The organism is Paenibacillus sp. FSL H3-0302, from assembly GCF_037982245.1.
GTDB classification, from domain to species: Bacteria; Bacillota; Bacilli; order Paenibacillales; family Paenibacillaceae; genus Paenibacillus_AQ; species Paenibacillus_AQ odorifer.
Map to the genome: position 1 here is coordinate 2,825,899 of NZ_CP150284.1, position 57,671 is coordinate 2,883,569.

General features: G+C 43.6%; 52 protein-coding genes (2 of these 52 only partly in view). 38 read left to right on the plus strand and 14 right to left on the minus strand.

Going from position 1 to position 57,671, the window contains the following annotated elements:
• The 4 genes from MHH50_RS12425 to MHH50_RS12440 form a co-directional block, all read left to right on the plus strand.
• Window positions 1-954, plus strand: the 3' portion of a protein-coding gene (locus tag MHH50_RS12425; protein WP_076308130.1) for a DAK2 domain-containing protein. The gene continues 831 nt to the left of window position 1, outside the view; 954 of the gene's 1,785 nt are visible here — the last part of the coding sequence; its start codon lies beyond the left edge, outside the window; the stop codon is at window positions 952-954.
• 83 nt (window positions 955-1,037) lie between these two features.
• Window positions 1,038-1,901 (plus strand): DegV family protein, encoded by an 864-nt coding sequence (locus MHH50_RS12430; protein WP_076304166.1) that lies wholly within the window; start codon window positions 1,038-1,040, stop codon window positions 1,899-1,901.
• A gap of 9 nt (window positions 1,902-1,910) precedes the next feature.
• On the plus strand, window positions 1,911-3,962 hold the full coding sequence (gene recG / locus MHH50_RS12435; protein ID WP_036686210.1) for an ATP-dependent DNA helicase RecG: 2,052 nt from the start codon (window positions 1,911-1,913) through the stop codon (window positions 3,960-3,962).
• A 66-nt stretch (window positions 3,963-4,028) separates the two neighbouring features.
• Window positions 4,029-4,316, plus strand: coding sequence for a stage VI sporulation protein F (locus MHH50_RS12440; RefSeq protein ID WP_036686212.1), 288 nt, complete (start codon window positions 4,029-4,031; stop codon window positions 4,314-4,316).
• 1,667 nt (window positions 4,317-5,983) lie between these two features.
• On the opposite strand, the gene MHH50_RS12445 is transcribed toward MHH50_RS12440, so the two are convergent.
• The 3 genes from MHH50_RS12445 to MHH50_RS12455 form a co-directional block, all read right to left on the minus strand.
• The gene (locus MHH50_RS12445) at window positions 5,984-6,844 is read right to left on the minus strand and encodes a YitT family protein (RefSeq protein WP_076125880.1); all 861 of its coding nucleotides are present in this window, start codon (window positions 6,842-6,844) and stop codon (window positions 5,984-5,986) included.
• A 128-nt stretch (window positions 6,845-6,972) separates the two neighbouring features.
• Window positions 6,973-7,392, minus strand: a complete 420-nt coding sequence (locus MHH50_RS12450; RefSeq protein ID WP_340034386.1) for a hypothetical protein — start codon at window positions 7,390-7,392, stop codon at window positions 6,973-6,975.
• Window positions 7,393-7,961: 569 nt separating this feature from the next.
• On the minus strand, window positions 7,962-8,324 hold the full coding sequence (locus MHH50_RS12455; RefSeq protein WP_076301813.1) for a hypothetical protein: 363 nt from the start codon (window positions 8,322-8,324) through the stop codon (window positions 7,962-7,964).
• A 185-nt stretch (window positions 8,325-8,509) separates the two neighbouring features.
• Here MHH50_RS12455 and MHH50_RS12460 point away from each other — a divergent pair, with 185 nt between their 5' ends.
• Entirely contained in the window at window positions 8,510-8,923 is a 414-nt protein-coding gene (locus tag MHH50_RS12460) for a DUF2500 domain-containing protein (protein ID WP_254848946.1), read from the plus strand.
• Window positions 8,924-9,049: 126 nt separating this feature from the next.
• Window positions 9,050-11,746: a calcium-translocating P-type ATPase, SERCA-type gene (locus MHH50_RS12465; protein ID WP_339174493.1), complete on the plus strand. Its 2,697-nt coding sequence runs from the start codon at window positions 9,050-9,052 to the stop codon at window positions 11,744-11,746.
• A 90-nt stretch (window positions 11,747-11,836) separates the two neighbouring features.
• On the opposite strand, the gene MHH50_RS12470 is transcribed toward MHH50_RS12465, so the two are convergent.
• Complete coding sequence (locus MHH50_RS12470; protein ID WP_340034387.1) at window positions 11,837-12,772, minus strand: NlpC/P60 family protein; 936 nt, start codon at window positions 12,770-12,772, stop codon at window positions 11,837-11,839.
• A 324-nt stretch (window positions 12,773-13,096) separates the two neighbouring features.
• On the opposite strand from MHH50_RS12470, the gene MHH50_RS12475 reads away from it, so the two are divergent.
• The 12 genes from MHH50_RS12475 (at window position 13,097) to MHH50_RS12530 (ending at window position 26,899) form a co-directional block, all read left to right on the plus strand.
• On the plus strand, window positions 13,097-14,167 hold the full coding sequence (locus tag MHH50_RS12475) for an ABC transporter substrate-binding protein (protein ID WP_076125887.1): 1,071 nt from the start codon (window positions 13,097-13,099) through the stop codon (window positions 14,165-14,167).
• Between the two features lie 61 nt (window positions 14,168-14,228).
• The gene (locus MHH50_RS12480) at window positions 14,229-15,152 is read left to right on the plus strand and encodes an ABC transporter permease (RefSeq protein WP_036686219.1); all 924 of its coding nucleotides are present in this window, start codon (window positions 14,229-14,231) and stop codon (window positions 15,150-15,152) included.
• The gene (locus tag MHH50_RS12485) at window positions 15,145-15,939 is read left to right on the plus strand and encodes an ABC transporter ATP-binding protein (protein WP_076280813.1); all 795 of its coding nucleotides are present in this window, start codon (window positions 15,145-15,147) and stop codon (window positions 15,937-15,939) included. The genes MHH50_RS12480 and MHH50_RS12485 overlap by 8 nt, the downstream gene beginning before the upstream one ends.
• A 223-nt stretch (window positions 15,940-16,162) precedes the next feature.
• Window positions 16,163-17,929, plus strand: a complete 1,767-nt coding sequence (locus MHH50_RS12490; RefSeq protein WP_340034390.1) for a sensor histidine kinase — start codon at window positions 16,163-16,165, stop codon at window positions 17,927-17,929.
• On the plus strand, window positions 17,922-19,490 hold the full coding sequence (locus tag MHH50_RS12495) for a response regulator (RefSeq protein ID WP_076279781.1): 1,569 nt from the start codon (window positions 17,922-17,924) through the stop codon (window positions 19,488-19,490). The genes MHH50_RS12490 and MHH50_RS12495 overlap by 8 nt, the downstream gene beginning before the upstream one ends.
• 127 nt (window positions 19,491-19,617) lie before the next feature.
• The gene (locus MHH50_RS12500; protein WP_248548093.1) at window positions 19,618-20,946 is read left to right on the plus strand and encodes an extracellular solute-binding protein; all 1,329 of its coding nucleotides are present in this window, start codon (window positions 19,618-19,620) and stop codon (window positions 20,944-20,946) included.
• A 143-nt stretch (window positions 20,947-21,089) separates the two neighbouring features.
• Window positions 21,090-22,010, plus strand: coding sequence for a sugar ABC transporter permease (locus MHH50_RS12505; RefSeq protein ID WP_076105030.1), 921 nt, complete (start codon window positions 21,090-21,092; stop codon window positions 22,008-22,010).
• Between the two features lie 3 nt (window positions 22,011-22,013).
• Window positions 22,014-22,853, plus strand: a complete 840-nt coding sequence (locus MHH50_RS12510; RefSeq protein ID WP_038570347.1) for a carbohydrate ABC transporter permease — start codon at window positions 22,014-22,016, stop codon at window positions 22,851-22,853.
• A 57-nt stretch (window positions 22,854-22,910) separates the two neighbouring features.
• A complete protein-coding gene (locus MHH50_RS12515) occupies window positions 22,911-24,023 on the plus strand; it encodes a rhamnogalacturonan acetylesterase (RefSeq protein ID WP_340034392.1) in 1,113 nt (370 codons plus the stop codon).
• 112 nt (window positions 24,024-24,135) lie between these two features.
• A complete protein-coding gene (locus MHH50_RS12520) occupies window positions 24,136-24,927 on the plus strand; it encodes an SDR family NAD(P)-dependent oxidoreductase (protein WP_076105002.1) in 792 nt (263 codons plus the stop codon).
• 181 nt (window positions 24,928-25,108) lie between these two features.
• A complete protein-coding gene (locus tag MHH50_RS12525) occupies window positions 25,109-25,825 on the plus strand; it encodes an MgtC/SapB family protein (protein ID WP_036686231.1) in 717 nt (238 codons plus the stop codon).
• Window positions 25,826-25,909: 84 nt separating this feature from the next.
• The gene (locus MHH50_RS12530) at window positions 25,910-26,899 is read left to right on the plus strand and encodes an aldose 1-epimerase (protein WP_076183424.1); all 990 of its coding nucleotides are present in this window, start codon (window positions 25,910-25,912) and stop codon (window positions 26,897-26,899) included.
• A gap of 79 nt (window positions 26,900-26,978) precedes the next feature.
• Here the strand turns inward: MHH50_RS12530 and thrS are convergent, their stop codons facing one another.
• Window positions 26,979-28,892, minus strand: coding sequence for a threonine--tRNA ligase (gene thrS, locus MHH50_RS12535; protein WP_076125897.1), 1,914 nt, complete (start codon window positions 28,890-28,892; stop codon window positions 26,979-26,981).
• Between the two features lie 474 nt (window positions 28,893-29,366).
• On the opposite strand from thrS, the gene MHH50_RS12540 reads away from it, so the two are divergent.
• Both MHH50_RS12540 and MHH50_RS12545 read left to right on the plus strand, forming a co-directional pair.
• Window positions 29,367-30,035, plus strand: a complete 669-nt coding sequence (locus MHH50_RS12540) for a TraX family protein (RefSeq protein ID WP_076135480.1) — start codon at window positions 29,367-29,369, stop codon at window positions 30,033-30,035.
• A gap of 92 nt (window positions 30,036-30,127) precedes the next feature.
• Entirely contained in the window at window positions 30,128-31,645 is a 1,518-nt protein-coding gene (locus MHH50_RS12545) for a copper amine oxidase N-terminal domain-containing protein (RefSeq protein WP_076125900.1), read from the plus strand.
• A 98-nt stretch (window positions 31,646-31,743) separates the two neighbouring features.
• Here the strand turns inward: MHH50_RS12545 and MHH50_RS12550 are convergent, their stop codons facing one another.
• Window positions 31,744-33,141 carry a metallophosphoesterase gene (locus MHH50_RS12550; protein WP_076217720.1) on the minus strand — a complete coding sequence of 466 codons (1,398 nt, stop codon included), beginning with the start codon at window positions 33,139-33,141 and terminating at the stop codon, window positions 31,744-31,746.
• Window positions 33,142-33,413: 272 nt separating this feature from the next.
• On the opposite strand from MHH50_RS12550, the gene MHH50_RS12555 reads away from it, so the two are divergent.
• Entirely contained in the window at window positions 33,414-34,013 is a 600-nt protein-coding gene (locus tag MHH50_RS12555; protein WP_076125903.1) for a nitroreductase family protein, read from the plus strand.
• A 71-nt stretch (window positions 34,014-34,084) separates the two neighbouring features.
• On the plus strand, window positions 34,085-34,279 hold the full coding sequence (locus MHH50_RS12560) for a hypothetical protein (RefSeq protein WP_036686240.1): 195 nt from the start codon (window positions 34,085-34,087) through the stop codon (window positions 34,277-34,279).
• Window positions 34,280-34,362: 83 nt separating this feature from the next.
• Here MHH50_RS12560 and MHH50_RS12565 read toward each other — a convergent pair whose 3' ends face one another.
• Window positions 34,363-35,520, minus strand: a complete 1,158-nt coding sequence (locus MHH50_RS12565; protein WP_076125905.1) for a peptidylprolyl isomerase — start codon at window positions 35,518-35,520, stop codon at window positions 34,363-34,365.
• A 185-nt stretch (window positions 35,521-35,705) separates the two neighbouring features.
• Entirely contained in the window at window positions 35,706-36,041 is a 336-nt protein-coding gene (locus MHH50_RS12570; protein WP_036686243.1) for a hypothetical protein, read from the minus strand.
• A 207-nt stretch (window positions 36,042-36,248) separates the two neighbouring features.
• Between MHH50_RS12570 and MHH50_RS12575 the strand changes: the two genes are divergently transcribed.
• The gene (locus MHH50_RS12575) at window positions 36,249-37,355 is read left to right on the plus strand and encodes a lactonase family protein (protein WP_076308125.1); all 1,107 of its coding nucleotides are present in this window, start codon (window positions 36,249-36,251) and stop codon (window positions 37,353-37,355) included.
• 136 nt (window positions 37,356-37,491) lie between these two features.
• On the opposite strand, the gene hfq is transcribed toward MHH50_RS12575, so the two are convergent.
• The gene (gene hfq / locus MHH50_RS12580) at window positions 37,492-37,713 is read right to left on the minus strand and encodes an RNA chaperone Hfq (protein WP_076308124.1); all 222 of its coding nucleotides are present in this window, start codon (window positions 37,711-37,713) and stop codon (window positions 37,492-37,494) included.
• A 111-nt stretch (window positions 37,714-37,824) separates the two neighbouring features.
• Here hfq and MHH50_RS12585 point away from each other — a divergent pair, with 111 nt between their 5' ends.
• Window positions 37,825-38,466 (plus strand): phosphatase PAP2 family protein, encoded by a 642-nt coding sequence (locus MHH50_RS12585; protein ID WP_076125909.1) that lies wholly within the window; start codon window positions 37,825-37,827, stop codon window positions 38,464-38,466.
• 68 nt (window positions 38,467-38,534) lie between these two features.
• Here the strand turns inward: MHH50_RS12585 and MHH50_RS12590 are convergent, their stop codons facing one another.
• The gene (locus MHH50_RS12590; RefSeq protein WP_076183438.1) at window positions 38,535-39,038 is read right to left on the minus strand and encodes a hypothetical protein; all 504 of its coding nucleotides are present in this window, start codon (window positions 39,036-39,038) and stop codon (window positions 38,535-38,537) included.
• A gap of 184 nt (window positions 39,039-39,222) precedes the next feature.
• Between MHH50_RS12590 and MHH50_RS12595 the strand changes: the two genes are divergently transcribed.
• From MHH50_RS12595 to MHH50_RS12605, 3 genes are all read left to right on the plus strand, one after another.
• Window positions 39,223-40,266: an aromatic acid exporter family protein gene (locus MHH50_RS12595; RefSeq protein WP_076125912.1), complete on the plus strand. Its 1,044-nt coding sequence runs from the start codon at window positions 39,223-39,225 to the stop codon at window positions 40,264-40,266.
• 219 nt (window positions 40,267-40,485) lie between these two features.
• Window positions 40,486-42,837: an RNA polymerase recycling motor HelD gene (helD, locus tag MHH50_RS12600; RefSeq protein WP_076308123.1), complete on the plus strand. Its 2,352-nt coding sequence runs from the start codon at window positions 40,486-40,488 to the stop codon at window positions 42,835-42,837.
• Window positions 42,838-42,969: 132 nt separating this feature from the next.
• Window positions 42,970-44,283 carry an MFS transporter gene (locus MHH50_RS12605; protein WP_081383235.1) on the plus strand — a complete coding sequence of 438 codons (1,314 nt, stop codon included), beginning with the start codon at window positions 42,970-42,972 and terminating at the stop codon, window positions 44,281-44,283.
• Between the two features lie 56 nt (window positions 44,284-44,339).
• Here MHH50_RS12605 and fsa read toward each other — a convergent pair whose 3' ends face one another.
• On the minus strand, window positions 44,340-44,987 hold the full coding sequence (fsa, locus tag MHH50_RS12610; RefSeq protein WP_036686257.1) for a fructose-6-phosphate aldolase: 648 nt from the start codon (window positions 44,985-44,987) through the stop codon (window positions 44,340-44,342).
• Window positions 44,988-45,218: 231 nt separating this feature from the next.
• Here fsa and MHH50_RS12615 point away from each other — a divergent pair, with 231 nt between their 5' ends.
• Window positions 45,219-45,674 (plus strand): hypothetical protein, encoded by a 456-nt coding sequence (locus MHH50_RS12615; RefSeq protein ID WP_076279787.1) that lies wholly within the window; start codon window positions 45,219-45,221, stop codon window positions 45,672-45,674.
• A gap of 152 nt (window positions 45,675-45,826) precedes the next feature.
• On the opposite strand, the gene MHH50_RS12620 is transcribed toward MHH50_RS12615, so the two are convergent.
• Window positions 45,827-46,024: a hypothetical protein gene (locus MHH50_RS12620; RefSeq protein ID WP_076125917.1), complete on the minus strand. Its 198-nt coding sequence runs from the start codon at window positions 46,022-46,024 to the stop codon at window positions 45,827-45,829.
• Window positions 46,025-46,105: 81 nt separating this feature from the next.
• On the opposite strand from MHH50_RS12620, the gene rpiA reads away from it, so the two are divergent.
• From rpiA to MHH50_RS12645, 5 genes are all read left to right on the plus strand, one after another.
• Window positions 46,106-46,786, plus strand: a complete 681-nt coding sequence (rpiA, locus tag MHH50_RS12625; protein ID WP_143765000.1) for a ribose-5-phosphate isomerase RpiA — start codon at window positions 46,106-46,108, stop codon at window positions 46,784-46,786.
• Window positions 46,783-47,259, plus strand: a complete 477-nt coding sequence (locus tag MHH50_RS12630; protein WP_081388255.1) for a VanZ family protein — start codon at window positions 46,783-46,785, stop codon at window positions 47,257-47,259. The genes rpiA and MHH50_RS12630 overlap by 4 nt, the downstream gene beginning before the upstream one ends.
• Before the next feature lie 3 nt (window positions 47,260-47,262).
• Entirely contained in the window at window positions 47,263-47,703 is a 441-nt protein-coding gene (locus MHH50_RS12635; protein WP_076125920.1) for a GNAT family N-acetyltransferase, read from the plus strand.
• A gap of 171 nt (window positions 47,704-47,874) precedes the next feature.
• Window positions 47,875-48,330, plus strand: coding sequence for a MarR family transcriptional regulator (locus MHH50_RS12640; RefSeq protein WP_038570382.1), 456 nt, complete (start codon window positions 47,875-47,877; stop codon window positions 48,328-48,330).
• Complete coding sequence (locus MHH50_RS12645) at window positions 48,327-51,488, plus strand: MMPL family transporter (protein ID WP_076308121.1); 3,162 nt, start codon at window positions 48,327-48,329, stop codon at window positions 51,486-51,488. The genes MHH50_RS12640 and MHH50_RS12645 overlap by 4 nt, the downstream gene beginning before the upstream one ends.
• An 81-nt stretch (window positions 51,489-51,569) precedes the next feature.
• Here the strand turns inward: MHH50_RS12645 and MHH50_RS12650 are convergent, their stop codons facing one another.
• Entirely contained in the window at window positions 51,570-52,241 is a 672-nt protein-coding gene (locus tag MHH50_RS12650; protein WP_076218208.1) for a tetratricopeptide repeat protein, read from the minus strand.
• 251 nt (window positions 52,242-52,492) lie between these two features.
• Here MHH50_RS12650 and MHH50_RS12655 point away from each other — a divergent pair, with 251 nt between their 5' ends.
• The 4 genes from MHH50_RS12655 to MHH50_RS12670 all read left to right on the plus strand — a co-directional run bounded on the left by MHH50_RS12655 (window position 52,493) and on the right by MHH50_RS12670 (window position 56,019).
• Entirely contained in the window at window positions 52,493-53,995 is a 1,503-nt protein-coding gene (locus MHH50_RS12655; protein WP_143759969.1) for a hypothetical protein, read from the plus strand.
• Window positions 53,996-54,084: 89 nt separating this feature from the next.
• Window positions 54,085-54,678, plus strand: coding sequence for a TIGR00730 family Rossman fold protein (locus MHH50_RS12660; RefSeq protein ID WP_076125930.1), 594 nt, complete (start codon window positions 54,085-54,087; stop codon window positions 54,676-54,678).
• Window positions 54,679-54,819: 141 nt separating this feature from the next.
• The gene (locus tag MHH50_RS12665; protein ID WP_340034398.1) at window positions 54,820-55,713 is read left to right on the plus strand and encodes a polysaccharide deacetylase family protein; all 894 of its coding nucleotides are present in this window, start codon (window positions 54,820-54,822) and stop codon (window positions 55,711-55,713) included.
• A 144-nt stretch (window positions 55,714-55,857) separates the two neighbouring features.
• A complete protein-coding gene (locus MHH50_RS12670; protein ID WP_172628809.1) occupies window positions 55,858-56,019 on the plus strand; it encodes a hypothetical protein in 162 nt (53 codons plus the stop codon).
• A gap of 78 nt (window positions 56,020-56,097) precedes the next feature.
• On the opposite strand, the gene MHH50_RS12675 is transcribed toward MHH50_RS12670, so the two are convergent.
• A complete protein-coding gene (locus MHH50_RS12675) occupies window positions 56,098-56,310 on the minus strand; it encodes a hypothetical protein (protein ID WP_076125931.1) in 213 nt (70 codons plus the stop codon).
• 270 nt (window positions 56,311-56,580) lie between these two features.
• Here MHH50_RS12675 and MHH50_RS12680 point away from each other — a divergent pair, with 270 nt between their 5' ends.
• A protein-coding gene (locus MHH50_RS12680) for an extracellular solute-binding protein (protein WP_076218205.1) crosses the window boundary here: on the plus strand, window positions 56,581-57,671 show its 5' portion. Its footprint extends 268 nt past the window's final position; only the first 1,091 of its 1,359 coding nucleotides appear in the window; it begins with the start codon at window positions 56,581-56,583; the stop codon falls past the right edge of the window.

Below are 57,671 nucleotides of genomic sequence, written 5' to 3' on the forward strand. Positions count from 1 at the left end.
GAAGCTTTTAGGAAAGCGTTGTCAGTTAATGGCGATTCCATTATTGTAATTTCGGATGATGAGACGATTAAAGTGCATGTGCATTCTAAGGCTCCAGGTGAAGTGATGAACTTGGCTCTTCTTTATGGGGAGATCACGCAGATTCATATTCTTAATATGCGAGAGCAGCATCGTGACCTGCTGACTGCGGGTATGGATATTGCACCAATGCCTGATGTATTCGCTGATATGCCGAATGAGAAGAGTGCAGTGCAAATGTCTCCTGCTGAGCCACCAGCTGATGATTTGGCACCTTACGGCTTCATTGCGGTATCTTCTGGCGCAGGTATTGCTGATATTTTCAAAAGCCTTGGAGTGGACGTAGTCCTTGCTGGTGGTCAAACAATGAATCCTAGCACGGAGGATTTCGTGAACGCGATTTCTTCTATATCTGCGAAGCATGTTTATATTTTGCCGAATAACTCGAACATTGTTCTTGCCGCTCAACAAGCTAAAGATCTTCTAGAAGGCGAACGTGAGATTACGGTGATTCCAAGTAAAAGTATTCCACAGGGAATAGCAGCAGCTTTTGCGTTCCAAGAGGAAGATGCTGTGGAGACTAATTCTGAGAATATGCTGGAAGCAATCTCTCATGTGAAATCCGGACAAGTAACGAACGCTGTGCGTGATACAAGCTTTGATGGGCTGGAGATTAAATCGGGCCAATTTATTGGGATTTCTAATTCTAAAATTGTTGCTGCGGCGGATGATCTTTTGGCTGCAAGTCAGGCGCTGTTATCCAACATGCTGGAGAATGGCGACGAAATCGTCACGATCCTTATTGGTGCAGAAACAGAATCCGAGGCTACTGATTCTTTGAGTGAGTGGCTGGAAGAGACTTATCCGAATGTGGAAGTTGAGATTCATGAGGGTGGCCAACCCCTGTATTATTATCTGTTCTCTGTAGAGCCATAGGTAGGAATTAATGGTTCTTTAACAATGGAGTAGAAATTTGCTATTGCGTAGTTGGCAAAATTATAGCTTGGGGGAGAAAATCCATGAATCGTACCATTATCGTCACCGACAGCACTTCAGATATCCCGCCAACAATGGCGGAAACGTACGGAATTGAGGTAGTACCGTTGACCTTAATGTTCGGCGAAGAGGCTTTTAGGGACAATCTGGATATGACTCCGGAGCAGTTCTATGAGCGTCTTCCCCGTACCTCACAGCTGCCGACTACTTCTCAACCCTCACCGGTTGAATATATGAATGTGTACCGCAGTATTCTGGAGCGTAACCCGGGCTGTTCTATCCTTTCCTTTCATATTTCTTCTGGACTGAGCGGGACTTATCAATCTGCATTGCTGGCTAAATCGATGCTGGAGGAAGAGGGAGAAGGAATCACTGTTGTGGATTCTCTCTCCGCTTCTTATGGTTTTGGATTTATGGTAGTAGAAGCTGCCAGAATGTCTGCTGAGGGCAAAGGACCTGAAGAGATACTTGAGGCTGTAGAAAGCCTACGTCAATCGCGTAAGCTTTACTTCTTAGTAGATACACTTGAATATTTACAAAAAGGCGGGAGAATTGGGAAAGCCTCCGCTATTCTGGGGACACTTCTGAATATTAAGCCGATCCTGTCCATTGATGCAGAAGGAATTATTTATGCGGTGGAGAAAGTTAGAGGCCGTAAGAAGGCTGTCGCCCGTATGATTGAACTGTTCAAGCGGGATCTGCAGGGTGTAAACAAAATCAATGTGGCCGTGGGTCATACGGCTGAACCGGCTTCCGGCGAGGAGTTCCTGAATGAGCTTGCAGGACACTTCACCTTGGAAGAAAAAGTGCTGACGAACGTCGGCCCTGTCGTGGGCAGCCATGTCGGTAACGGTACATTAGCTGTGTTCATTTGGCCTGCAAAATGAGGGATAAATATGACACTGGCATTAAATCAAATTGAAGTAAAAAACATAACTGGCGTGAGTGCTCAAAAGCAAAGCGAGCTTCACGCCTTTGGCGTCTTTACAGTAAAGGATTTATTAGAGTATTATCCGTTCCGCTACGAGGATTATCGGCCCCGCTCGCTTAGCGAGACTAAACACGGGGATAAAGTGACCGTTGAGGCAAAAGTGATCGGTATCCCTGTGCTGCAGCGCTTTGGCGGCAAGTCACGTCTCAGCTGTAAGATGGTTGCAGAGCCCTGGATGTTCACAGCAACCTGGTTTAACCGCCATTACGTAAGAGAGCAACTCACTGTGGGACGGGAAATTGTGCTGACCGGAAAATGGGATCAGAAGCGCAATCAGATTACAGTGACTGATTATGAATTTCCGGATCGTGGTGAAGGGAAGACGGGAACACTGCAGCCAGTCTATTCAGTAGGTGGTAAGATCACGCAGTCATGGATCAGGAAGGTTATTAATCAGGGACTTCAGCAGTATGGGGATCTGATTCCAGAAATTTTACCGCATTCTATTATGAGGGAATATGACTTCATGCCGCGTAAACGGGCCATTGCCACTATTCATAGGCCTGAGGACACTCGTGAAGGGCAGCAGGGGCGCCGTAGGATGGTGTATGAGGAACTATTCCTGTTCCAGTTGAAGATGCAAGCGTTCAGGGTTCTGAACCGCGGGCGGATGGATGGGGTAGTCCACACAGTGGATAACGCGACGGTACGCCAGTTCGTTCGCAGTCTGCCTTTTGAGCTTACAGATGCACAGAAACGTGTAGAGCTGGAGATTTTACATGATCTGCGTTCACCATATTGCATGAATCGTCTGCTGCAAGGAGATGTTGGCTCGGGTAAAACAGTGCTTGCGGCAGTGGCGCTTTTTGCTACGGTAAGATCTGGTTTTCAGGGCGCACTTATGGTGCCTACAGAGATTTTAGCAGAGCAGCATATGCGTTCACTTACCAGAATGTTTGAACCGTTTGGGATTACTGTAGGACTCCTGACGGGCAGTGTGACTGGCCGAAAACGTAAAGAATTATTGGCCTCGTTGCAAATGGGGATGCTTGATATCGTGGTAGGAACACATGCTTTGATTCAGGAGGATGTATTTTTCCGTGATCTGGGACTTGTAGTAACTGACGAGCAGCATCGTTTTGGTGTGAATCAGCGTGGTGTATTGCGGCGTAAAGGATATAATCCGGATGTACTGACGATGACGGCGACGCCTATTCCTCGTACGCTAGCCATCTCTGTTTTTGGCGATATGGATGTATCCACTTTATCTGAGAGGCCGAAAGGCCGGGTGCCAATAACTAGCTATTGGGTAAAGCATGATCTCATGGATCGTGTGCTGAATCTGATTAAGCGTGAAATTGATCTCGGTCGTCAAGCTTATCTGATCTGTCCGCTTATTGAAGAGTCAGAGAAGCTGGATGTGCAGAATGCTATTGATTTGCATATTCAGATGAGCCAAGCTTTCCCTAGCTATAAAGTTGGGCTTTTACATGGTAAAATGACTCCCGCTGAAAAAGATGAAGTGATGCGGGCGTTTTATAACAATGAGCTACAGCTGCTTGTGTCCACTACGGTGGTGGAGGTGGGTGTAGACGTTCCTAATGCTACATTGATGATCATTATGGATGCGGATCGTTTTGGCCTGTCACAGCTGCACCAGCTGCGTGGACGGGTAGGAAGAGGGCAGCATGCCTCTTTTTGTGTGTTGGTAGCTGATCCAAAATCTGAAATTGGACGTGAGCGAATGACTGCCATGACCGATACGGATGACGGATTTGAGATTTCCCGAAGGGATTTGGAGCTGCGTGGTCCGGGGGACTTTTTTGGGACAAAGCAGAGTGGATTGCCGGAGTTTCGACTGGCAGATATGACGGCTGACTTTGAAATTCTCGAGCAGGCGCGGGATGATGTTGCTGAGCTGCTTAAGGATGAAGCCTTTTGGACATCACCTGAATATGCATCTCTTCGGCATTATTTACAGAGTGAACAGATCTTCCAAGGAGAATTAATTGACTAACTAGGCACATGTAGCACCGAAGGCTCATATACTGTGAAAGATTGGATATGACGGGAGGTGCTACACTTGGGTTATCAACAATTCGGAATTAGCCCTCAGTTGGTGGATCGCATCAAGCTGAAGATGAAAAACTCGACTGTGAAGGATCGTATCAAAAGTATGATTGAGGGCATCTCGAAACAGGAGCTGCAGGATCCTGCGGTTGTTCGCAGATTGGTACGAAAAGCGTCAGGTGTATTGAACGAGAAATTGACCTCGACACAGGAAGAACAAATTGTAAAGTTTATCATCGCGCAGAAAATCGATCCGAACAACACCTTTCATTTGATCCGCTTGTGGGGAATGTTCCGTTAAGTAGAGTATTAAATGAAAAGTAGGGGTTGTCCATAGATGTTTTTTTCATCGTATGTGACAGTCTGCAAGCAGCGATCCTCCTATTACTGGAGGATCGCTGCTTTGCTTTTTTGGCCGTAGTTACGGCAAGCTGCAATATGTTTCTATTCTTGACAACCGATGCCACCGAATCGTGGTCATTCGTCGTCCGGTACCGCTGAATGATGTTCATCCATCGTTTGATGCCACCGAATCATGGTCAACCTTCGTCAGATGCCACTGAATCATAGTCAACCGTTGTCCAATACCGTAGAAATATGATCATTCGCTATCCGATACCGCCGAATTATATCCATCCTACGTCTAATACCACCGAATTATATCCATCCTACGTCTAATACCACCGAATCATAGTCATCCGCCGTCCGATGTCGCCGAATCATGTTCATCCACTGTCCGATCCCGCCGAATCAAGTTCATCCACCGTCCGCTGACCCCGAATCATGTTCATCCGCAAGTCGATCCCGCCAAATTATGTTCATCCGCTGAGGTATTCGGACTCCAATGACGTTATTTACAAATATATCGCTTTTGGAGCAAGGTTTCGGACTCCAGTGCAGTTATTCATAAGAAATAGACTCGTAGTTGGTGTTTTTTGTGCCAATTGGAGCTATGCGGTCCGATAGCATTCAAAATTCAGGATAATTCCGCGTATAAGGTCCGCTGTGTCCGATGCCACCGAATTCCATTCATCTGACGTGGGGTACCGCTGAATTATGTTTATCCATCGTCTGATGCTACCGATTCATGTTTATCCATCGTCTGATGCTACCAAATCATGATCATCCATCGTCTGATGACCCCGAATCATAGTCATCCACCGTCTGTTCCCGCCGAATCATGATCATCCGCTGTGGCATTCGGACTCCAATGACGTTATTCACAAATATATCGCCTTTGGAGCAAGGTTTCGGACTCCAGTGCAGTTATTCATAAGAAATAGGCTCATAGTTGGCGTTTTTTGTGCCAATAGGGGCTATGCGGTCCGATAGCATCCAAAATTCAGGATAATTCCGCGTATAAGGTCCGCTGTGTCCGATGCCACCGAATTCCATTCATCTGCCGTGGGGTACCGCTGAATTATGTTTATCCATCGTCTGATGCTACCGATTCATGTTCATCTATCGTCTGATGCTACCGAATCAAGTTCATCTGCTGTCGGTTACCACCGAATCAAGTTCATCCACCGTCCGATCCCGCTGAATCATGATCATCCGCTGTGGCTTTCGGACTCCAATGACGTTATTCACAAATATATCGCCTTTGGAGCAAGGTTTCGGACCCCAGTGCAGTTATTCATAAGAAATAGACTCGTAGTTGGCGTTTTTTGTGCCAATAGGGGCTATGCGGTCCGATAGCATTCAAAATTCAGGATAATTTCGCGCATAAGGCCCGCTGTGTCCGATAGCTGCCTCAATCGCGCAAACATGTTAGATTAAGCGAAGTTTGAGGCCTCACACAAGGAGTTTGAGGCTTCGATCAAGAAGTTTTGGGTCACAAACAAAAAATTGGGATCTTCGCTCAAGAAATTAGGTCTCGCTCAGAAAAATTGGTTGCGATCAAAGGCTAAATTCAAAAAGAAGGGAGCGCTCCAGCCATTTTGATGGCTTAAGGGCGCTCCCTTCTTTTTATTCGTGTAAGCGTGTTTGTCTATGATCTTTAGTGGCTGATCTAAACACAATTTGGCTCTCTGAATCACACTGTAGAACGAGTGCCCGAAGATGCTCTTCTTCCATTCTGTTCGTCAGACAAAACAACGTGCTAACCTCTCCATCTTGCCCTGAACCTTCAGCAATCGCAGCTTCTCGGTTTAGGGAGCTTGCGATTGCTTGCTGAATGTCCAAACATCGGCTGCTGGTAATCCAAGCAGTGCGGGAGTGGGATAATCCCCGTAGTGAGATACGAACACCTTCGAAAGCCAGCAGGTAGGCAATAATAGAATACATTGCTTGCTCCCAACCGAACAATGTACCTGCAAAAAGCAGAATTGCACAGTTCAGGATCATAATAACGACTTCCGTTGATTTTGGAGGTCCGCCGCTCAGCAGAGAATACCCCTGGTCACTGGCTTGTTTATTTACACCGCCGAATCTCACAGATATTCCAATACCTACTCCAAGACAGATGCCTCCTGCCATTGCGGCAGGTAAAGGATCGCTAATCACAGCAGGAAAACGATGCAGCGCAAGAGACGCGATGGTTAGGCAGGTTAATCCCAAAACAGTGTAAAGAGCAAAGCGGAGATTTACTTGTTTTCGCGACATAAATATAAAGGGCAGATTGAATAGAAATAGAAACAATCCAAGCTGCATTTCAGTAGTATGAGCGAATAATGCGGATAAACCTGTAATCCCGCCGACAACAAGGCCATGTGGCATTAAAAATAATTCCAATCCTACAGCAGCAAGCAATGCGCCGGCAATGACTGTAAGAACTCGGAAGGTAGAGCTTCTTTGTAGCTGTTGACGTTGATTTATTTTGTTCTGCATAGTTTTTCCTCCTTCAACAGGGGAAACGACCTTACTCATTTTCAGTGGCTATGGCAGATTTTTTGGATATTCGTGCATCATGTCGTTTCTCAAAGTTGAATACTTTATCCATTATTTTATAAATCTATTTAGATTCCTTCGTCAGACAATGTCCAAGGACAACATGGATCAGCACGTAAATGTCTGCGAATGTCTGCGAATGTCTGCGAATGTCTGCAAATGGCTGCGAATGTCTGCGAATGTCTGCGAATGGCTGCGAATGGCTGCGAATGGCTGCGAATGGCTGCGAATGTCTGCGAATGTCTGCGAATGGCTGCGAATGTCTGCGAATGGCTGCGAATGGCTGCGAATGGCTGCAAATGTCTGCGAATGGCTGCAAATGGTTGCAAATCTCTGCGAAAGGCTGCAAATGGCCGCAAATGGCTGCAAATAGCTGTAAAGGGCCGCGAATGTCTGCGAATGTCTGCAAATGGTTGCAAATCTCTGCGAAAGGCCGCAAATGGCTGCAAATAGTGAAGACTAGCCAGCACTCCGCTTTCTTTACCCAAATTGGCTAAAACAATTTAAAGTTTATCCCGTGAGACTATAGGCATCCAATGATAGATGAAGCATGAAGGCTGTGACCAACGCTTCGTCCGGCCAGCAAGCCTGCAACGAAGTTGCCAATCAGCGTAACGACAACTGCTGCAAGGGAGCTTAGAGCGCCTCACCGCCTAAGGTGGGTGGATGTACCTCAGTCTCTAGCTGAAGAAGAAGATGGCACCTAAGAAATAACGAAATAGGATCACGAGCTTTTCAATTCGTCTAACATGTTCGGTTTCAGCGAGGACAAGTCCACTAGTAGTGCGCCAATAACTTCTGTCTGCTAGACGAGTACTCTCGGAGAATCCAGCAATCAAGAATAGTGCTGCGAATATTACTAATGTACACCGGAACGGATATCCAGAACATGGTTCAGCCAAGATACTTGCTTTCTTCCGGTGGATGATGAGCAATGCGAGCATGTATACCTACCGGTAAATCCGCATCTCTATAATTCATGATACATAAGATTTTTATCAATTGAAGTTCTAAATTCCCTTCAGCCGACATTCATTTAGGGCAGAGGTGAACTTCGCTAAGGTAGTGATATTAGAAAATGAGACGTGAATTTTAACAGGTACAGCCGCAGTCGAAGCAGGAATTTATAAATCACTGGACGGAACAGTAAAGAAAGTACAGGGAGTATTGCAATTACCGCAAGTGACTTCGCTCCCCACTGTTCAGTTATTTTGATGGCTCCTACCTGAGGGGTTATTTGAGGTGCAATCCTTACGGGAGGTGTAAACTTTCGCTCGTAGCGTTCAATTTCGGATGTCGTTGATTCTTGCTCCGTAGTGAATAATCCTCCAGACCAGGCAGGTGGAAAAGAAAACATCATTCCCAGAATTAGGACGATACGAAGAAACCAATGTAGTGATAAACGCGCTATATATTGCACCGAAATAACACCTCCCAACTGTATGTAGTATTTAAAAGCATACCATACCTTTTCCTTTGAATCCAAATTGTTTTGTGAAAAAAATTCATATATAGATGATGAAAACATGAAACCGAACGGGAAAAATGACGTATTTCGCAGCATAGATAACTTTTATTATCTAGTTTCAGTCAGGAGGGATAAATTTGAGCGAATGGCAGGATTTTAACGGTTTTGATGAGCGCAGCTTTTTCGGAAGTTTCATTCATGAGATGCCACTGTTTTTTAAATTATTTGCTTTGCTTTTTCTTGGCCTTTTCGTTTTTATAATTGTTAAATCAGTGAGAATCTGGATGTCCAATAACGCAAGTCCTTTGATAAAAGCAAACTGCACAGCGGTCACCAAACGAACCGAGGTATGGGGTGGATCCGGTGAATCGAGAGCAAATACTAGTTATTATGTTACGTTTGAGTTTGCCGATGGCTCTCGATTGGAGTTGCAGGTAAGAGATCAGGATTTTGGCCTGATTGTAGAAGGGGACCGAGGTGAACTCCTATATCAAGGGACTAGGTTTAAAAGCTTCAATCGCGATTTGAAGAAAGAACATCTAAATTTCTAAAAAAGTACATACCATTCAAGAATCACCATGCCTGTTTTGGGTAAAACTCATATGAGAGGTTTTACCAGATCTCAATTCTGGAAGGAGGCTATGGTCTTGAATTCAAATAATCCACAATCGCAAGGGCTGGTACCCTTCCATACTCTGAGCGAGGAAGAAGTGCTGAATAGGCTGGAAACTCGGAAAGAGGGTTTATCTTCCGATGAAGCGGCTAAATTTCTGGAGCGATATGGGAAGAATGTACTGCAAGAAGCGAAGACTAAATCGCTATTAGAAAAGTTTATCGAACAATTTAAAAATGTAATGATCTTTATTTTGCTAGTAGCAGCTGTATTGTCAGGAGTTTTGGGGGAATGGACGGATACGATTATTATTTTGCTTGTAGTCATTCTGAACGCGGTGCTTGGAGTTATTCAGGAAAATAAGGCGGAGCAGGCACTCGATGCGCTTAAAAGCATGTCCTCTCCTCATGCCAGAGTAAGACGTTCCGGTCAGGTTACTGAGATAAAAAGTGAAGACCTCGTACCCGGGGATATCGTATTACTGGAAGCCGGAAATGTAGTTCCGGCGGATATAAGACTTTTGGAAGCCGCATCGTTAAAGACGGAGGAAGCCGCGCTTACAGGAGAATCATTGCCATCAGAAAAGCGGGCCGGTGTGCTTGAAGGTAGCGACATTGTAATCGGTGACCGCACCAATATGGCTTATATGAGCAGCAGTGTTACTTATGGCCGGGCGGTTGGTGTCGTTACAACAACAGGAATGCAGACGGAGGTCGGTAGAATTGCCGGTTATATCTCGGAGGAAGATAATGATGTAACACCGCTGCAAAAAAAGCTGGATGAACTAGGGAAATATTTCACCTTTATTATTCTTGGCGTTTGCGTGATTATCTTTGCCGTTGGGATCTTCGAGGGAAGAGAGCTAATGGATATGCTACTCACCTCGATCTCACTTGCGGTAGCGGCTATCCCGGAAGGGCTGCCAGCAATTGTTACGATCATTCTCGCGCTTGGTGTGCAGCGAATGGCGGGACGAAAAGCGATCATTCGCAAGCTTCCTGCCGTGGAGACACTCGGAAGTACAGAGATTATATGCTCCGATAAGACAGGTACTTTAACATTAAATAAAATGACTGTCGAAAAAGTACATGTCAACGGAAAGACCACTGATTCCAGTGCAGGACTTGAAGGGATTCCTGGTGGTGAGTTATTGCTTCAAGCTATGACGCTTTGTAATGACTCCAGCATTGACGAAGGAAAGACTCCTAGTGAAACTGAAGCAAAAGCTGGAAACAAGGATCCCCAAACCAAGAGCGGAAAAGCAATCATCGGCGATCCGACGGAGACCGCGTTAGTCGATTATGCGCTTAGTATAGGTACTGACAAAAGGGAGCTTGAAAAGAAATATCCACGTAAAAATGAGCTGCCTTTTGACTCTGATCGCAAGCTGATGACAACGATTCATGAGGTAGAAGATGGTCGATATCGTGTGCTGACAAAGGGTGCACCAGATGTACTTTTGTCCAAATGCAGCCATATTTATGTGGATGGAGAAATTGTACCTCTACAAGACGAACATAAGCGGAATATCATGGAGAGTAATAAAATGCTCGCAAATGACGCACTTCGAGTGTTGGCGTTTGCTTTCCGAGATGAGGAGCAGCTGCCGACCGATCTCTCACCAGATACCACGGAGATAGAGTTAGTATTTATTGGTTTGGTTGGTATGATAGACCCGCCGCGTGAGGAAGTACGGGATGCGGTAGCCATCTGCCGTAAAGCGGGAATAAGACCTGTAATGATTACAGGGGATCATCGTGATACAGCAGCGGCTATTGCCAAAAGATTAGGGATTATTGAAGATGAATCAGGTGTATTAACGGGCAGTGAGCTGGATAAATTCAGCGAAGAGGAATTTGCGGAGAAGGTTACCGATTATTCGGTTTATGCACGCGTCTCTCCTGAACACAAGGTGCGTATCGTTAAGGCTTGGCGGCAAAAAGGAAAAATTGTGGCGATGACCGGAGATGGTGTAAATGATGCTCCTGCACTTAAATCATCCGACATCGGTGTGGGCATGGGGATAACCGGAACGGATGTTGCCAAGGGTGTATCAGATATGGTGCTTGCCGACGATAACTTTACGACTATAGTTGTTGCCGTTGAAGAAGGACGGAAAGTTTACAGCAATATCCGCAAAGCAATCCAGTTCCTTCTCTCCGCTAACCTTGGGGAAGTGCTGACATTATTTATTGCCACTATGATTGGTTGGCGTATTCTAGAGCCGATCCATATCCTGTGGATTAATCTCGTTACGGATACTTTACCTGCACTTGCCCTCGGGCTTGAGAAAGCCGGTGAGGATGTAATGGCGAAGAAGCCGCGTAAAGCAAGCAGTAGCATCTTTGCTGGCGGCGTGGGGATTGGGATTATATATCAAGGGATTATAGAAGCGGCGCTTACGTTATTCGTGTACCAATGGGCGCATACGCATTACAATGAAGGTATTGCGGTTACAATGGCCTTTGCCACATTAGGATTACTGCAAATTGCCCATGCTTTTAACGTCAGATCCAATAAAAAATCGCTATTCCAGATCGGTTGGTTCAGCAATCGGTATATGTTATGGGCGTCGCTGATCTCTATACTAATGCTTGTGCTTGTGATCATCATCCCGGGCTTAAACGACTGGTTTGGTGTCTCACATTTAAGTGGATTACAGTGGGGAATAGTATGTGCAGCAGCTGTAGCGATTATTGTCATAGTAGAACTTGTAAAGCTGTTTGTCCGGATAAGCGGAAGGGGCAAGAGCTGGGATTAAGAATTTGGTTAAGAGTTGTAGTCAAAAAGCCTGAATCCCTTCAATAGGGATTCAGGCTTTTTGAATGATTTCTTTTAAAGTATGGGAAGCTTATAAAACACGTTGCATGTGGAGGATTACATTACTCCAATAACCTGAGTCGAGGTCACTGATCTGAACTCCGGGTTCGCCCCAAGTGTGGATAAACTTTCCGTCTCCAATGTAAATACCGACATGACCAGGTATAGCATCACTTTCAAATCGGCCGGGAACGGTAAAAAAGATAAGATCTCCTACATCCAGTTCGCTTCGACTTACACGAGTACCTAAATTATCTTGATCTTTAGCTAAACGAGGTAAGCTGACACCGAATTTTTTGAAAACATGCCTTGTAAAAGAAGAGCAATCAAATTTTTTGGTTTCTTCATAAGATCCAGCGCCAAAGTCGTAGGGTACACCTAAGAAATTTTTGGCAAAAGCGACTAACTCCTTTTTATCCGCTTCAGAAATACTTTGAATGCGTAAAGATTTAGATTCACTCGTGGATTCGACCGTCGATAATTTTTCGATAGTCTTACGTTCGGACGGTGTAGCAATGTTTATCTCACCCGACTGGGGATTCCAGCCTACTTCTGTTTGCAGAAATTTGGACAAGGCTAAAGGGGTGATATAGATTTGCCCTTCTTGTCGTCTAGGGGCCTGTGGCAGTGTGATTTTTTCCCCAAGTGAGAATACCTGTGGTGAGCCAGGGCGCAGCATATACATAACATCGCTATAACCGATTTTAGTGTATCCATCACTTGAACCATCATCTTTCATCCGATATCCGAGCGAAGTAACCGCAGGCTTAAGTGGAATCCAGTACTTTCCCTGAGCGTCAGTAATTGCAGATTGTTCATAATAACTGGAGGCATTTGTTCCATCAGGAGTTAGCGCGTTAACCTTAGGTTTTTGCGATTGAGATGAATAACCGCAGGATGAACTCGTTAAAGCGACAGCAAGCAATACAACAGCGGTGGTTAGTAGTCTTTTGTGATTATTAGCCATTTAACACGCTCCATCTTCAAACTGTAAATTAAGTTTGTGCAGGGCGATTTTTTTTATGTAAAAGAAACGAAGGCAATCGTTGTAAGAGACAACCAAGCATTACCTGTTTTGATGTCATATATTCTTCAGAATTTGAAATCTATGGAAATATGATAAGTGATTGACGGATAAACAACCTCCATATAATATAGGTTTAATAGATTTCTATCATTAATGTGAGGTACGTGTAAGCTTACGCTTTAATGCTTTTATCGATAAAAGTGATAATGCTGAGTCGCTCACCTTGATGTATGCGTTAATAAACTAATGAAATGGGGTACTTTGATGAAAAAGAGAAACATTTTGGCGGGATTAAGCTTATGCTTCATGCTCGTAGCAGCTGGTTGTGGTAACAATAACACTGCGGGAAACGCAGGAAATGCAGCGAATTCCGGTAATTCCCCTACGAATGCAGGAGCAGCAGATTCAAAAACGTACAAAATTGCGATCTCGCAATATGTGGAGCACCCCTCACTTGATGCTACACGTGAAGGAATTCTCGCTGCTTTGAAGGATGCAGGAATCGTTGAAGGTGAGAACCTGAAGGTTGACCTTGAGAATGCTCAGGCTGATCAAGCGAATAACTTGTCCATTGCTCAAAAGATTGCCGCTGACTCTAATGATTTGGTATTGGCAATTGCAACGCCTTCCGCTCAATCAATTGTTCAAGCACTCAGCAAAGCAAGTAAGGATACACCGATTTTATTCGCAGCCGTAACTGACCCACTCGACGCGAAGATTGTCACGGATCTGGAGCATCCAGGTGGCAATGTATCAGGGGTATCGGACACCAATCCCGAAGCGATTAACAGATTAATGCAATTTATAGCTACCCAATTTCCTAACGTGAAAAAGCTGGGCATCGTTATTAATGAAGGTGAACCAAATGCAGTAATTATGGCTGAGATTGCTAAAAAAGAGTTGGATAAACATGGAATCGAGCTAGTGAAGGCTGCCATCACGAATACCTCTGAAGTCAAACAAGCTGCAGAATCACTTGTGGGTCGTGTAGATGCATTCTACATTACTTTGGATAACACAGTCGTAAGTGCAGTGGATACCATTATTCAAACAGCTAATGACAAGAAAATTCCCTTCTTCTCCAGTGACCGTGATACGGTTGAAAAGGGAGCTTTCGCCACCGTTGGTTTTAAATATTTCGATCATGGCTATCAAGTGGGTCAAATGGCCGTGGATATTTTGAAAAATGGTAAAAAGCCAGCTGATATGAAAGTAACCATGCAAGAAAAACTCGATCTCATTCTTAACCTGAAATCTGCAGCAGCGCAAGGCATAGAAGTGACTGATGCAATGAAGGCAGAAGTTGCCGATCAAGCTAACAATATTATTCAATAAGCCATTATATAGGGGCGATTTCGTGAGAACGCCCCTTTCCGCTCGAAGGAGGAAGTCATCTATGTTAAATTCGATGCTCGGGGCCGTTGAAATGGGACTGCTTTACGCATTTATGGCTTTAGGTGTATACATTACCTTTCGTATTCTTGATTTCCCTGATTTGACTGTAGATGGGAGCTTTACCACTGGTGGTGCCATTGCCGCTGTTATGATTACTAACGGTTATGCACCATGGCTTGCTACCCTGGCCGCTATTGCTGGTGGAATGCTGGCAGGAATGTGTACGGGCCTATTACATACGAAAGGCAAGATTAATGGACTGTTATCCGGGATTTTGATGATGATTGCACTCTATTCCATTAATCTGCGGATATTTGGTGGCAAACCGAACTGGTCTTTAATGGGCGACACTACCTTGTTCACTTCCATTGATCCTCTGCTCGTTCTGCCGTTTGTAGTTATTTTTGTGAAAATAGTAATGGATTTATTCCTGCGTACAGATCTTGGACTTGCGCTGCGGGCTACCGGAGATAATGCAAGAATGATCCGTAGTCTGGGTGTGAACACGGATAATACCACTATTCTTGGTGTCAGTTTATCCAATGGAATGGTGGCGCTCTCGGGGGCGTTAATCACTCAGTATTCTACTTTTGCGGATTCCTCTATGGGTATTGGGATGATTGTAATCGGGTTAGCTTCGGTGATCATCGGTGAAGCCATATTCGGTGCTAAAAATGTATTTCGGGCCACATTGGCTGTTGTGCTCGGATCCATAGTTTACCGGATCGTAGTTGCACTTGCCTTGCGGGTACCGTGGCTGAAAGCTTCGGATCTTAAGCTGATCACAGCAATTATCGTTATTTTCGCTCTTGTATTCCCGTCGATTCAGCGTTTCCTGAAGCAGAAGAATATGGCGCGGAGGCGTTCCGTTGAATTAGCTGAGCAGGCGCTAAGCAGCAAGAGAGGAGGCACCATCGATGCTTAAACTGGAGAACGTATCTAAGCTGTTCAATCCCGGAACACCCGATGAGAAAATAGCGCTGCTCGGCATTGACTTGGAGCTTCTTCCCGGTGATTTTGTCACCATCATTGGAAGTAATGGAGCTGGTAAATCTACGTTGATGAACATTATTTCCGGTGTCATGAAGCCGGATCTGGGTATAGCCAGCATTGAGGGAAATTCAATCAGCCATTTGGCGGAATTTCAACGGAGTCGTTGGATTGGCCGTGTCTTTCAGGACCCAATGGCGGGTACGGCTCCACATATGACGATTGAAGAAAATTTAGCTATGGCTTATAAAAGAGGCAAAAGCAGAGGGTTAACCTTTGGCGTAAATAAAGCTAAAAGAGCTTTGTTTCGCAATGAGCTAAGCCGTCTGGGGATTGGGCTGGAGGATCGCCTGCGGGCAAAAGTAGGGTTGTTGTCAGGTGGAGAGAGACAAGCGCTAAGTCTGCTAATGGCGACCTTTACTCAACCGCAAATTTTACTTTTAGATGAACATACAGCAGCCCTTGACCCTTCTCGTGCGGAGCTGATTACTAAACTTACAGAGTCCATTGTCCGTGAGATGAAGTTAACCACCCTAATGGTTACTCATAACATGGAACAGGCCATTCGTCTTGGCAATCGTCTGATCATGATGGATAAGGGCCGTATTATTTTGGATATCGATGAGGAACGTAAAAAAGATCTTACTGTAGAACGGTTGCTCGGAGAATTCGAGACAATCAGCGGACATAAATTGGCAGATGACCGAATGATGCTTGGCTAGTCAGTTGTAGCTGTGAAGGTAGCTCAATATAAGGGCTTGAAGTGAAGTCTGATTCTGGATTTCATTTCGAGCCCTTTTTTACATAGGAATTTTTTCGCCGAGCCATTATACTATCCTTATCTTTCAGTTCACGTAAATTTACCCAAATGGAACATTATGGTTTATAATGGAATTATAGTGATAATAAATGAAAATTATCATATTTAGGGAGCGGAGAATGCAGATGATTCGGAAAAATGTTAGCGCTTACATAAGTTCGGGCATTTTCAACAAAATGATACTGATTATTTCCTTTTTGCTTCTACTTTCCTTTTTATTCTCTTTGACCGTTTTACAATATGTGTATCGTATCTATGACAAGCAAATTTATGAAAAGGCATCTGAGGTACTGGGGATGTCCTCCATTAGCATCGAAAATGCCCTAAGAGAATTGGATCAGCTTTCTTTTACAGTGGTGTCTGATGAGCAAATTCAGGAATGCCTGCGCCAATTGCAGAATGATCCACAGCCTTATGAAAGACAAGTTCTACATAACAAGATCATAAACAGGCTGGTTGCTTTTGCAGGGGCAGAGAAATACGTTTATTCCATGATGCTGATGGATACAAGTGGCGGAGTAATGACTGCGGGCAATCGTGAAGGAGTATCACAGGATCTGCAGGATCAGTTAAAGCCGTTAGCTGCGGAAGCTAGCGGAAGTATAGTGTGGTATCCGCAAGGAAACAGAAATTCACTTTTGGCGGTTCGGCAGATTAAATCTTATACAGGGTCAACGTTTACGCTGGATGATCTGGGAACACTCGTGATCCGTATTCGGATCGATCTAATCATTGCGGATAGTACGAGCGATACAGACCAATTAATCGCAGTTGATGCCACGACGGGACAGGCAATCTATCCTGAAGCACCGATTCTTTTGCCAGAAGAGCTTAAAGAAGAGACAGAACGTCCGGAGCTATATCGCACGGCCAAATATCAAGAAGGTACTTATTTTATAACCAAGACGAAATCATCTTATATAGATTGGATCTACATCAATGCCACTCCATTTAATGAGATGTTCAAACATATTACTTTTGTCAAAAAGCTGGTCGTCATCATATTCGCACTAATTTTATTAATTGGTCTCCTTTTAGGCTACAGGCTTGCTCGCAGTATTGTACGTCCGATCTCTAAGTTGACCAAAAAAATGAAGCAAATCGAGAAAGGCGATCTGGACAATCTGGAGGAACAGTCATTAGGTGTGGTTTCACAGACTGCGCAGGACGAGGTTAGTCAGCTAAACCGGACTTTTAAAATGATGATCCGCAGGATCAGAGAGCTTATTGATGAGAACTATGCGAAGCAGCTGATTATTAGAGAGACTGAGCTAAAAGCTTTGCAGGCCCAGATTAATCCGCATTTTTTGTACAATACACTGGAATCAATCAACTGGTTAGCCAAAATGAACAAACAAGCCAAAATCTCAGAAATGGTAGAAGCGCTCGGTTACTTGTTCCGCAGCTCTATTGGTCTAAAGGATCCGCTGATTACACTTGAAAAAGAGATCACTATCGTGCGCAATTATGTCATTATCCAGAAAACACGGTTTGATGAGAGGCTTGATTTCCGGATGGATGTACCTGAACATCTGCATGACGCTTTGATTCCGAAGCTGACCTTGCAGCCTTTAATCGAAAATGCTATCCGCTATGCACTAGAGCCTAATATTGAACCGTGTACCATTTCTATAACAGTTAGTGAAGATGAGCAGGGGCTCGATATCAGAGTCAGTGATAATGGACCGGGAATGAGCGCTGAATTTATCAAAGATTTGCAGATGGGAAGAGTTAAGACCCGTGGAGAAGGCATCGGCTTAGCTAACATCGCGGAACGGATTCAAATCGTCTTCGGCCCTGAATGGGGCACTTCCATAGAAAGTGAACCGGGTCAAGGAACAACTATACATGTGCGTATACCTTACTTAAAAGGAGTGCTAGAGAATGTATAAACTGCTGTTGGTGGATGATGAACGCTTGATTCTGGAAGGGATATCGCAGGTTGTGGACTGGGGACGAGCGGGAACAGAGCTTGTAGGCACGGCGTGGAACGGGATTGAGGCTTTGGTGAAAATAGAGGAGCTTAGCCCTGAAATAGTGATTACGGATATTTCTATGCCTGGTTTAGATGGTTTGGGACTGGTGCAAAAATGCAGTGAACGATTTCCAGACGTGAAATTCGTTATGCTGACTGGTTATAAGGATTTTGATTATGCTTGTATTGCTATGCAGAACGGGGTTAAACATTATCTTTTAAAGCCGTGCAATGAGAATCAGATCCATGATGCACTGGTTGAGCTGGTAGCAGAGCTAGATGAACAGAAGAGCCGGGGCGAATTCGTAAATAGTATGAAACAACGTCTTCAGAAGGTATTGCCCCATGTGAAAGAACAATTTTTGAAGGAATGGATCTCTAACAAAACTTATGGAAGTCAGGATCTAGAGTACTATCAGGAATTATTCGGCATTGAACTCAATGACAAAACGGTACGCTTGCTCCTATTCCGACTAGAAGGTTCTTACGAATATGAGCAATTGTTCGCTCTGCAAAATATTGCCCAGGACGTACTTCAGGAAACACTCCTGAGTGCGACGATAGGCGGTCATTTATTAATATTACTGGAAGACGAAGGAAATACGGTGCAGAATAGCCCCTTGCTTAAACGTATCGCTGAAGTAAGAGAGGTATTCTGCAAGTTTTATAAAATGGATGTGACAATCGCGATTAGTGATGCTGACCTTATGATTCATTCCCGGAGATTGTATCGTCAGACCTTGCAATGCCTGAACCATCGTTTTTATTTGGAGGCGGGCGGTTTGATTACCGGGAGTGATATCCCAAGTGATGAGCTAAGTGGAAGAAATGATATCGAGCTAGATGAAGAGCATATTTGTCTACTTATAAAAGCAGGCGATCAAAATACGGTGGAGCTGGAATTGGAACGATTATTCAACTTGCTCGCGGATGAACGGTTAGATATTAACGTGACGCGTTCTTATGTTTTACAGTTATATTCCGCTATGATTCGTTTAGCAGTCCCTGATGAAAGAAATAGCTTCACATCGGGCTTGGCGGAGCTTGCCGAAATTAGAACCTTGGGAGGTTTAAAAGCATACGTCAAAGAGGCAGCGGTTCGCTTAACAGCGATGTATGACCGACATTTTAGTTCCCGGCAATCGCTTATTGTAGACAAAATGTTCAAAATTATCGCAGAGGATTACAAGAATGCAGAGCTGTCGCTTAGCTCGGTCGCAGCTGAAATGTTATATATGAATCCCGACTATCTAGGCAAAATATTCAAGAAAATTACCGGAGAGAAATTCTCGAATTACGTAACCAATTACCGGATTGCTAAAGCATCGGAGCATATTTTGAGAAGTGGGGATGTAAGAGTATTTGAGCTGGCTGAAATGTTCGGCTTCGGTGGAAATGCACAATATTTCAGTCAGGTTTTTAAAAAAGTAACCGGCCAGACCCCTACAGATTTCATGAAACCCCCTCAAGCGAACTGATTATTGAACAAACAAGACGGTTTTTTGTATTCAATAATCACGGAATATTTGAGAAAATTTAACCAATGAAAGCGCTACCTAAAGGGATCAGAGCCTTTACACTATCATAGGAAAAGGGGACATGAAATTGAAAAAGAGATTCGCTTTACTAGCCGTACCATTATTGCTGTCGTCGATGTTAGCTGGTTGTGGAGGTAACAACAATAACAATGCTGCTGCTACGGATTCCGCTACAAATACTCCTTCGGAGACGAAACCTGCGGCCACGACCTCAGCAGAACCAGTAACCCTGCGTATCGCATGGTGGGGTGGAGATACAAGACATTCTTATACACAACAAGTTATTGATATGTATGAAGCCAAATATCCGAATGTAACCATTGAGCCTGAATATGCATCCTTTGATGATTACTGGAAAAAGCTTGCTCCGCAAGCTGCTGCAAATAGACTTCCTGACATCGTTCAAATGGATATTTCCTATATTAATCAATATGGATCTAACGGACAGCTCGAAGATTTGAAACCTTATTTGAACTCTCAGATTCAAGTCGGCGATGTGAATGAGAACGTGCTGAGTACTGGAGTGATCGGTGAGAAGCAATACGGAATTCCGTTAGGGGTTAACGTACTTGGTTTTCAATATGATCCAGAATTGCTGAAAAAGGCAGGTGTTGATTCTATCCCAGAGAACTGGACTTGGGATCAATACAAGGAAATCGCCGCAAAAGCTAAGTCGGCTGGACTTTATATGGACGGTTCCATGGCAGCAGACGTGTTCTTCAACTATTATCTGCGTACAAAAGGGCTGGCACTCTATAACAATGATGGTTCCGCACTTGGTTATGAGGACGATGCGTTGTTCACTGACTTTTTCGGAATGTTGTCTGGTTTGATTAAAGATGGAGCGGTCCCATCACAAGACAAACTGAGCCAAAATAAAGGGGTTATTGAAGAGTCGGATATTGTTAAAGGGACAGGTATCGGTGTATGGCAATGGTCGAACCAATACGTTGCTTTGCAAATCGCTGTAAATCGTCCTATGGAGCTGGCACAAATGCCTGGTCCAGATATGGATAAAGGGCTTTACATGCAGCCAAGTATGTACTGGTCAATTACTTCTAACTCTAAAGTGAAGGAAGAAGCAGCGAAGTTCGTTGATTTCTGGATTAATGATGTGGAAGCTAACAACCTGATCAAAGGCGAACGCGGAGTACCGATTTCAAGCAAAATCAAAGAATCTGTAGCTACACAATTAACTGATTCCGGTAAGCAAGTATTTAAGTTTGTTGCTGACATGGAGCCTACTACTTCACCTATGAGTCCACCGGTTGGATCACCAGAGGTTGTAGCCCTGCTTACAGACCTTGCTGAACAAATGAACTTCGGAAAAATCGATCCAGCAGCAGCAGCGGCACAGTTCCGAAAAGAAGCGAACTCTATTCTCTCCAGCCGTTAATCGTAGGGTAACAGATAACTATACTGCGTCTCACATGGGAAACGGCATGCCATTTCGCTAGGCGGCATCCCGTTTCCCATATTATTCACATAAAAAGGAGTTGGAGACCCTTGGCATTAACGAATCCCCTACCTTCGAATCCATTGGCTGTTAAGAAAAAGAACCTCACCGGCCGGCGGTTACGAAGCAACCTTACAGGATATGCCTTCATCAGTCCGTTCGTCATTGGCTTCCTTTGCTTCACACTGATCCCGATGATCATTTCGCTGTATCTTTCTTTTACCAAATACAATTTATTCGCTCCACCTAAGTGGATTGGATTTGATAATTACATCAAAATGTTCTCAAATGACCCGAAATATTTGCATTCACTAAAGGTAACGCTGCTTTACGTATTTATCGGTGTGCCTTTACGTCTAACCTTCGCATTATTTGTGGCCATGATTCTAAATACGAAATCACGTATGGTAGGAGCCTATCGGACAACTTATTATTTACCTTCTATTATAGGTGGTAGTGTGGCGGTTTCCATCATGTGGCGTAATATTTTTAGTGATACTGGAATTATTAACGGCATGCTTGGCTTTTTCGGAATTGGACCGGTAAGTTGGTTTGGTAATCCGAACGCTGCGCTTATCATGTTGATAACTCTATCTGTGTGGCAGTTTGGCTCATCCATGTTGATCTTTCTTGCAGGTCTTAAAAATATTCCTGGTGAAATGTATGAGGCAGCTAGTGTAGATGGAGCCGGATTCTTCAGAAAGTTCTTCAAGATTACTATGCCACTCTTAAGTTCAGTGATTCTGTTTAATCTAGTTATGCAGACGATCAGCGCATTTATGACCTTTGTTCCAGCTTATATTATCTCTAAAGGTGAAGGCGGACCTATGGACGGCACTATGTTGTATTCTCTCTATTTATTCCGTCAGGCCTTTATGTTTAATAATATGGGTTATGCTTCGGCTATGGCTTGGGTAATGTTGTTGCTTGTCGGCATCATGACCGGAATCTTGTTCAAGACATCCAAATCGTGGGTCTTCTACGAGTCGGAAGGAGGAAAATAATCCATGGCGAAAATTAAACTGAAATGGCCGCTTTATCACATCCTTATAGGTGGCCTCGCTATCGTTATGCTGTATCCGATTCTGTGGATGATCATGAGTTCTTTTAAAGAGAGCCGGCTTGTGTTTGTTACAGCGCAGCACCTTATACCTGATCCATGGGAATGGGGGAACTATGCTAAAGGCTGGGAAGGTATTGCAGGTTACTCCTTTGGTGTCTTCATCAAGAACTCTTTTGTAATTGTTATTGTCGCAACACTGGGCGCAGTCATTTCATCTTCACTGGTTGCCTTCGGTTTTGCCCGCAATAAATTTGTAGGCCATGGCTTATGGTTCGGAATCATGATGATGACCCTGATGCTTCCTTCCGATGTGGTGCTCGTCCCTCAATACATTATCTATGCCAAATTGGAATGGCTCGACAGTATCAAACCGATCGTTGTTCCACAGTTCTTCGGTGTCCCGTTTTTCATTTTCCTAATGCTGCAGTTTATTCGGACCATTCCTGTTGAACTTGATGAAGCGGCTACCATCGATGGTTGTGGGAAATTTGGACTTTATTTCAGAATTATACTTCCACTTATTCGTCCTTCTATGGCTACTGCGGCGATCTTCTCCTTCTATTGGCGCTGGGAAGACCTGCTTGGACCGGTATTGTACTTGAACTCACCTTCTAAATATACAGTTTCGATGGGGCTTAAAATGTTCCTGGACAGTGAGTCCGTATCCAACTGGGGTCCAATGTTCGCCATGTCTGTTCTAAGTTTGGCACCAGTCATGATTATCTTCTTTATCTTCCAAAAGCAGATTGTAGAAGGAATCAGCACCAGTGGTTTGAAAGGTTGATTTCAGCAAACGAATATAAATGTTTTAAATCTCTAATTAAGAAAGGTGCGGCTGAATTTGGATAGCTATCGTTTTGATTTTGGGATTAAGGAAGCTGAGCCTGGCTACACCAAAATTCGGCCGGACACATCTTATTCTAAGGGAATAGGGTATGGTTTCACTTCTGATTCCTCCGTCTTTGGTCGTTTCAGAGGGGGAACAGATATACTGCGAAGCGATTGCTGCATCCCACAGAAAGCAGTTTTTCTTCTGGATCTCCCGAATGGGATCTACCGTGTTACGATGCTGTTGGGTGATGCTCTGGCAGATACCAGCACATTTATCAAAGCTGGAGAAGGCAAGTTCGTATTGGACACGCTAAATGTGCCTGCGGGCCAATATTTGCGCGAATCCTTTGCAATTAGGGTTAAGGATGGGCAGCTAAAGCTATCGTTCTCGGGTGCGGCACCGCGTATTAACGCCTTGGACATTCAGATGGACAATGAAGCGCTAGTCTTATTTCTGGCGGGAGATTCCACGGTGACCGATCAAGGGGAAGAAGGTTACCCCTATGCGGGGTGGGGCCAACTGCTGCCACGCTGCTTCAAAGCCGGAATAGCTGTAGATAACCGGGCACTTTCTGGACGCAGTTCCAAGAGTTTTATTGAGGAAGGGCATTTGGAGGGCATTGCCGCAGATATCAGACCCAGAGATTATCTGTTCATCCAGTTTGGACATAATGATTCCAAAACTGATGATTTAAGACATACCGAGCCCTTTACTACATATAAAGAACATTTGCTCCGGTTGATTACAGTCGCCCGAGAAGCGGGGGCCTATCCGGTTCTTGTGAGCTCTGTACATCGGCGAAGATTTGATAGTGAAGAAGCAATTGTAGACACGCATGGAGATTATTTAATCTCCATGCGGGAACTCGCAGATACCGAGCAGGTTCCACTGATTGATTTAGCCGAGAAGAGCCGCAAGCTCTTTGCAGCTTATGGCTCAGAGGGCTCAAAAGATTTATTCATGTGGAGCTATCCAGGAGAATTTATTGCGCATCCAGGTGGGGTGCAGGATAATACCCATTTTCAAATTTTAGGGGCTCGTCTTCTAGCTGAGCTTATAGTGGAAGGGATCCGGGAAGTTGGATTAACCGATCTCATCATTCATTTTCGTCAGGGAGAATAATAATCCTAAAGGAAAAGTAAATATCTGTCGGTTCAACTTCTGTATGCAAGGTTAAGGTTAAGGAAAGAACTTAACTGGAAGACTTGCATGATTAGAAGGAGGATATCACGATATGGCAGATAAAAAGCTTGTAGGTAAGGTTGCAGTTGTAACCGGAGGCGGCTCAGGAATTGGCCGGGCAACCGTGCTTGAGTTCGCACGTAACGGAGCCAAAGTTGTATTATTGGACAGAACTGTGGAGAACGCTGAAAAGGTTAGACAGCAAGTGGAGAAAGAGGGCGGAGAAGCCCTAGTTATCGAATGTGATGTTGCTGAACCACCACAAGTGGAAGCGGCGATAAATAAGGCGGCCGCGAAATGGGGTCGCCTTGATGTTGTTTTTGCCAACGCAGGGATTAATGGGGCGATGACGCCTATTGAAACGATGGATATTGAAGCTTGGGATCAGACCATTCATATTAACCTGCGTGGAACCTTCGCGACTGTTAAATATGCGATACCGCATCTAAAAGAAAGCGGAGGCAGCATCCTGATCAACAGCTCCATTAACGGAAATCGTGTATTTTCTAATGTTGGTTTTTCTGCTTACAGTACGACAAAGGCAGGACAGGTTGCTTTTATGAAAATGGCGGCACTGGAACTGGCTCAATTTCAAATCCGCGTAAATGCGATCTGTCCTGGGGCTATAAAGACCAATATAGATGACAACACTTTTCCATCAGAGGATCTGAAAGAAGTGAAAATCCCAGTAGAATTTCCTGAGGGAGATCAACCGCTCGAAGAAGGTCCGGGGCGACCTGATCAAGTAGCGAAGCTGGCGCTGTTTCTGGCGTCTGAAGATTCAGATCATATTACGGGGACGGAAATTTATTGTGACGGTGCAGAGTCGCTTCTGCATGGTTAATTTTTCAACATAATCTTGGCCTCTCATAACGGATTCCATCCTCATCGCTATGCCGGACCACACGGGTCGAAAGAGCATATGCGCTGAGGATGGTTATGCCGTTTTTTGTTGTAAAATAAAGCTAATCATTATCTCCAATTTCCGTTATAATGGAGTATCTCTGGAGAAAGGAGATTGCGATATGGATTTTCAATTGGAATCATTAATGAAGTTACTAGTGGCCATGCTGTTCGGGCTGTTCATCGGGATTGACCGACAGATCAAGCAGAAACCGCTGGGGATACGGACCAGTATGGTCATAAGCATTGCGAGCTGTCTTGTCACAGTGGTGTCTATCCATGCCTTTGATAAGTTCGCAGGACCAGAGCATCCCAACATGGACCCAATGCGGCTTGCGGCTCAGATTGTCAGCGGGATTGGTTTTTTGGGTGCGGGTGTTATTCTGCGTAGAGGCGGAGATGCCATTTCGGGCCTTACTTCGGCAGCACTCATCTGGACAGCTTCTGGAATTGGTATAGCTGTGGGTGCGGGATTCTATATTGAGGCAGCATATGCGGTTATTCTGCTGATGTTTGCTGTGAATTTAGTTCCTCATTTAATCCGTTCGCTAGGACCAGAAGTACTGAATAAACATGAAGTTTCAGTGAGGATCATTATGGAAGCTAATTTTGTGCTTACAGAAGTGATCCAAAAAATCGAGCGGCCTCAGGTCAGCTCGCAGCGTAGTACTAGAGGTCCATCCCGAGCGATTCGAAGAATGAAAATTAAAGATTTGGAAGATGGCAGACAAATGATCGATATGGTGATCTCAGCACCGGATCGGGATTACGCAACAGAAATCTATTACGATGTGAAGAAAATTGAACATGTAATGAGCGTAGAAGTGGAGCAATTGTAAAAAGAGCATGTCACCTCATGACTAGATGTGGTAATCTATCAAGTGGAGACAATTATCAGACACTGGAAGGGAGAACAATATATTATGTCAATCACAGCGTATGAAGGACAATATGAAGGAGAAGCAGCTATCTGGTTGAAAGCCGGTCGTTATGAGGCAGCTATTCTGCCAGGTATTGGCGGCAACCTGATCTGTTTCCGTGATACCGAAAACGGATATCGCTTCCTGCATGAGCCTGGAGCTGAAGAAATGGAAGCCTTCAAGGCAAGTCCGGGGATTCACGGAATTCCTGTATTATTTCCTCCAAATCGTTATGAGGATGGTAAATTTCCATGGAATGGTCAAACTTATCAATTCCCAGTAAATGAAGTTGCAACGGGCAACCATTTACACGGATTTTTACATACTGCAGCTTGGGAAGTCGAAGAATTTGGCAGCGGTAAGACTGAAAGCTTCGTAACCGTATTCATCAAGGTGGATGAGAATCATCCTTCTTATCAGTATTTGCCACATAAGTATACGATCAAATTGCGTTATACCCTCGGCGAAGGAGGATTATCTCAACAGGTGCTGGTGCACAATGATGGAGAAGATGTGATGCCTTGCTTGCTGGCATTCCACACTGCCATTAACGCACCTTTCGCACCAGGAAGCAGTGCACAAGATTACCGCGTAAAAGCTACTATTGGCGAGCGATGGGAGCTCAATGACCGCATGCTGCCAACAGGCAAATTCCAGGCGTTGGAGCCAGGAGAAGTTCAGCTTCGTGAAGAAGGTGTGAATCCATATTTTGCATCGATGGACAATCACTACACGGCTGTACCTCAGAACGGACGCAACCGGATGGAGCTTACCGATAGCAAAGCCGGAGTAACCTTGGTGTACGATGTAGGGACTTCGTACAAACAATGGATGATCTGGAATAATGGTGCTACAGAACAGTTCTTCTGCCCTGAGCCACAAATTAACTTGGTGAATGCGCCAATGGTAGATCTTCCTGCTGATGAAATCGGCTTGTTCAGCCTGAAACCAGGCGAATATTGGGAAGAAAGCAGCCGCCTGTACGTAAAATAGAGTTCAGTTGACATGAATAGGTTATAAAGAAGGGGCTGTCTCAAACGTAGTTTTTCTACGATTAGACAGCCCCTTAAATTTATCTCTTACTAATAATCTCTTCATTAATCTGTTCAATGATGTCTTGGATACTCTTCGAACCAAGATCACCTTCACCACGTTTTCTTACAGAGACAGTGTCGGAATTTTTTTCGTTCTCTCCAAGTACGAGCATGTAAGGTGCTTTTTCAAGCTGAGCTTCACGAATTTTGTAGCCTAACTTCTCATTTCGGATATCTACTTCGACACGAATGCCAGCCTTCTCCATGTGATGCTTCACTTGCAGTGCATAGTCAACATAGTTCTCAGAGACTGGCAATAACTTCGCATGAACAGGTGCGAGCCACAGTGGGAAAGCCCCAGCGAAATGTTCAGTAATAATCCCCATAAAACGATCGATCGACCCATAAACAGCGCGATGGATTACGACCGGGCGATGTTTAAGATTATCTTCCCCGATGTAAGTAAGATCGAATTTCTCTGGCATTTGCCAATCTAGTTGGATTGTTCCACATTGCCAGCTACGTTTTAGCGCATCTAAGATATGGAAATCAATCTTAGGTCCATAGAACGCGCCATCCCCTTCATTCACACGATATTCGATCCCGAGATTGTCTAATACATTTTGTAAAGATTGTTCAGCCTGATCCCATAATTCTTCAGATCCCATATAATCTGCCGGCCGAGTTGATAATTCAATCTTATACTCAAAGCCGAACACTTGATAAATATGGTCAATCAGTGAGATTACCCGTCTTATTTCATCCTCAATTTGCTCTGGCAAAACGAAGAGGTGAGCATCATCCTGGCAGAAAGTGCGGACTCTCATCATCCCGTTCAGTGCTCCGGAATATTCATGGCGATGCACTTGACCGAATTCCGAGATACGGATAGGCAGTTCCCGGTAGGAATGCAGATTATTTTTGAAAATTAGCATATGCCCAGGGCAGTTCATCGGCTTAAGGGCAAATTTTGTTTCATCTACATCTGTGAAATACATATTGTCCTTGTAGTGATCCCAGTGTCCTGACTGCTCCCAAAGCCGATTGTTCATCATCAGCGGTGTACGAACTTCATCGTAATCTCTCTGTCTTTGTAATTCCCGGGCAAAGTTCTCAAGCTCTGTACGGATTGTCATTCCCTTGGGAAGATAGAAGGGCATGCCTGGAGCTTCTTCAGAGAACATGAACAACTCAAGTTCTTTGCCAAGCTTACGGTGGTCACGTTTTTTAGCTTCTTCAAGAAACAGTAAATGTTCCTCTAACTGCGCTTTTTTAGGAAAGGCAGTTCCATAAATACGTTGCAGCATTTTGTTATTGGAATCTCCACGCCAGTAGGCACCCGCTACATTCAACAGCTTAAAGGCTTTGACCAAGCCAGTAGAGGGAAGATGTGGCCCACGGCAAAGATCGGAGAATTCACCTTGATCATAAATAGTTAATACTGTGTCTTCCGGCAGATCATGAATAAGCTCCAGCTTTAAAGGCTCATTTAGCTCTTCAAAAAGTTTAATGGCCTCTGCGCGGCTCACCACACGGCGGACAATCTGGTGATTCTCTTGGATGATTTTCGCCATTTCTTGTTCGATTGCAGCAAGATCATCAGTGGATAGAGGTTTCTCAATATCAATGTCATAGTAGAAGCCGTCTTCGATAACAGGACCTATGCCTAGCTGGACAGCTTTATCTCCATATATACGTTTTATGGCCTGCGCCATGATATGTGCAGTACTGTGTCTATAAACCTCAAGACCGTCTTTGCTATCCAACGTAACAATATCGAGCCGGCAATCATGTTCGATCGCTTGGTTTAGATCAACAGATTTTCCATCAATTTTTCCAGCTACAGCATTTTTTTTCAGACTGGTACTTATGGCACCTGCTGCTTCTTTAATCGTTGTTCCTTGCAGTACCTCTCTAATTGTTCCATCTTGCAGTGTTACCTTGATCTTCATGATTTTAGCCTCCATTTCTCAAATATTGTTAGTTGTGAACGCAAAAAAACGCATCTCTCCCAGAAAGGGACGAGTGCGTTCAGCTCGTGGTTCCACCCTAATTCGACCTGTCATATAGACAGGACCTCATTGGTATCCGATATCGGGGATAAATCGGTGCCGCATACTACCGAAAAAAACAAAGTTCTACGGATTCAGCGCCACGGCTACAAAGGGGTAACTTCACAACCGGTAACTGGAGAAGCTTGCAGCCTGGACTTCTCTCTCTGGACAGTTCGTGTAGGAAATCATGTCTTTGATCATTGCCATATTCTGTTGCTAGTTAATATTACTCAATAGTATTCGATAAAGTCAAGGGGGGAGGTGCACAGAAATCGGATGATCGTTTCTCCGCGGTCTTCATTTGCTTATTGGTAAAGGAAATGAGGATGGACTTGGCGAATTTATATTTCAACATGCTTAAGGGGGATTTTAATGCAGATTATTGCCATGCTGACGATGCTAATCGACCATATTGGCTATATCTTTTTCCCGGAGAATCTTGCTTGGAGATATGTAGGGAGAATAGCTTTTCCGATTTATTGTTATGGGCTTGTGCAGGGACATATCCATACTTCATCCAGACCTAAATATTTATTTCGGTTGCTCTTGATTGCGATTATTGCCCAGATTCCCTATAATCTAGCGCTAAATTCTGGTGGCTGGAACGTGGTGTTTACGTTATTGCTGTCAGCAATCGTACTGGTAATTTTGGACAAGCTGCCTTCACTATGGCTTGGTATACCTGTGGTAATTGCTGCTATAGTGTTAATGGATTATTACCCTATAGATTATAATGCGTACGGTTTGCTCTTAGTATTGATTTTTCGTTATACGAAATCGTACTGGCTTGTTGGAGCCCATCTGGCACTGAATCTATTCTATATGTTTTATAATTATTGGGTTGTACAGATGCTCAGTATTTTACCTACCTTGCTGATTGCTTTTACGCCTTTAATTTGGAATCGCTTGGAGCGGCACCGGGTTCCGCGCTGGATGTGGTGGTCATTTTATCCTGCACATTTACTGATGTTGGCGATAGTTAAGGCTGTAATTTACAAGGATTGGGCTCAGATCGAATGGCGAAGTTTGTTGAATATCTAAACATTTTACAATAAAAGGAACTTTGATTTACAAAACTTACCTTAGCTGAGATAATGGATTGATTTCACAAAATAAGATGAAGGAGACATGCTATGAGTAGAGTTAAAGCGAAATTGAAGTGGTTTTTGCCTTTTGTCGCACTGATGCTAGTTCTTGCCGGCTGTCAGTCGGTAGGGGGGTTCGATGTTAATAAGGCGTTGATTGGGGATGTTGATGTTAAATCATCAGAATCCAGTATGACTTTTTCCATGAATGCTGAGCCCATAGAGGGAATTAGCGCGGAAGATAAGGAAATGGTTGATCTTATTAATTCTTTTTCCTTGAATATTAGTAAAGCTAAGTTACAAGATAATGGGAGTTTATCGGCCCAAGGAACTGTTGGTTATAAACAATTGAATATTCCATTCACCTTGTTTATGGACAAACAAACACTTGCTTTTACAGTTGAAGGAGCAAAACAACCGTTCTACTTCCCTGTACAAGGATACGATGAAATTTTAGGTGAAGTAGGCTTGGATACGGCAAAAGCTGAAGATGTCAGTAAGCTGTTGACGAAATTCGTTGTTAAGAATCTTCCTAATCCTGGCGTAATCAACATTACACCGGTTAGTGATGCTGTGTATGGTGAGCAGTTGAACATGACGAAGCTGCATGCAGAAGTGACTGGTGATGAGCTTCCTGCATTGTTAAAAGGCTTCCTGAAGTCTGTTTCCAAAGACACAGAAGGTTTTACTGAATTGGTGGGTGGTCTTTACGACTATCTGTACCCTGTGATCAAAGCTATGGATGAAGACGGTTCTGGCGATATTTTCAATCTGGGATTCGGAGATATTCCACTGGATGATAAAGAAGCTGTCGTAACTGTATTGCATGATGCTGCCAAATTGGCTGTTGATGCATTGCTGCTAGTATATGACAATCAAGTGGACAGTCTTTACAAATCAACTCCTGAGATGAAGACCGTGTTGAGTAAGGATACGAAGTTATCTGTTGATATTTTCGTTGATAGTGCTCTGCATGTGCGTAAACAGAATGTTGATCTGAAAGTGGCGCTTCCGGGTACCGAGGATTTCCCATTGAAGAGCCTCTCGCTTAAAGCTTCCAGTCAGATTTGGAACATTGGCGGTGCTGTAACCGCTGATCCAATCAGCACTGAAGGTGCACTTGATATTTCTTCCGGACTTACACCTGGAGAGACTTTGAGAAACTTTGCCCCAGATTCTGATGTATATCGTATATTGAAGGATGATCTGGGCATTACGAAGAGAACCATTGTTATCGAACCTGATGACGAATATTATTACCCGATTGTAGACAAGAACACTACTTATATCCCACTGCGTTATTTGGCAGAAGATTTAGATGCTACTGTAGAATGGGATACGGCCAATCGTGCAATTAACGTTACTGATGGTGTGTACGGAGATAAACTGGTATTCAAAATCGGTTCTTCCGAAGCCTTGATTAACGGCACGGCTGTAAAGCTTGCCCAACCTGTATTTGTTGACGAGTATGGCGATGCATATGTATCCTTGCGTCTGCTTGCTGAAGCGCTTCATGCTACTGTGTCGGTAGATGAAGATGGTTGGATTACTATTGTACGGAAATAGTTATATCTTAACGATTAATTAACACAATAAACCCAGCTTCCATCTGACGCATAAATGCGGGTGGAGGCTGGGTTTTTTATATGAAATGCATAATCCAGTTATTGCTTCGTTAATACCACCTCTAAAGCTATATTACTAAGCTCTTTGTCCTCTGTCATACTTTGGATGTATCCACCTAAGAAGCCTTCTTGTAGGCCTTCCCAAAGCTTGTAGCCTGGCATCGCTTTAATATCTTCTGAGGAGCTGCCGGCTGTCCCCGCGAAATATCTTACATTTAGCTTGGCCATTACCTCTGCCATCGATGCCTTTTCAGACTGCGTAAAGGAACTCTCCTTTAAACCATCCATAGCTTTGTTATAAGAGTTTGTAGCAAAAGTATCCTCAGCATAGGTCTTGAAGTTTAAAAGATTCTGATCTGTATTGCCATTAGCTTTAGCCCATCCCTCTACATTTAAGGGCGTTGCTTCATAATTGACGGTTCTGCTCAGGGGATCGAAGGTCATCGCTCCGTATTGATGTGGATAGACAGCCATTGCACTTGTTGCGATATCATAAATTGGTGTTTCTTCCGAAGAAGTTACCGGGTCTACCCGGATGTCCTGCATATGGATATGGCCTGACAAGACTAAATTAAGTTCATTTTCACGAAGTACCTTTATTGTTTCCTGACTGTTATTCAGTTTAAAGCCTGAAACAGACATAGAGGTGTGGCTTAGTAGATTGTGGTGCATAACCGTGAGAACAGAAGCATGCTCCTTGGCAGCCAGTTTAACAGAATTATCTATCCATGATAGGGTAGAGGCGGTCAGGCGTCCGTCCGTTTGGGGGAAACCGTATTTCTGATTGTTATGATATTGGCTGCTGTCAATCATAAGGAGCCATAAATTTGGCGATGCCTTAACGATGTAACTTAGTGATTCTTTATCACGTGATACAGCTTCTTTGTAACCGAAATCCTCATACATCTTGGTAAAGTCTTTGTCTGTAATGGAATCCGTAACAAGCTGCTTATCCCCGCTGAAGGATCTGGCCCAAGGATTAAATAAATCGTGGTTGCCTGGAATGACATATACAGAGGTTCCTTGTGCTTCGATTCGCTTTAATTTTTGGGTTAGCTCCTGATGGCTGCTGCGTTCTCCGTTATTTGTTAAATCTCCACTCAGGATGAGAAAATCAGGCTTCTGCTGCTCAGCGTCATAAACCAAGGTTTCAAGGATTTCATCACTGTAAGGCAGCATTTTTCCATCACCGCCAGTTACATATTTTTGAAAAGCTGTACCGCCATCCTGTAGCTTCTTATCTAAGAAGTGAGTGTCCGTTGCCACCCAGAAAGTGAGGGGGTGAAGATCATTCGGATCTTGTGCTGTTGAGGTTAAATTAGACGAATTTGTGTCTTTACAGCTAGTTAGAGCCAAGCTCATTGAAAGGAGCAGCAATAATGAGATTAAGGCTGATTTTCTATGCCGAACAAGGGCTTTCTCGCTTGGGAATTTCATGATTATAACCTTCCTTCTATACATTTGCTGCACTATTGTAGCGCATTTTAGCTCGTGGTGTATATCGGAAAAGGAAGAGGGCAGTTTCTAGCCCGCCTGAAGTGATTAATGATTAATAGATCAGGTGCATAATTAAGCCCATAAATGCGACAATAAGAGTTGGCAACGAATATACCCGACAAAATAAGTTGTGAATAACTGTTGTGTTTTCAGAAAAAAGGTGCTAAGATATACAAAAGTAAGTTACTAAAATTAATGGAGGTAGTTATTTTATGTCTAACAATTTCTTTGAAGCAGTAAAAGGAAGACGTTCCATATACGCCCTTAGTAAAGAATCTACGATTTCGGATGCACAAATTGTAGAAATCGTTGAACAAGCGGTGCTACATAGCCCAACTTCTTTCAACTCCCAAAGCTCAAGAGCCGTTGTTCTTCTTGGAGAACAACACGATAAACTATGGGATATCACTACAGAAACATTGCGTAAAATCGTTCCTGCCGAACAATTTGAAGGAACAGCGCAAAAATTAGCGTCTTTCAAAGCAGGTTACGGTTCCGTACTATTCTTCGAAGATCAAACGGTAGTGAAGAGCCTGCAAGAGAACTTCGCTCTATATGCTGAGAACTTCCCAATTTGGGCTAACCAATCCTCTGGTATTCTGCAATTTGTAGTATGGACAGCACTTTCTGAAGCAGGTGTAGGTGCATCCTTGCAGCACTATAATCCACTGATTGATGATGAAGTAAAAGAAGCATGGGGCATCCCGCAAGAATGGAAATTGATTGCTCAATTGCCATTTGGTAAAACAGTTACTCCTGCTGGTGAGAAACAATTCCAACCGATTGAAGATCGTGTTAAAGTCTTTAAATAAGTGAAATAAGCGTTTGAAACCTCCTTAACCAGGCTAAGTATGTATATAGACTGGTTAAGGAGGTTTTTGGTATGCCATGGAACAAAGAGGATTATCCAGAATCATTGAAGAACTTCACAGCACCTGTTCGCAATAAGGCAATCGATATTGCGAATGCGCTCCTCGAAGATGGTTATGAGGAGGGGCGGGCGATTTCAATTGCCACAGCGCAGGCGAAAGAGTGGGGGGAGAACCACGATAAACAAATCCGTAAAAAAGGTCATTAAGGCTTAATCAAAGGCCTGAACATAGAAATAAAAAAAGCAGGACAGCGTTTATTAACGCTTGTCCTGCTTTTTGACGGGCACAATTATTTAGTGGATTCATTTCCTGCTGCTGCGCTTGCAGTTGGCTCAGCTGTTGCAGCTGCATCTTCTTTAGCGTCAGTAAGTGTGTTCGTGATTTTTGCTTTTTCAGTTGTTTCTGACATCCAAGTGGAGGACAGAGTGGAAACCTTTTGCGAAACTAGTGTTTTACGAATTTCATCTTTCTTTTCTTCCAGTGTATAATCTTTAGCATCTTTATGGTCGGTTACTTTAATGATGTGATAACCATAATCGGATTTGACAGCATCACTGGTTTCACCAACTTTTAGCTTAAAGGCTACATCAGAGAATTCAGCTACCATATCGCCACGTTTGAAGAAGTCTAGATCTCCGCCATTATCCTTGGAACCCGTATCAGAGGATTTTTCCTTGGCAAGAGTAGCGAAATCTGCGCCTTCTTTCAGTTGTTTCAGAATTGCATCTGCTTCTTCTTTAGTCTCAACGAGAATGTGGGAAGCGCGAACTTGTTCTTCTTCACTGAAAGTAGCTTTATTTGTGTCATAGTATTCTTTGATTTCATCATCCGTTACAGTGACTTGTGGCTCAAGGATTTTACGCAGCTTTACTTGCAGCGGCATTTGCTTTTTCAAGTCGTCTACAGTCATTGAGCTTTGGGACAAAGCAGCATTAAAGGCAGCTTCTCCGCCGAATTGTGCTTTAAGATCTTCAAGTTCAGTGTTGATGTCTTCATCTGTAACAGTTACGTTAGCTTTTTTAGCCTCTTGATCAACAAGCTCAGTTGTAATCATAGATTGCAGCGTGCTTTCTCCGCCTGCTTCGATCAATTTATCATAAAGTTGTTCTTTTGTGATTTTTGTTCCGTTTACTGTTGCAACAGCTTTTTTGCTGTCGTCTTTTTGGACGACCAGAACAATGATTAGTGCTGCAGCTAATACGATAGAGGCAATCATCCAAGCTTTATTGCTTCTAGGAGCAGTCGGAGGTGTAGGTGGCGTAGCGTTGTTCGCACCGACTTTGTTCATTACTGGAATACTGTCTGCTTTTGTTGTATTCACAGGTTCCTCAGCAGCAACTTGCGCTACTTCAACCTCTTCATTGATAATCTCGGAAGTGTTCAATTCTTCTTCCGTGGTACCGTTGTTTTCTAAGTTCTCATTTCCATTCAGATCTTTTTTGTCCATTATTAGTAATGACTCCCTTCAATATAGGTGTTGCTTGTCTATTTACAACTTTAACAGAAATCCTAATCCTAAACCTTAAGAAAGTATAAAAAAAGGCAGGATCTTTTTAAGTTTCTATTAATAAAAAGCAAAAAGCCGGAAATGGCATCAGTAACATGCCCTTCCGGCTAATGGGAATAAGATGTCTACTTCAGTCCTTTCAGAAGATGACGAATGCTTTCTTGTTTTCGTCTTGGGACACGTACGTTTTTAGCATACAGGCCCATTTCACCGAAATAAATGCAGTCATCTGCGATAGAGCTGATCTTGTTCAGGTTGACATAACAGCCACCGTACACATGATAATAACTTGAATTGGACAACAATCGATTTAATTGCTCGGCAGTCATTCTCTTTTTTATGTTATAGTTTCTGCCGTGAAAAATGACCAAATCATGGTCCCCGACCTTAAAGAACAGAATGTCTGTTTCCACCTCGAAGTCCTCGTACACATTTCTGGCTTCCAGCAGGATGCTACTCATTCATGTTCCCCCTTTATACGGAATAAAAGACTAATGTTAGCGCTTTCATTATATCACAACAGTTAATCGTTGGAAAGACCCATTTTTGAATTGTTTCGTACATTTCTAACTTTATCGTTTGTAATTAACGTTTAAAAATTGTAGATTATATAGATGATCACATCTAATGAGTGTGAAGTAGCAATACTTTTGAGGAGGAATATAGAGATGAATGAGCAGAATAAGTTATTGCTGTTTACAGGTGCTTATGCAAGTGCCGCGGAAAGCGGAGTGCAGGTGTTTGAATTCGATGGAGCTGCAGGTGGTACGCTAAAGCTGCTGGATTCGGTGCAGGGCTTAACTAATCCTACCTTTGTTAATGTAGATACCGCTGAAAAACGTCTATATGCTATAGGAGAAAAACCGAATGGTGAGGGTGAAAAAGAAGGCGAGGTTGTTACCTTTGCCATTGATCCAAAAGACGGGAAATTGAGTGAACTGAAACGCATTCCCTCCATGCCTGCTTCTGGCAACCGTCAAACAACCACCTGCCATATCAATAGAGATTTGAATGATGAATACGTTGTTGTATGTAGTTATCATGGTGGAAGCGTTGGTTTGATCAAATTAAATGAAGAGAAAGCTGCGGATCAATTAGTTGATGTGGCCGTACATTCAGGTCATGGCCAGCATCCTGAACGGCAGGACCGCCCTCATCCCCATTCCGCTATTTTCAGTCCGGACGGGCAGTATGTGTTTGTATCTGATCTTGGGCTTGATTTAATTCGTGCCTATAGAATCAATAGAGAAACCAACAAGCTAGAAGTGCATGGTGATACGGCGCTGCATCCAGGAGCGGGACCACGCCACTTCACTTTTCATCCAGACGGAAAGTCTGCTTATGTAATTAACGAGGTGGATTCCACCATTACATCGTTTACATATGACAGTGCCGCAGGCACTCTGCATACTGTAGATACAGTGCCGACGCTGCCTGATGATTTTAACGAAGAGAATACTTGCGCTGAAATCGCCATTTCCAAGGACGGAAAATATCTGTACGCTTCAAACCGTGGGGCTGATAATATCGCTGTGTATGCTGTGGATAATGCATCTGCTAAGCTTACACATCTGGAATATGTATCTACTCGTGGGGGACATCCACGTCACTTCGCATTGACACCAGATGGAGCTTATCTTATCGTGGCAAATCGTGATGCGAATAACCTGGTTGTATTTTCAATAGAAGCGGCAAGTGGCCGACTCGAATTTACTGGAAATACAGCTGAAGTATCCAAACCGGTATGTGTGAAGCCCGTAAATGTTCCTGTATAAAGTTACTCCATTTGAAGAGTGAATCAGTGATCTTGGGAAATGCTAAAGGGAACACCGGATATAAAGTCCGGTGTTCCCTTTTTTTGAAAATAAAAGCCTGTGATTATCTGGTTGATGAGGTGAATGAGGGAGTAGACTATTTGAGCGAAACGGGCTTAAGAGGTACAATAGTGGATACTGCAGATTTGAATAGTACATTTTGCCTGCTATCACCTTGACCTTGTAAAGTGATTGTGAAAGCATCGTACGAGGTTACGAGCCCTTGCATTTTCACACCATTCGTCGTAAAAATCGTCACAGGCACCTTTGTGGAAATGAACTGGTTCAACAATCGTTCTTGCAATTTTAAACTCTCCACTTTGGCAGCACTCCATCTTCTGTGAATTTTTTTCTCTCAATAATTATAACATGGGTTAGTCCCTCACTGGAAATGAGATCAACAGTCACCTGAATAGACATGGAGGTATTTATGCTTTATTATCAGAACTGGTCTAGAGCTTTTCGCTTTTTTTTAGGGTTTGCTGCTTGTTTCGCCGTTATAGCTGTCCTTGTAAGTATGAATAAGGTATCAACCTTTGATAACTATATTATTGATGGGGTACAATCAGCGGAATCACCGGGGTTGACCTCATTCGCCAAAGGTTTATCTCTGATTGGTTCCTCTAAGATCGCTATTGGCCTATCTATCGTTACCATGGCACTGCTCTATTTTTTGCTGAAACACCGATTTGAATTAATCTTGTTCCTGTGGGTTGGATTAGGCTCACAGCTCTTGAATACAATAATGAAGTTATGTTTTCACAGAGAACGTCCGAATTTACATCGCATTGTTGAAGAGATTGGTTATAGTTTTCCGAGCGGGCACTCAATGGCAGCATTCTCTTTGTACGGTGTTATTGCCTTTTTATTGTGGCGTCATCTGCGGCGGAGGCATGAACGGGTCTTATTAATAATGTTCGCCGTATTCATGACCGTGGGGATTGGCTGGAGCCGTATCTATCTGGGTGTTCATTACCCGAGTGACGTAATTGGGGGATATATGGCTAGTGGCGCTTGGCTGATGTTGTCCATTTGTTTATTTCAAATCTACAAGAGCTCGCGTAAGAAGTAGGATAGATACAAAAACGGATATCTTTCATAACGCATGAAGATATCCGTCTTTATGTGTAAGAGGATTGTTTAAGGAGTCGTCACATGTTGTTCAGATGTTTTGCGATCCTGGAATTGCCCCATTTTGCTTATTCTTTGCTTCAGCATCGCAGGAAGTCCTGCTTTAAGCTTTTGGGCTTCGTCTTTTGTCAGACGTCCTTCGGTGATGGCTTGATCCAGCCGTTGGTTTGCCGATTCGCAGAGCTTCTGAATATATTGATCTTCCGTCCAGCCTTTTTTCTCAAGAGCAAGCTGCGGGAGCGTTTTGCCTGCTTTCAGGCTATTGATTAGCTCTGTACGATCCATTTCCAGCAGTTTAGCCGTTTCAAAAATAATGAAATGTCCACCAGCCCTAACCTTTCCGTCTTTTCCTGGATGGTGACCGTGACCTTTCTCTGAAGGATGGGCACCAGGTGCGGTGGCTGTAGGGGTTACTTTCTCAGCAGAAGCACTTCCGATTGGCGCAAGAGCTGGAGACAGGCTGAGAAAAATAACGGTCGTGAAAGTCATTAATCTTTTGATATTGTTATTCATTCACTCACCTCGTATGTTATGTGATAGGCACTACTCGAATTAGTATTCCCTGAAAGCTGAAAGAAACATGAGTGAGAGCTTAAAGGTTCTTAAAATTCATCAACTCCAGGCTGGGGTAATTAGAAGTACGAGGGTTCGCTGATGTTCATATTGTAGCGTGGGCTAATTTTTAGGAGGGATAGGTTTGGCTTTAGGAGCTCGCATATTTAAAACAGGTTTGGCCGTTACGCTAGCCCTGTATTTAGCTGTAATGCTTCAATTTCCTTCTGCCGTGGGTGCAGGGATTGCGGCGATTTTCGCTATGCAGCCCTCTATTTATCGCTCTTGGCGTTATTTTCTTGACCAGCTCACGACTAGTACAATGGGGGCCGTTCTGGCTTTACTCGGAGGGATGCTGTTATCCAACAGCCCAATAGCAGTCGGTTTGGTCTGTATTCTAGTCATTATGATCAGTATGAAAATCAACCGGGCGGATACGATAAGTCTTACGTTAGTTACTGTAATAACAGTGATGGAGGCTTCGGGTGAATGGCAATTCGCACTTAATCGTTTTTTATTAACTTTGACAGGTATTGTTTCTGCATTTCTAATCAATATTATTGTCGTTCCTCCAAAACCTCGTAAGCAATACATTAAGCAAATTGAGAATGTTTTTTCAAGCCTCTCTTTATTGCTGAGAACAGCGGTTTCTCATGAGATGAAGGAAAGTGTATTTCGTGATGAAAAAAATGCTTTGCATTCATCCATAAAATCGTTGGCTGATAAGTATGCATTGTTTGAGGAGGAGCAGAAGCAGTTAAAACGGGCCAAGTATAGCCAGACAAGACAAATGGTTGTGTATAAGAACCTGTTAGCTTCTTTGCAAAAAGGTTACGATGTTCTCGAGGCCGTAGATCGGCATTATTTCCAGGCGGATCGGACCGAACATACAGATGCTCTATTTGATAATCATTTGGAACATTTAATCAAATATCATCAGCACATCTTACTTAAGTTTGAAGACAAATTAAAGCCCAATGCCAATGAATCTGAACCCTTGGGAGAAGACAATGATGAATTCCTGAATACCGCGATTTTGGGGTATAATGCAGAGAAAATAGGTCAGCTGCGTTTATATGTTGTGGCTGCTGCAATTTATGATTACGGATATCAATTGGAGCGCTTAGATAAAGTGGCCGATCAGATGAATCGTATAGCGGAGGATAAAGAATCTGTGCATGAAGCCTAAACATAACCTTGTGAAGAGCAACATATAAGCTTTGTAACAGCAAAAAATCCGGTTCCACAGGGACCGGATCATCTATTTAAGAGAATACTTGAAATCTCAAACTGAAATTGCTAAAATGATAAGATATCGAATAAGTATGCATTTAAAAACATAAATATGCAAATTTATCATATCATGATGCAAATGGAATGTCAACCTTCCAAAAGGGGATGAAATGTAGTGGATAACAATGAAAGTCAGTGGAAAGAGGAACAGGAACGGGTTGACGGAGTAACCAAGCTTTTGTCCGCCCATATTCGCAATTTATCAGAGGAGCTTGGACTTCATCGTAGTGATGTAGTGGATATGCGGAAAGACTTCTGGGAAGAGGTAACCGTAAACTTCAGTAGCCCGGATGATTTGGGAGAAACCTCAACAAGTCTTCGCCAACAGTCCCAAATCCTAAATGAACGGGAACGTCATCATTTGCAATCAAGCAAGGCGCTGAAAAAATATAAAAAGCTGGTTGTCTCTCCTTACTTTGGCCGAATTGATTTCACAGAGGAACCAACGGGCGGGCTGGAAAAGATTTATCTAGGGATTGGATCTTTGATGGAGGATGATGGCACCTTTTTGATCTATGACTGGCGTGCGCCTATCTCCAGTCTGTATTATGACGGAGCACCAGGTCCTGCAGCTTATGAAACACCTGGAGGATTAGTCTCCGGAACAATGAATCTTAAACGCCAGTTTGTTATTGCTGACGGTGTAATTGAAGTTATGTTTGACACTGGGGTTACGATCGGGGATGAGCTGCTGCAGCAGGTGCTAAGTCATAGCGCTGACGATCGAATGAAAAGTATTGTTGCTACAATTCAAAAAGAGCAAAATGCGATAATCCGCAACGACAAAAGCCGGATGCTAGTTGTGCAAGGAGCAGCGGGAAGCGGAAAAACCTCTGCTGCATTGCAGCGGGTAGCTTATCTTCTATATAAATACCGTGAAGTATTATCAGCAGATCAAATGCTGCTGTTCTCACCGAATCCGCTGTTTAACAGCTATGTATCTACAGTGCTCCCGGAGCTAGGCGAAGAAAATATGCAGCAAACAACGTTTCAAATGTATTTAGAACATCGTCTTGGACATGAATTCCTGCTGGAAGATGTCTTTAGTCAGACCGAAAGTTTACTTAATGCTCCTGAGGGTCCTGAGGTTGCTATACGTAGAGAAGGCATTGCCTATAAATCGTCCGTCCCTTTCCTTGATGTGATTCGGCGGTATGCTACGTTGTTGGAACAGGAGGGTATGCTTTTTAAGCCTTTAATGTTTCAAGGGAAAGCAGTGGTCAGTAAAGAAGAAATGGAACGCCAGTTCTACGCGTACGATCCTGCCATAAAGCTTGCAAATCGTGTGGATTTGATGATCCGCTGGCTGCTTAAGAAAATTGCAGATTTTACTCATGAGGAAAGAAATGCGAAGTGGGTCGAAGATCAGATCGAGCTGCTGGATTCCAGCGATTATCACCGTGCATATCAGATGTTGCGTCGGAAGAAGAAAGCTTCGCAGGATAGCTTTGATGATTTTGATACGGAAAAAGAAGTGTTATCTCGTTATGTAGTCAGCCAGCGGCTCAAACCCCTGCGTGGTTGGACTAAACGGGGTCGATTTGTGGACGTTAAGGGCTTGTACAGCACGTTATTTACAGATCGCGAGCTTATGGCGCGCCTCAATGGAGATTATCCTTTACCAGAGGTGTGGGATGATATCTGTGAGCAGACATTGGAATCCATTGGAGTGAACGAGCTTGCTTATGAGGATGCTACGCCATTCCTTTATCTGAAGGAGTTAAGCCAAGGCTTCCGAACCAACACACTGATCCGTCATGTGATTGTAGATGAGGTACAAGACTATTCTCCATTCCAATTAGAGTTCATGCGGCGTTTATTTCCAAGAGCAAAAATGACCGTATTAGGGGACCTGAACCAGGCCATTTACGCGCAAGGTGAGGTACTGGGGGATTTGTCTAGTCTCGTAAGTATATATGGTGAAGAGAACACAGAAGTGATCTCGTTAACCCAAAGCTACCGTTCAACTTATGAGATCGTGGAGTTTACGCGGTCAATGATCCCTGGAGGAGAACGAATCGTACCTTTTAATCGGCGGGGAGAAGAACCCCAGATAAGTGTGGTATCCAGCGAGAAGGAGCTTCTGAATGCTGTGGAACAGGATATCCGCAAGCTGCATTCTGAGGGATATCATTATGTGGCGGTCATCTGCAAAACAGCGGAGGAAAGCGCAAGGGTTCATGCTGAACTGAATCGTAGCCTGCCGGTGAGACTTGTTACAAAGGAAACACCGAATTTTCAGAAGGGGACACTGGTTCTGCCTGCTTATTTAGCCAAAGGCGTGGAGTTTGATGCGGTCGTCATCTATGATGGCTCGGCTGATCAATATGGCAGAGAAAGTGAACGCAAATTGTTTTATACGGCGTGCACTCGGGCTATGCACTTGCTGCACATTTTTAGTCTGGGTGAACCTAGCCATTTTATACCGTCCGCTAATGTGGCATCTTTAAGCGCCGGGTCGCTGTAAGCATAGATTTCTTCATTTTAAGATCGTCCTTTCCGCAGCAGCGGAGGGACGGTCTTTTTGTTTTCATGAATAAAGAAGGGCGAACAAACCACAATAAAGAATGTTGTACACAATGACAAAGGTGGTCAGTTCATGAAGGAAAGAAAATGGGATCTGCTTGCCTTAGCATCAATCCCACTAATAATGACCCTCGGTAACTCCATGCTGCTGCCTATTCTGCCGCAGATCTCCAAAGAACTCGGCATTAGCGCTTTTCAAGTCAGTATGCTGATTACCGTGTATGGATTGATGGCAATTGTAATGATCCCTATTGCAGGTTATCTCTCAGACCGTTTTGGGCGAAAGAAGGTTATTCTTCCGAGTTTAATCATTGCTGCAATTGGTGGTGCTGTCTGCGTGGTGGCTGCTTGGTTTATGAAGGGGGTTAGCGCTTATTGGGTGATCTTAGCGGGGCGTCTGTTGCAAGGAATTGGTGCAGCGGGTGCTTTTCCAATTGTAATCCCCTTTGTAGGCGATTTGTTCAAGGAAGAAGAAGATGTGAGCAAAAGTCTGGGAATCATTGAGACCTCCAATACGTTTGGTAAAGTACTCAGTCCAATTCTTGGTGCCTATCTTGGGATATGGCTCTGGTTTGCTCCTTTTATTGCAATTCCCATTCTATGTCTAATTTCATTTTTGTTAGTCTTATTTCTGGTCCGAAAACCCGAAGCAAAGGATGAACCTGAGAAACAGGAACTTCGGGCGTTTTTATCTGGAATTGTGAGCGTTTTACGTAAAAAGGGACGTTGGTTGTACGCTATTTTTGCCATAGGCGGCATCTGTATGTTTGTGACCTTTGGTGTCCAATTCTATTTATCAGAAATGCTGGAAACTAAATATAAAATGCACGGGGCAACGAAGGGGTTTGTGCTGGCGATACCGCTTGCCCTCTTATGTCTGTCCTCCTATGGAACAGGAAAGATCATTGGTCAGAATAAAACGCTAATGAAATGGCTGGGTTTTGGGGGCATGGTGTTACTGACTGCGGCGATGATTTGTGCGGGATTCAACAAAGGCATTTATTTTTTAGTAGGGTTTATGGGTTTAGGCTGTGTTGGAATCGGAATTGTACTTCCCTGTATGGATGCTTTAATCACGGAGGGGATTGAGAAGGAGAACAGCGGCACAATCACCGCTCTTTATAGTAGTATGAGGTTTATAGGGGTAGCGTTGGGGCCACCGGTGGTATCGTTGCTGCTAAGCAGTGGGCATTGGGTCTTGTTTGCGTTGATGGCTACAGTAGGGGCAATTGGTGGATTGCTGACCTTGTTTGCAGTAACTCCGAGTAAGGGGGAAAAGGGGGAGCCAGGCGTTAAAGACACAGAGAAGGTAATTCCTCCAATCTGGCCGAAACGTATTCGCCAAACCTCCTCAATGTCTCTGGATGGAAAAAAGGGCTATCCCTAAGCTGCGTTGCCGCAGCTTGTGGGATAGCCCTCTAGATAAAAGAATAAAAGATATTCTTAGGCTTGTGGAACAGATTCCCAATCCTTTAAGAAACGTTCAATACCGTTATCTGTCAGCGGGTGCTTCCAGAGGGTTGGCAGAAGTGAACCTGGGATTGTAGCGATGTGTGCACCAGCAATAGCTGCTTGCTCAACATGAGCAATGTTGCGGATACTTGCTGCAATGATCTCGGATTTCAAGTTGTAGTTAGTCAGGATAGTCTTCAGATCCTTGATCAGCTTCATTCCGTCAACACCGATATCATCCAGACGACCAACGAAAGGAGAGATATAAGTTGCGCCTGCTTTAGCAGCCATCAAACCTTGAGCCGCGGAAAATACTAGTGTAACGTTAGTTTTGATGCCTTTTTTAGTAAGCTCATAACAAGCTTCCAAGCCATCTTCAGTCATAGGGAGTTTAATTACAACGTTTGGAGCCCATTCAGCAATTTCGTATGCTTCTTTAAGCATTTCTTCTGCTGTAAGTCCGATTACTTCTGCGCTTACAGGTCCTGGAACGATTGCAACGATTTCTTTGATAACATCCTTGAACAATCTTCCTTCTTTAGCGATCAGCGAAGGGTTAGTCGTTACGCCATCCACTAGTCCTAGGCGAGTAATACGTTTGATTTCTTCAATGTTTCCGGTATCCAAGAAAAACTTCATTTTAAATTTCCTCCCTTGATTTCCATATGGATTGACAAGCAACATTCATATTTACATTATGAGACATGCAAATCAAAGTTTCAACTGTTATTTTGAATATTTCAAAATAACTTTATAGAATCAGTATTACCTGTATGCGCTGAATTTCAGATAATATAAGATTGGCTTAGGCCTCCCTCCATGATAATATATAACCGGAATTGTTATTTTGGAGTGGGAGGTGGGGATGGGATGATGTATGCGATATTGGTGATTTTACTTGTGCTTGTGCTGGCAGCAGCGGGATTCCTTGCCTACCAAAACAGCAAGTTGGTGTCTAATCAGAAGAAACTCGGTACTTCATCAAGTGATCCTTCCCTTATGTATTCTATCTTTGACCAATCTAGTGCAGCTGGTGTTGAAGAACCTGAGGCCATTCCGTTATTTCAATACACTGTATTTGCGCGGTCGAATGGAGCGGTTGTTGTGAACAAGCCTGTAGCTATGATTATTTTGTGCAGAGTTGCAGCGGGAAAAGGGGATTACTTATTGGCTGATGTCGAGCGTAATATGCTTGACAAGATTAGTAGACCAATGCCTTTGGATGCGTATTCAGAGCATAAAGCCTACTTACACAGGACGGCTAATCACACAGAAAAAGAGATGATTCTCAATCTAGAGGATGCAGTGAATTTACAATATACATAGAGTAGGGTGAAAAATATTGATTTTTTGCTCTGCGCAAAGCATAATACAAATTTGGATATAAAAAAGAATCAAACAGCCGGAAGCAATCGTGTTTTATGTTAAACACAGCTACCGGCACAATGATTGGTAAAATAATGGATGGCAGTCAGCACTTAGGCATGATATCTCCCTACGGGTGCATTAAGCACCCATTCCAGCATCATGATCATATCTTCAACTCTAGTGAGCTGAGCTTGTAGGTTATCTTGCTGTGGGCTGTTCTCTGTTAATGAAGCTAATCTTGATTCCAGAGATCTGCGCTGCAGTGTCAATTCGTTGATTTTAGATTGAATTTGGTTTTCGGTTCTCATCCGGAATCCTCCTGAACAATAGGTGATTTCAACATCATCATAGATCATTATAACGGATAACATGGGGGTAATAAAATGAGTATCAATGTTAAACAATTAGCCGCGGAAAAAGCAGTGGAATTTGTAAAAGATGGCATGAAGATCGGCCTTGGCACTGGATCTACAGCCTATTGGGCGATCAACAAGCTTGGTGAGCGCGTCAGTGAAGGTCTAAAAATTACCGCTGTAGCAACCTCCCGTGCTTCCGAAGAACAGGCGCGTGAACTTGGGATTCCAATCGTAGCTTTTGGAGATATTGATAGTCTGGACCTGACCATTGACGGAGCGGACGAGCTGGATAGTAGTCTACAGCTTATTAAAGGTGGCGGTGGCGCGCTGCTTCGGGAGAAGATTGTTGCGAGTAACAGTACTCGTATGATCGTTATTGCTGATGAGAGTAAAGTGGTAAACACACTTGGCAAATTCCCGCTGCCTGTGGAAATGGTTCCTTTTGCATGGGAATGGACTGTGGCTGAACTTGCCAAGCTGGGTTGCAATCCTGAATTGCGTCGTAGCGGAGAAGAGCTGTACAAGACAGATAACGGCAATTACATCGCAGACTGCCGGTTCGAAGTCATTGAGTCCGCACCGAAGCTGGCACTGACCATCCAAAGTATTCCGGGAGTTGTGGAACACGGCTTATTTATTGGAATTGCAGCAATGGCTATTGTGGGTAAAAAAGATGGAAGCATTGAAATTATAGAAGCTAAGCCGGGCAATTGATCATTCGTAGATCTGGAGAATCCAGCAGATTACGGAAGCTGAGAGCATTGACACGGATAGGGCTGACTCTGTATAGTGCTACTGTTATCTATTGGATGTTCATCGGTTTTGGGCGTGAGATCCATACAGGTGGCCCGCTTCAGTACAATTTGATTCCATTACGTACGGTGTCACTTTATTTCGACATGAATAACGGGGTATCGCTGATCAGCCGGTTTGTGAATCTGCTTGGAAATGTTGTTGTGTTTATTCCGTTTGGTATACTAATTTCACTTGCAAAGACACGGCCAATTTCTTGGAAAAGAATCTCTTTATATGCTGTTCCTTGCATCCTGCTTTTGGAGTTTCTGCAAATGCTGCTGCATGTCGGAAGCTTTGATATTGATGATCTATTGTTAAACATGTTAGGGATATGGACAGGTTACTGTATGTTTCGAATCGGGTACAGAAGCAACAGAGAAGGAGGAATGTGAACAATGTTGGTAGATCTTAAATCCCTTATTGGTTCGCCTGAGGTGAACGAGCTGTTGACGTATGCGGTCATTGATGACCCCAACGCGTTGGAGCAGACATCGTCTGAGTACAGCGAACAAGCCGGGCTGCAGTTATATGGCTGGGAAGAAGAAGAACTCCTGCTTGGTCTTGTAGGCTTCGAAGAAACCGAAGACGGTTCTTTGGACATTCGGCATATTGCCGTCTTGCCAGAGAATAGAGGGAAAGGTTATGCACGGGGAATGATTCTGGAGCTGCTCGCTACTCGTCAGCCGCGTTATCTGGTAGCTGAGACTGAGGATGAAATCGCCGCAGATTTTTATCGTAGTCTAGGGTTCATGGTGTACAGCTTAGGAGAGAATGAAGCCGGAATTGAAATGTTAAGATGTGTATACGAAGTTGAAGAGACCGAGGATGAGGACTAAAAAATCTTTGAAGGTCATAAAATGGCAGGTCGAGAGGAATCTCGGCCTGTTTTTTTTGCGTTTTGCCTTTAAATGCCCGAAAAAAAGCCAATTGACTTTTATAAAAGCAGGTATTATAGTTTGACAATGAAACTGTTCGATAGTTGAACTATATTTTGGAGGTAGGAAGCTTTGGATAACGAAGTGCAACATTGGATCAATCGCTACATGGATGCTTATTTGATTGTGACAAGACAAGTAGCAGCAAGAATTAAAGATAGTATTGCTGCGGAGACAACGAATGATCAGTATCAAATTCTTCGGTTGATTAATGCTCAGGAACAATGTACGTCTACATATCTTGCTGAATCTTTTTGCGTGGGTAAAAGCTCCATTACTGCAATCATCAACAGATTGGTGCAAGCGGGTATAATCGAGCGAACTCGTGACGAGAATGATCGCCGCCAGGTGTATTTGTCGATGTCTGAGCACGGAAAAAAAGTTTTTGAAGCAGCGGAGACGCAGGTACATGAAGTGATTTCCCCGTATTTGTTTCATTTTGAAGAGAAGGATATTGAAATGTTCGTCATGATGTTCGAGAAGCTGGCGAATTTAATTCAGAATGATGATGGAGGGAAGAATCCATGAAGACGATTCTAAAAGCAAGATGGGCGGTTATCGCAATCTGGCTCGCTGTGGCCGTAGTTTTGGTCATGACGGCCCCTTCGTTCTCTGATCTTGTACGTGAGAAGGGGCAGGTTACTGTACCTGATGGCTATTCCTCATCTAGAGCGGCAGAAATCTTAAAGGAAGCGGCGAATGATAAGGGCGGAGAGACACTGCATCAGGTAGCTCTTGTATTCAATAATCCAGAGGGAATCGGAGCCAATGAAACAGCTAGTATCCAGCAGGGCGTTGAGAAGTTGGCTGCGAATAAGGAGACGCTGCAGATCGATTCCATCACCGATCCTTTTTCACAAAGTGAGCTTAAGGATACGTTGATTGCCAAGGATGGCAAGACGATAATGGTGGCGTTGTCTATCAAAGGCGGAGGAGAGTCTGTCACCGCACTTCCTGATAAAGTGGATGAATTACTCACAGATGTTAAGGCGGATCATTATTTAACCAGTGAGGGTTTGATTACTGAGGATATGATTGCTAGCTCGGAAGCCGGGCTTAAGAAATCGGAGTATATTACGGTAGTCTTTATTTTACTTATCCTGTTCGTGGTATTCCGTTCGTTCGTGGCACCGTTTGTTCCGCTACTGACGGTAGGACTCAGCTATATTGTTTCTCAGTCCGTTGTGGCTTTTTTAGTGGACCGTTATGATTTTCCATTATCTACATTTACTCAAATCTTTATGGTTGCGGTCATGTTCGGGATTGGTACGGATTATTGTATCCTGTTAATCAGTCGCTTTAAAGAAGAAATGATGACAGCAGAAGATACCAAAAGTGCTATTATTGCAACCTACCGTAAGGCTGGGGGAACGGTGTTCTATTCCGGACTTGCGGTATTCGTAGGTTTTGTAGCGATTGGATTATCCAAATTCATTCTGTATCGATCGGCGGTAGCCGTTGCCGTGGGGATTGCGGTTATGCTGCTGGCGCTTGTAACCATTGTTCCATTCTTCATGGCGGTACTTGGCAAAAAGCTCTTCTGGCCTTCACGCGGCAAGCTGGAGCACAGTGAGAGCCGTATTTGGGGAGCAGCAGGTTCTTTTTCCTTAAAAAGACCATGGGCCGCGCTGCTAATTGTTGCAGTAATCGTAGCTCCGTTCCTTGTTACCTATAGCGGAAAGCTGTCCTTCAACAGCTTGGAGGAAATTGGCTCAGAATATGCCTCGGTAAAAGGATTTAACATCATTTCGGATAGCTTCGGGCCGGGTGAATCCATGCCTGGCAAGATCGTAATCAAAAATGATGATCGGATGGATACTTCAGAATATCTTGGACTTGCAGAAAAAATCAGCCGCGAGCTGGAAAAAGTGGACAGCGTAAAATCGGTGCGCAGCATGTCTCGTCCAACGGGAGAGCTGATCAGTGATTTCTTAATCCCGAATCAGGTGGGGACTTTATCTGACGGTCTGGATCAGACCAGTGAGGGATTGACCAAGATTCAAACGGGATTGTCTGAAGCTAGTAAACAGCTGAGTGAAAATGCACCTAAGCTTACAGAGGCTGCTCAAGGCAGCGCTAAGCTGACGGAAGGCACAGCAGAACTGAAAGATGGGATCGTCGCGTTAGGCGATGGGCTGGCACGTATTGAGAGCGGAATAAAAAGCGGCTCAGCTGGTGCAGGAGAAATCAAAGCAGGACTTCAACAGGCAGCTGCTAGTGCCAAGCAGCTTGCGGATGCCAATACGAAGCTGCTGGAGGGATATAAAAAAATCGGCAGCGGTTTAACTGCGCTGAATCAAGGGCTTGGGCAGCTTCCGCAGCAGCTGCAAGGTGTGGCAGAAGCGTTGAAGGGACTGGATGGTTCTTTTAATGGTCTTGAGAGCAGTTATCCGGAAATTCTGCAGGATGTTAATTACCTGACCATTAAAGGCACCGTAACGCAGAGTGGTACTGGGGCAGCACAGCTGGCAGCGGGTCTCGGGCAGATCTCAGAGCAGCTTAAAGGAGCAGCAGCTGGCTTAAATGAGGCGAATGCTGGCTATGCCAAAGCTTCGGCAGGGCAAACCGCACTCGCACAAGGTTTAGCTAAGCTTGTTGCGGGCATCGGTCAGCTGCAATATGGGCTGGAGCAGGCCGCAGCAGGCCAAGGACAGATCGTAGATAAAATTCCATCCATTACTAGTGGACTAGATCAATTGCAAGGCGGACAGCAGCAGCTTGCGGATGGTTTTGGTCAATTAACTGGGCAGATAGGAGCCTTAACTACTGGTTTAAGCGACAGTGCAAACGGCCTGAAACAAATTACCAGTGGGCTGGGCTCTGCACAAGATTATTTGAATCAGATTCAAGCGGCTAAGGATGATGAGCTGAGTGGATTCTTTGTACCGGCTGAGGCTCTTGAAGCTGAAGGTATAGAGCAGGTATTTAATACCTACTTGTCTGACGACCGTAAGGTAATGACGCTGGATGTAGTATTCACTGAGAATCCATATAGTTCAGAAGCTATTGACAGTGTTGATGATATTCAAGCAGCAGTAGATCGTGCAGTGAAAGGAACGAAGCTGGAAAATGCAGAGTCTGCAATCAGCGGGGTTACAAGCAGCCAGAACGATTTACGTAATATTTCCAACGAAGACTACACACGTACAGTAATTTTGATGCTGGGTGGGATCTTCATTATCTTGGTGTTGCTGCTTCGTTCAATCGTAATGCCGATTTACCTTATTATTTCTCTTTTGATTACTTATTTTTCAGCATTGGGTGTTACAGAGGCTATATTCGTTCACCTTCTGCACTTTGAAGGGATTACCTGGACAACGCCATTCTTCAGCTTTGTTATGCTGATTGCACTTGGTGTAGATTATAGTATTTTCTTAATGGCCCGCTTTAACGAATATAAAACATGGGATGTACGGGAAGCGATCCTGCATGCTATGCGCAATATGGGAACAGTCATTCTTTCGGCGGTAGTTATTTTGGGCGGCACCTTCGCATCGATGTACCCTTCAGGGGTATTGTCGATGATGCAGATTGCAACAGTGGTGCTTGTAGGGTTGGCCTTGTATGCACTAATCTTCTTGCCGTTTTTTGTTCCTGTTATGGTGCGGATCTTCGGCCGTGGGAACTGGTGGCCATTTGCGGTCAAACAAAGTGGAGAACCCACTAAACAAGATGTAAACATGTAATCACTCTACACAGCAAAAAACCTCTAGTGTTTGCCTAAATAGGCGGCTAGAGGTTTTTTTGTGAAAATATAAGTACAAAGTTTATTTCATTTTGGCAAAAAAGCTACGTAACGCCCAGCCGCGTTCTTGCCGTTTTTTATATTTGGGTAGCGAACGGTAAATGGCGGTGGATTCGTCGAAAGCACGTTTAGCATCCTCAGTTCTGCCCAGTGCTTTGTACATGGAGCCGGCTAAATAATAGGCTTCACTAGAGGAAGATTGAATCTCTTGAAATTGAGTAACGTAATGCAACGCTTTATCGTGATTTGTATGGCGAAAGGTTTCCGCTAACCGAAGATATGGCTGACCATATTGGGCTTTTCGGTTGATTTCTAGACCTCGAAGCATCTGATCTTCGCCTTCTTCCAAAGCGCCCAGCTTAAGATTCACATGACCCAGCTCCACCCAATATTCGGCAGATTGTTCGTAACGGTCTTCGATCTGTAGCAGGATATCCTTGGCTTCCTTGTATTTTTTACGTTCTGACAGATTCCGGGCTAAATCAAATTTAGCAGAAACATCATTTGGATTCAATGATACTGTTGTGCGCAGCTTGGAGATTTGCCGCACCCGTTTGAAGGGCTTTGTAATACTAGGGAAAATTCCCACGTATCGCCGATCTAAGAAATATAAGATAACAAGCAGGATGAATAAAGCCAGAAAAGGGTTGCCTACTAATCTGAAAAGCATCATAATACCTATAAATTTAAGCATGATTTCCCTCCATGATCATTTGGTTCCGGTATTGCGGTTGAATAAGAGTAGATCTAAGGCAGCGTAATTATATCATAATTCAAACCAATCTGAATCCCGGGATTTAAGATAAACTACAACTTTTGTCAGCTTTATAGCGTCTTAGTGTAATAGAAATAATAATTACAATAATATCATAAGAAGGGAAAATCAAGATGCACTTATTTTCAAGGAAGCTAAGGCTGTTTAGTTTGTTGGTTTGTTCAAGTCTGGTGACTGCATTGTCTGTCCCTCAAGTTATAAGTGCAGCTCCATCACCTGGGAAGTTGGGTGGGATTAAGGAGATTGTTGCTTCGCCTGGTTTTTGGGGTGGAAGCTCTTTTGCGGTGGGAACTGACGGAGATGTTTGGTCCTGGGGGAGTAATGTTTTTGGTCAATTTGCTAATGGTACCGCCGGGCCTGAGGGGTGGACGATTACTCCCCATAAAATAGCTGGGCTTGAACATACGAAACAGCTGGCGATCGGCGAAGCGTACTATGTAGCGCTGAACGAAGACGGTACGGTTAAGGCTTGGGGAGATTATCGGGATAAGAGTGTAGCAGAAGCTGGCAATGGGGCAAGTGCTAAACAACACAAGGTTCTGCTTCCTCAAGGGATCTCAGGAATGAGTGATGTGGTTAGTATATCGTCAGGATTGCATAGTGCATTAGCTTTGAGAAACGATGGAAGTCTACTCCAGTGGAATCCTCCAGAAGCTTCAGATGTGGGCTATACAGAGCTGCCTGCTGCCACTAAGGTACAGGGTTTGAGCGAAGTGAAGTGGATCGGAAGCAGTATTTATCATGCCGCCATTCGAACTAACGGTACGCTGTGGATTTGGAGTGCTATCCCGCAAACAGAGAACACGAATGTGATGAAGAAACCGACCCCAGTTAAGGATTTATACCATGTAAAGTCCGTCTCTATGAGCGATCTCAGTATACTGGCTTTAACCGAGAGCGGGAGCGTCTGGGGAACAATTGACAGCAATAATTATAACGAAGTCACGATGAGCAAGATGCCAGGTCTTACGGATATTGTATCTGTCCAGACGAAAAACGGGTTCAATCTTGTTGGCAATAAAAAAGGAGAATACTGGGTATGGAAAGCTGGTACCTCACTACAAGGTCTGCAAAAGATTACAGCCGTAAAAACGATCTCAAAACTTACGCTGGATTTAGACAACTTTGCAGCTGTTAAAAAAGATGGCACCGTGTGGACTTGGAGTACCCAACCATCAACCGACAACCGTTTAGTTTTTACGCAGCCTAAGTTAATAAAAGGATTGAGTGATCCTGTTTCTTTTGCCATGGGTGAGAATAGTAAGTATGCAGTCCTGAAGGATGGAACAGCTGTGGCTTGGGGAACAAATAGGTTTGGTCAACTCGGAATTAGCGCGGTTGATTCACGTCCTTTTACTATATCTCCTATTTTAAAGCCTGTTACTGTAATTGTAGATGGTCAAAAAATGGATTCCGCACAGTCTGCTATTTTTATGGATGGAAGTGTAAAAGTACCGATTAGGGATGTAGCAGAAAGTCTGGGATATACCCTGTCTTTGGAGGGGGAACTGACGTTGACGAAAGCTGGGAAGAAAATTTCATTACCATCAGCAGAATCCATTAAAGTAAGCTATACTTCTCTAGTGCCAGCAGCGGCTTTGGCCAAAGCTACAGGTCTATCTGCGGAGTGGAATAGTACGCTGTACCAATTAACATTACAAACAAAAAGATGACTTACATTTAACACATATATTAATATTCTGAGGTACAATAAGTGAATTAATCTCAATTTCACCATAATAACCAGTCTGGAGTGATAGGAATGGCTTTTACAATATGTGTGTTTGCCGGATCGAATCCAGGTCTTAACTCTGAATATACGGAAATGGCTAGGGAATTAGGTTATCATATAGCGGCACAAGGCTGTAGGTTGGTCTATGGAGGTTCGCGGAATGGCCTTATGGGACAGGTTGCGGACGGGGTACTCGCTAATGGTGGCGAAGCTGTAGGAATTATGCCAGTGGATCTTTTTCAAGATGAAATCAGACACTCCGGATTGACGAATCTGATTGAGGTCTCTAGTATGCATGAACGTAAGGCGGTAATGAGCGGTATGGCGGATGCTTTTATTGCTTTGCCGGGAGGTCTTGGAACCTTCGATGAGCTATTTGAAATTCTGTGCTGGATGCAGATTGGTATTCATCAGAAGCCTATAGGGCTGCTGAATGTTCGAGGTTATTTTAATCCACTGCAAGCCTTGATCTCCCATAGTGTGGCTGAAGGTTTTGCACCAAAAACTGCACTTCAAATGCTGCATATGAACTCAGAACCCGAATATCTGCTTGAACTGATGAGAGGGCGAGTGGATCATAATAATGATGAGAAGGGGAAAGCAAGGTTCCCGTCTCAGCGCTAGATTCAAGGTTTCCACTGCTCTAAGGTGCGAATAATTGGTTTAGCACGCTATTCACAATAAGGACGCAAACACTTCACGGTGTCTACGTCCTTATTTTTTATTTTCTTTTTGTTAAATTATTCAGTAATAGGGGGAAGGTTTATGATTCGAAAATTAGGCTTTGCGGCTGACGACCGTCTGTTAATAATTAATGCCGACGATTTCGGAATAACTAAAGGAACTAATGAAGCTATTGTTAACTTATTTGAAGGAAAAGCTATAACATCCACATCTATTATGATGCCTTGCCCAGACTCAAATGACGCTATGAAGATAATTAATTGGAAAGGAATAAAGAATATTGGAATTCATCTAACGCTAACGAGTGGCGAGAAATATCCGTATCAACCAGTATTCAAAGAAAAAATCTTGAGTAGCTTAATTACGGGGGAAGGGGATTTTCATCAAGATGCCACTCTTCTGGAAAGAAACGCTGCTGATGACGAGATTAGAATAGAGTTAGAATCGCAAATCCAAAGTGCAATCGTACAAGACATTGATCCAACTCATCTGGATAGTCATGGGGGGAGTATTATGGGGTTATACACTGGGCGAGATTTTTTAGAAATAATATTTGATTTGTGTGAAAAGTACCGCCTGCCCTTTAATTTACCTATTAGGATATTAGAACAACCCTTTTTTAATAATGATCAGTTGAGATTGTTTCAAAAAAGAATTTCTTCAGCAAAAGAAAGGGGGATTTTATTAATCGATGATATAATTTCTCTTCCTTACTGTTTTTACCCTGCTGCGGAATATAGCAAAATGAAAATGAGATTAACTGAATTGTTAAAGAATTTAAAACCTGGAATAACACAGTTAACTATACATCCATCTAAAATAACAGATCAATTAATAGCAATAACGAAATGTTATACAGAAAGAGAATTGGAATATCGTCTTCTAAATGATATTGAAATTAAGGAATTGATTATTAATGAGGAGATTAAACTTATTTCGTGGAAAGACATACGTGATTTACAAAGATGTATTTAGCATATTGTAAAGGGTGCACTTTTTCATTTTTTAATATGAATCTGATAAAACTGTTTAAACTTTGGAGAAGATGGGTAAATAAGCCGTAAGTAACCAAGCAGAAATGCAAATTTCAGGAACATCACGGAAGGAGGTTGAAATCCAATGAATGTGATCGTACATAATCTTATGGCTTACAATCATCAGTTTTTTAGACCTCAGCCCGTGGTCAATCCCAAGCAAGGAAAAGCAGACAAGAAGAGAATGAGTTTCCAGGAAGTTCTGAATGAGAAAATGAAAGCGTACAGCACCTACAACAAAAATTAAAGATGAAAGCTATACCCTATGTCTGTTAAAGAAAGCCGGAACGCGATGATCCTAGAGATCATTGCATTCCGGCTTTCTTTAGGGTCTAACCTCAAAAAATTCGCAGCTCTTGCGTGAGTAGTAAGTCAGATCACTAACTCTAGATTGAATAACAACATCGAAATCAGTGAAGCGGACAACGGTTGCTCCTGAATTTACTAAATGATCGTCCTGAAATACACGAACAGGTAATTTGCGGTCAACGGCTTCTTGGAAATCGCTGTCGCTTAGCAGCGGGCGGTTAATGGGCATGGGAAATAACTCCTTTGATCATGTAATGAAGTAAGAAATAAAAATAGTATACCTGCGGAAGCACAAGAAATCCAATTTAAGATGAAGTACACGTATTCTGTGAGGAACATATTTGGACGAAATTTTATACTCCCTCCTTAGACATAACATAGATATGAATGGTTTCGTAATTATTTCCACCATAAATCGGAAGTTTACCTCCTCAAAAAAAGAATTTAAACCCTGTACACTAATTCTTGTAAGAGAAACCTTTGAAAGGGGTACAGGGGAATGAATAAAGTAAAACACTTGGCGCTATCGTTAGTCGCTATCATGCTCGTAGGTTCACTGGCAGCATGCGGAGGCAACAACGCCGAGAACAACAACACATCAAACAAAAATGCAGGTAACAACGCAGCAAGCACAAGTGAACCTACTAAGGATGAGGGAACAGAACCGGCTGAGAAAATCGAACTTTCTTTCTGGACACTGGGCAACGTGAACTACGAGGATTTAGCGAAGGAGTACACTAAGGAACATCCAAACATTACGATCAAAGTGCAAAATACCGGTGACCAAACCGCTCACCATAATAATTTGACCACTGCTTTGTCGGCTGGATCGGGTGCGCCTGATATTTTCCAACTTGAAATCGGTTTCATGGAACGTTTCATCAACGCTCAGGACAAGTTCTATAACCTGAATGATCTAGGTGCCAAAGATATTCAAGCCAACTATCTGGATTGGAAATGGAAACAAGCTTCTTCCGTAGATGGCAGCTTCCAGCTAGGTCTTCCAACAGATATCGGTCCAACGGTTGTATATTACCGCACAGATTTGGCTGAAGAAGCTGGACTGCCAAGTGATTCAGAAGGATTCGGCGCTGCTATTGATACTTGGGATAAGTTCGCAGCTGTTGCCAAAGCTTTCAAAGAGAAAACAGGCAAACCATTTGTAGACCTTACGGATCTTACCTTTAATGCTTTGCGTGATCAATCTGCTGATGAAATCTATTTCAGCAAAGCTGATGGCAGCTTTATCGGAGATACCAATCCGCAAGTCAAAAAAGCTTATGATTTCACGGTTAAAGGTATTCAAGAAGGCTGGATCAGCAATGTTATGCTCTGGTCTCCTGAATGGGGTCAAGGCATGAACGACGGTTCATTTGCAGTAGTTATGGGACCAGCTTGGATGGCGGGAAATGTTAAGAGTAATGCTCCAGACTCCTCTGGCAAATGGAAAATTGCTCAGCTCCCTGAAGGTGCTGGTAACTGGGGTGGCTCGTTCCTGACGCTGCCAAAAGAAGGCAAACACTCGAAAGAAGCTTATGACTTTATCGCATGGATGGATAACAAGGAAAACCAACTGGAATCTTTCAAAAC

Coding starts and splice junctions, on each gene's coding strand:
- MHH50_RS12430 (WP_076304166.1), top strand. CDS start 1,038: ATGAATCGTACCATTATCGTCACCGACAGCACTTCAGATATCCCGCCA.
- recG (WP_036686210.1), top strand. CDS start 1,911: ATGACACTGGCATTAAATCAAATTGAAGTAAAAAACATAACTGGCGTG.
- MHH50_RS12445 (WP_076125880.1), bottom strand. CDS start 6,844: ATGCAGAACAAAATAAATCAACGTCAACAGCTACAAAGAAGCTCTACC.
- MHH50_RS12470 (WP_340034387.1), bottom strand. CDS start 12,772: ATGGCTAATAATCACAAAAGACTACTAACCACCGCTGTTGTATTGCTT.
- MHH50_RS12475 (WP_076125887.1), top strand. CDS start 13,097: ATGAAAAAGAGAAACATTTTGGCGGGATTAAGCTTATGCTTCATGCTC.
- MHH50_RS12480 (WP_036686219.1), top strand. CDS start 14,229: ATGTTAAATTCGATGCTCGGGGCCGTTGAAATGGGACTGCTTTACGCA.
- MHH50_RS12485 (WP_076280813.1), top strand. CDS start 15,145: ATGCTTAAACTGGAGAACGTATCTAAGCTGTTCAATCCCGGAACACCC.
- MHH50_RS12490 (WP_340034390.1), top strand. CDS start 16,163: ATGATTCGGAAAAATGTTAGCGCTTACATAAGTTCGGGCATTTTCAAC.
- MHH50_RS12495 (WP_076279781.1), top strand. CDS start 17,922: ATGTATAAACTGCTGTTGGTGGATGATGAACGCTTGATTCTGGAAGGG.
- MHH50_RS12510 (WP_038570347.1), top strand. CDS start 22,014: ATGGCGAAAATTAAACTGAAATGGCCGCTTTATCACATCCTTATAGGT.
- MHH50_RS12520 (WP_076105002.1), top strand. CDS start 24,136: ATGGCAGATAAAAAGCTTGTAGGTAAGGTTGCAGTTGTAACCGGAGGC.
- MHH50_RS12525 (WP_036686231.1), top strand. CDS start 25,109: ATGGATTTTCAATTGGAATCATTAATGAAGTTACTAGTGGCCATGCTG.
- MHH50_RS12530 (WP_076183424.1), top strand. CDS start 25,910: ATGTCAATCACAGCGTATGAAGGACAATATGAAGGAGAAGCAGCTATC.
- thrS (WP_076125897.1), bottom strand. CDS start 28,892: ATGAAGATCAAGGTAACACTGCAAGATGGAACAATTAGAGAGGTACTG.
- MHH50_RS12540 (WP_076135480.1), top strand. CDS start 29,367: ATGCAGATTATTGCCATGCTGACGATGCTAATCGACCATATTGGCTAT.
- MHH50_RS12545 (WP_076125900.1), top strand. CDS start 30,128: ATGAGTAGAGTTAAAGCGAAATTGAAGTGGTTTTTGCCTTTTGTCGCA.
- MHH50_RS12550 (WP_076217720.1), bottom strand. CDS start 33,141: ATGAAATTCCCAAGCGAGAAAGCCCTTGTTCGGCATAGAAAATCAGCC.
- MHH50_RS12555 (WP_076125903.1), top strand. CDS start 33,414: ATGTCTAACAATTTCTTTGAAGCAGTAAAAGGAAGACGTTCCATATAC.
- MHH50_RS12560 (WP_036686240.1), top strand. CDS start 34,085: ATGCCATGGAACAAAGAGGATTATCCAGAATCATTGAAGAACTTCACA.
- MHH50_RS12565 (WP_076125905.1), bottom strand. CDS start 35,520: ATGGACAAAAAAGATCTGAATGGAAATGAGAACTTAGAAAACAACGGT.
- MHH50_RS12570 (WP_036686243.1), bottom strand. CDS start 36,041: ATGAGTAGCATCCTGCTGGAAGCCAGAAATGTGTACGAGGACTTCGAG.
- MHH50_RS12575 (WP_076308125.1), top strand. CDS start 36,249: ATGAATGAGCAGAATAAGTTATTGCTGTTTACAGGTGCTTATGCAAGT.
- MHH50_RS12585 (WP_076125909.1), top strand. CDS start 37,825: ATGCTTTATTATCAGAACTGGTCTAGAGCTTTTCGCTTTTTTTTAGGG.
- MHH50_RS12590 (WP_076183438.1), bottom strand. CDS start 39,038: ATGAATAACAATATCAAAAGATTAATGACTTTCACGACCGTTATTTTT.
- MHH50_RS12605 (WP_081383235.1), top strand. CDS start 42,970: ATGAAGGAAAGAAAATGGGATCTGCTTGCCTTAGCATCAATCCCACTA.
- fsa (WP_036686257.1), bottom strand. CDS start 44,987: ATGAAGTTTTTCTTGGATACCGGAAACATTGAAGAAATCAAACGTATT.
- MHH50_RS12615 (WP_076279787.1), top strand. CDS start 45,219: ATGATGTATGCGATATTGGTGATTTTACTTGTGCTTGTGCTGGCAGCA.
- MHH50_RS12620 (WP_076125917.1), bottom strand. CDS start 46,024: ATGAGAACCGAAAACCAAATTCAATCTAAAATCAACGAATTGACACTG.
- MHH50_RS12635 (WP_076125920.1), top strand. CDS start 47,263: ATGTTGGTAGATCTTAAATCCCTTATTGGTTCGCCTGAGGTGAACGAG.
- MHH50_RS12645 (WP_076308121.1), top strand. CDS start 48,327: ATGAAGACGATTCTAAAAGCAAGATGGGCGGTTATCGCAATCTGGCTC.
- MHH50_RS12650 (WP_076218208.1), bottom strand. CDS start 52,241: ATGCTTAAATTTATAGGTATTATGATGCTTTTCAGATTAGTAGGCAAC.
- MHH50_RS12660 (WP_076125930.1), top strand. CDS start 54,085: ATGGCTTTTACAATATGTGTGTTTGCCGGATCGAATCCAGGTCTTAAC.
- MHH50_RS12665 (WP_340034398.1), top strand. CDS start 54,820: ATGATTCGAAAATTAGGCTTTGCGGCTGACGACCGTCTGTTAATAATT.
- MHH50_RS12670 (WP_172628809.1), top strand. CDS start 55,858: ATGAATGTGATCGTACATAATCTTATGGCTTACAATCATCAGTTTTTT.
- MHH50_RS12675 (WP_076125931.1), bottom strand. CDS start 56,310: ATGCCCATTAACCGCCCGCTGCTAAGCGACAGCGATTTCCAAGAAGCC.